This is a genomic window from Roseibium sp. SCP14 (assembly GCF_040329475.1).
In the GTDB taxonomy this organism is placed as follows: Bacteria; Pseudomonadota; Alphaproteobacteria; order Rhizobiales; family Stappiaceae; genus Roseibium.
The window spans coordinates 169963-225000 of sequence record NZ_JBDZYH010000003.1 but is presented as its reverse complement, the minus strand read 5'-3'; the positions used below and the strand labels follow the sequence as shown (position 1 = coordinate 225000).

General features: G+C 54.4%; 62 protein-coding genes (1 of these 62 only partly in view). 23 read left to right on the top strand and 39 right to left on the bottom strand.

Features of this window, described 5'->3' with window-relative positions; genetic code table 11:
* Positions 1 to 116: 116 nt before the first annotated feature.
* The 5 genes from ABLQ08_RS13815 (at position 117) to ABLQ08_RS13795 (ending at position 7739) form a co-directional block, all read left to right on the top strand.
* Complete coding sequence (locus tag ABLQ08_RS13815) at positions 117 to 2441, top strand: DUF1989 domain-containing protein (protein ID WP_352943195.1); 2325 nt, start codon at positions 117 to 119, stop codon at positions 2439 to 2441.
* Positions 2442 to 2472: 31 nt separating this feature from the next.
* Positions 2473 to 3441, top strand: a complete 969-nt coding sequence (locus ABLQ08_RS13810) for a glycine betaine ABC transporter substrate-binding protein (RefSeq protein ID WP_352943192.1) — start codon at positions 2473 to 2475, stop codon at positions 3439 to 3441.
* Between the two features lie 62 nt (positions 3442 to 3503).
* A complete protein-coding gene (locus ABLQ08_RS13805) occupies positions 3504 to 4568 on the top strand; it encodes a quaternary amine ABC transporter ATP-binding protein (RefSeq protein WP_352943189.1) in 1065 nt (354 codons plus the stop codon).
* Complete coding sequence (locus ABLQ08_RS13800) at positions 4565 to 6073, top strand: ABC transporter permease (RefSeq protein WP_352943187.1); 1509 nt, start codon at positions 4565 to 4567, stop codon at positions 6071 to 6073. The genes ABLQ08_RS13805 and ABLQ08_RS13800 overlap by 4 nt, the downstream gene beginning before the upstream one ends.
* A gap of 184 nt (positions 6074 to 6257) precedes the next feature.
* Positions 6258 to 7739: a protein adenylyltransferase SelO gene (locus ABLQ08_RS13795; protein ID WP_352943184.1), complete on the top strand. Its 1482-nt coding sequence runs from the start codon at positions 6258 to 6260 to the stop codon at positions 7737 to 7739.
* A gap of 33 nt (positions 7740 to 7772) precedes the next feature.
* Here the strand turns inward: ABLQ08_RS13795 and ABLQ08_RS13790 are convergent, their stop codons facing one another.
* Entirely contained in the window at positions 7773 to 8363 is a 591-nt protein-coding gene (locus ABLQ08_RS13790) for a TetR/AcrR family transcriptional regulator (RefSeq protein WP_352943181.1), read from the bottom strand.
* A 107-nt stretch (positions 8364 to 8470) separates the two neighbouring features.
* Between ABLQ08_RS13790 and ABLQ08_RS13785 the strand changes: the two genes are divergently transcribed.
* The 3 genes from ABLQ08_RS13785 to ABLQ08_RS13775 are packed head-to-tail and all read left to right on the top strand — an operon-like array spanning position 8471 to position 12940.
* Complete coding sequence (locus ABLQ08_RS13785) at positions 8471 to 9169, top strand: PspA/IM30 family protein (protein WP_352943179.1); 699 nt, start codon at positions 8471 to 8473, stop codon at positions 9167 to 9169.
* A 14-nt stretch (positions 9170 to 9183) separates the two neighbouring features.
* Positions 9184 to 9465: a YiaA/YiaB family inner membrane protein gene (locus tag ABLQ08_RS13780; protein ID WP_352943176.1), complete on the top strand. Its 282-nt coding sequence runs from the start codon at positions 9184 to 9186 to the stop codon at positions 9463 to 9465.
* Positions 9466 to 9520: 55 nt separating this feature from the next.
* A complete protein-coding gene (locus ABLQ08_RS13775; RefSeq protein WP_352943173.1) occupies positions 9521 to 12940 on the top strand; it encodes an acyl-[ACP]--phospholipid O-acyltransferase in 3420 nt (1139 codons plus the stop codon).
* A gap of 86 nt (positions 12941 to 13026) precedes the next feature.
* On the opposite strand, the gene ABLQ08_RS13770 is transcribed toward ABLQ08_RS13775, so the two are convergent.
* Positions 13027 to 14394: a pyridoxal phosphate-dependent decarboxylase family protein gene (locus ABLQ08_RS13770; RefSeq protein ID WP_352943170.1), complete on the bottom strand. Its 1368-nt coding sequence runs from the start codon at positions 14392 to 14394 to the stop codon at positions 13027 to 13029.
* Positions 14395 to 14434: 40 nt separating this feature from the next.
* On the opposite strand from ABLQ08_RS13770, the gene ABLQ08_RS13765 reads away from it, so the two are divergent.
* Positions 14435 to 14788: an ArsR/SmtB family transcription factor gene (locus ABLQ08_RS13765; RefSeq protein WP_352943167.1), complete on the top strand. Its 354-nt coding sequence runs from the start codon at positions 14435 to 14437 to the stop codon at positions 14786 to 14788.
* Positions 14789 to 14910: 122 nt separating this feature from the next.
* Positions 14911 to 15339, top strand: coding sequence for an HIT family protein (locus tag ABLQ08_RS13760; RefSeq protein WP_352943164.1), 429 nt, complete (start codon positions 14911 to 14913; stop codon positions 15337 to 15339).
* Positions 15340 to 15882: 543 nt separating this feature from the next.
* Here the strand turns inward: ABLQ08_RS13760 and ABLQ08_RS13755 are convergent.
* From ABLQ08_RS13755 to ABLQ08_RS13745, 3 genes are read right to left on the bottom strand one after another with little or no spacing between them, the layout of a single operon-like run.
* On the bottom strand, positions 15883 to 16533 hold the full coding sequence (locus ABLQ08_RS13755) for a glutathione S-transferase family protein (protein ID WP_352943161.1): 651 nt from the start codon (positions 16531 to 16533) through the stop codon (positions 15883 to 15885).
* 37 nt (positions 16534 to 16570) lie between these two features.
* A complete protein-coding gene (locus ABLQ08_RS13750; protein WP_352943158.1) occupies positions 16571 to 16927 on the bottom strand; it encodes an AzlD domain-containing protein in 357 nt (118 codons plus the stop codon).
* Positions 16927 to 17619 (bottom strand): AzlC family ABC transporter permease, encoded by a 693-nt coding sequence (locus tag ABLQ08_RS13745; protein ID WP_352943155.1) that lies wholly within the window; start codon positions 17617 to 17619, stop codon positions 16927 to 16929. The genes ABLQ08_RS13750 and ABLQ08_RS13745 overlap by 1 nt, the downstream gene beginning before the upstream one ends.
* 227 nt (positions 17620 to 17846) lie before the next feature.
* Between ABLQ08_RS13745 and ABLQ08_RS13740 the strand changes: the two genes are divergently transcribed.
* Positions 17847 to 18773: a formyltransferase family protein gene (locus ABLQ08_RS13740; RefSeq protein ID WP_352943152.1), complete on the top strand. Its 927-nt coding sequence runs from the start codon at positions 17847 to 17849 to the stop codon at positions 18771 to 18773.
* A 21-nt stretch (positions 18774 to 18794) separates the two neighbouring features.
* On the opposite strand, the gene ABLQ08_RS13735 is transcribed toward ABLQ08_RS13740, so the two are convergent.
* From ABLQ08_RS13735 to ABLQ08_RS13720, 4 genes are all read right to left on the bottom strand, one after another.
* Positions 18795 to 19499, bottom strand: a complete 705-nt coding sequence (locus ABLQ08_RS13735; RefSeq protein WP_352943149.1) for an SDR family oxidoreductase — start codon at positions 19497 to 19499, stop codon at positions 18795 to 18797.
* 140 nt (positions 19500 to 19639) lie between these two features.
* Complete coding sequence (gene clpA, locus ABLQ08_RS13730) at positions 19640 to 22084, bottom strand: ATP-dependent Clp protease ATP-binding subunit ClpA (protein ID WP_352943146.1); 2445 nt, start codon at positions 22082 to 22084, stop codon at positions 19640 to 19642.
* 12 nt (positions 22085 to 22096) lie between these two features.
* Positions 22097 to 22429: an ATP-dependent Clp protease adapter ClpS gene (gene clpS, locus ABLQ08_RS13725; protein ID WP_352943144.1), complete on the bottom strand. Its 333-nt coding sequence runs from the start codon at positions 22427 to 22429 to the stop codon at positions 22097 to 22099.
* A 397-nt stretch (positions 22430 to 22826) separates the two neighbouring features.
* The gene (locus tag ABLQ08_RS13720; RefSeq protein WP_352943142.1) at positions 22827 to 23159 is read right to left on the bottom strand and encodes a phasin family protein; all 333 of its coding nucleotides are present in this window, start codon (positions 23157 to 23159) and stop codon (positions 22827 to 22829) included.
* 612 nt (positions 23160 to 23771) lie between these two features.
* Between ABLQ08_RS13720 and ABLQ08_RS13715 the strand changes: the two genes are divergently transcribed.
* The gene (locus ABLQ08_RS13715; RefSeq protein ID WP_352943139.1) at positions 23772 to 25469 is read left to right on the top strand and encodes a serine hydrolase; all 1698 of its coding nucleotides are present in this window, start codon (positions 23772 to 23774) and stop codon (positions 25467 to 25469) included.
* Between the two features lie 17 nt (positions 25470 to 25486).
* Here the strand turns inward: ABLQ08_RS13715 and ABLQ08_RS13710 are convergent, their stop codons facing one another.
* The 3 genes from ABLQ08_RS13710 to ABLQ08_RS13700 all read right to left on the bottom strand — a co-directional run bounded on the left by ABLQ08_RS13710 (position 25487) and on the right by ABLQ08_RS13700 (position 27578).
* Positions 25487 to 26194 carry a DnaJ domain-containing protein gene (locus ABLQ08_RS13710; RefSeq protein WP_352943136.1) on the bottom strand — a complete coding sequence of 236 codons (708 nt, stop codon included), beginning with the start codon at positions 26192 to 26194 and terminating at the stop codon, positions 25487 to 25489.
* On the bottom strand, positions 26191 to 26931 hold the full coding sequence (locus ABLQ08_RS13705) for a VWA domain-containing protein (RefSeq protein WP_352943134.1): 741 nt from the start codon (positions 26929 to 26931) through the stop codon (positions 26191 to 26193). Before ABLQ08_RS13705 ends, ABLQ08_RS13710 begins: the two co-directional genes overlap by 4 nt.
* Positions 26932 to 27143: 212 nt before the next feature.
* Positions 27144 to 27578 carry a DUF1489 family protein gene (locus tag ABLQ08_RS13700; protein ID WP_352943131.1) on the bottom strand — a complete coding sequence of 145 codons (435 nt, stop codon included), beginning with the start codon at positions 27576 to 27578 and terminating at the stop codon, positions 27144 to 27146.
* Positions 27579 to 27699: 121 nt separating this feature from the next.
* Here ABLQ08_RS13700 and ABLQ08_RS13695 point away from each other — a divergent pair, with 121 nt between their 5' ends.
* Positions 27700 to 28584 carry an SDR family oxidoreductase gene (locus ABLQ08_RS13695; protein WP_352943128.1) on the top strand — a complete coding sequence of 295 codons (885 nt, stop codon included), beginning with the start codon at positions 27700 to 27702 and terminating at the stop codon, positions 28582 to 28584.
* A gap of 118 nt (positions 28585 to 28702) precedes the next feature.
* Positions 28703 to 29254 carry a hypothetical protein gene (locus ABLQ08_RS13690; protein ID WP_352943125.1) on the top strand — a complete coding sequence of 184 codons (552 nt, stop codon included), beginning with the start codon at positions 28703 to 28705 and terminating at the stop codon, positions 29252 to 29254.
* A gap of 70 nt (positions 29255 to 29324) precedes the next feature.
* On the opposite strand, the gene ABLQ08_RS13685 is transcribed toward ABLQ08_RS13690, so the two are convergent.
* Positions 29325 to 29447, bottom strand: coding sequence for a hypothetical protein (locus ABLQ08_RS13685; RefSeq protein WP_352944439.1), 123 nt, complete (start codon positions 29445 to 29447; stop codon positions 29325 to 29327).
* A 273-nt stretch (positions 29448 to 29720) separates the two neighbouring features.
* Here ABLQ08_RS13685 and ABLQ08_RS13680 point away from each other — a divergent pair, with 273 nt between their 5' ends.
* The gene (locus tag ABLQ08_RS13680) at positions 29721 to 30476 is read left to right on the top strand and encodes a DUF599 domain-containing protein (protein WP_352943123.1); all 756 of its coding nucleotides are present in this window, start codon (positions 29721 to 29723) and stop codon (positions 30474 to 30476) included.
* Here the strand turns inward: ABLQ08_RS13680 and ABLQ08_RS13675 are convergent.
* Positions 30362 to 31609, bottom strand: coding sequence for an adenylate/guanylate cyclase domain-containing protein (locus ABLQ08_RS13675; protein WP_352943121.1), 1248 nt, complete (start codon positions 31607 to 31609; stop codon positions 30362 to 30364). The two genes, ABLQ08_RS13680 and ABLQ08_RS13675, sit on opposite strands and share 115 nt — an antisense overlap.
* A gap of 106 nt (positions 31610 to 31715) precedes the next feature.
* Positions 31716 to 32519, bottom strand: coding sequence for a YdcF family protein (locus tag ABLQ08_RS13670; protein ID WP_352943118.1), 804 nt, complete (start codon positions 32517 to 32519; stop codon positions 31716 to 31718).
* Positions 32520 to 33047: 528 nt separating this feature from the next.
* On the opposite strand from ABLQ08_RS13670, the gene ABLQ08_RS13665 reads away from it, so the two are divergent.
* Positions 33048 to 33452, top strand: coding sequence for a Clp protease ClpP (locus tag ABLQ08_RS13665; protein WP_352943116.1), 405 nt, complete (start codon positions 33048 to 33050; stop codon positions 33450 to 33452).
* A gap of 93 nt (positions 33453 to 33545) precedes the next feature.
* On the opposite strand, the gene ABLQ08_RS13660 is transcribed toward ABLQ08_RS13665, so the two are convergent.
* The 13 genes from ABLQ08_RS13660 to ABLQ08_RS13600 form a co-directional block, all read right to left on the bottom strand.
* Positions 33546 to 34160, bottom strand: a complete 615-nt coding sequence (locus ABLQ08_RS13660; RefSeq protein WP_352943113.1) for an ATP-dependent Clp protease proteolytic subunit — start codon at positions 34158 to 34160, stop codon at positions 33546 to 33548.
* A gap of 184 nt (positions 34161 to 34344) precedes the next feature.
* Positions 34345 to 35202 carry an adenylate/guanylate cyclase domain-containing protein gene (locus ABLQ08_RS13655; protein WP_352943110.1) on the bottom strand — a complete coding sequence of 286 codons (858 nt, stop codon included), beginning with the start codon at positions 35200 to 35202 and terminating at the stop codon, positions 34345 to 34347.
* 120 nt (positions 35203 to 35322) lie between these two features.
* Positions 35323 to 35727: an ACT domain-containing protein gene (locus ABLQ08_RS13650; protein WP_352943109.1), complete on the bottom strand. Its 405-nt coding sequence runs from the start codon at positions 35725 to 35727 to the stop codon at positions 35323 to 35325.
* Positions 35728 to 35824: 97 nt separating this feature from the next.
* Entirely contained in the window at positions 35825 to 36805 is a 981-nt protein-coding gene (locus tag ABLQ08_RS13645; RefSeq protein ID WP_352943106.1) for an agmatinase, read from the bottom strand.
* A gap of 112 nt (positions 36806 to 36917) precedes the next feature.
* Complete coding sequence (locus tag ABLQ08_RS13640; RefSeq protein ID WP_352943103.1) at positions 36918 to 37301, bottom strand: cupin domain-containing protein; 384 nt, start codon at positions 37299 to 37301, stop codon at positions 36918 to 36920.
* Positions 37298 to 37810, bottom strand: a complete 513-nt coding sequence (locus tag ABLQ08_RS13635) for an SET domain-containing protein (RefSeq protein ID WP_352943101.1) — start codon at positions 37808 to 37810, stop codon at positions 37298 to 37300. The genes ABLQ08_RS13640 and ABLQ08_RS13635 overlap by 4 nt, the downstream gene beginning before the upstream one ends.
* Before the next feature lie 44 nt (positions 37811 to 37854).
* Positions 37855 to 39027: an isovaleryl-CoA dehydrogenase gene (locus ABLQ08_RS13630; RefSeq protein WP_352943098.1), complete on the bottom strand. Its 1173-nt coding sequence runs from the start codon at positions 39025 to 39027 to the stop codon at positions 37855 to 37857.
* A gap of 27 nt (positions 39028 to 39054) precedes the next feature.
* Positions 39055 to 39501, bottom strand: coding sequence for a GNAT family N-acetyltransferase (locus ABLQ08_RS13625; protein ID WP_352943096.1), 447 nt, complete (start codon positions 39499 to 39501; stop codon positions 39055 to 39057).
* A gap of 3 nt (positions 39502 to 39504) precedes the next feature.
* Positions 39505 to 39948 (bottom strand): PaaI family thioesterase, encoded by a 444-nt coding sequence (locus ABLQ08_RS13620; RefSeq protein WP_352943093.1) that lies wholly within the window; start codon positions 39946 to 39948, stop codon positions 39505 to 39507.
* A complete protein-coding gene (locus ABLQ08_RS13615; RefSeq protein WP_352943091.1) occupies positions 39948 to 40349 on the bottom strand; it encodes a MerR family transcriptional regulator in 402 nt (133 codons plus the stop codon). The genes ABLQ08_RS13620 and ABLQ08_RS13615 overlap by 1 nt, the downstream gene beginning before the upstream one ends.
* 90 nt (positions 40350 to 40439) lie before the next feature.
* Complete coding sequence (locus ABLQ08_RS13610; protein ID WP_352943088.1) at positions 40440 to 41147, bottom strand: glycoside hydrolase family 25 protein; 708 nt, start codon at positions 41145 to 41147, stop codon at positions 40440 to 40442.
* Positions 41148 to 41202: 55 nt separating this feature from the next.
* On the bottom strand, positions 41203 to 41628 hold the full coding sequence (locus tag ABLQ08_RS13605) for a VOC family protein (protein WP_352943085.1): 426 nt from the start codon (positions 41626 to 41628) through the stop codon (positions 41203 to 41205).
* Positions 41629 to 41990: 362 nt separating this feature from the next.
* The gene (locus tag ABLQ08_RS13600; RefSeq protein WP_352943082.1) at positions 41991 to 42416 is read right to left on the bottom strand and encodes an organic hydroperoxide resistance protein; all 426 of its coding nucleotides are present in this window, start codon (positions 42414 to 42416) and stop codon (positions 41991 to 41993) included.
* A gap of 140 nt (positions 42417 to 42556) precedes the next feature.
* Here ABLQ08_RS13600 and ABLQ08_RS13595 point away from each other — a divergent pair, with 140 nt between their 5' ends.
* Positions 42557 to 43285, top strand: a complete 729-nt coding sequence (locus ABLQ08_RS13595) for a MarR family winged helix-turn-helix transcriptional regulator (protein WP_352943079.1) — start codon at positions 42557 to 42559, stop codon at positions 43283 to 43285.
* Between the two features lie 51 nt (positions 43286 to 43336).
* On the opposite strand, the gene ABLQ08_RS13590 is transcribed toward ABLQ08_RS13595, so the two are convergent.
* A complete protein-coding gene (locus ABLQ08_RS13590; protein WP_352943077.1) occupies positions 43337 to 43936 on the bottom strand; it encodes a TetR/AcrR family transcriptional regulator in 600 nt (199 codons plus the stop codon).
* 46 nt (positions 43937 to 43982) lie between these two features.
* Between ABLQ08_RS13590 and ABLQ08_RS13585 the strand changes: the two genes are divergently transcribed.
* Positions 43983 to 44426 (top strand): DUF1330 domain-containing protein, encoded by a 444-nt coding sequence (locus tag ABLQ08_RS13585; protein WP_352943074.1) that lies wholly within the window; start codon positions 43983 to 43985, stop codon positions 44424 to 44426.
* 32 nt (positions 44427 to 44458) lie between these two features.
* Here ABLQ08_RS13585 and ABLQ08_RS13580 read toward each other — a convergent pair whose 3' ends face one another.
* The 8 genes from ABLQ08_RS13580 to ABLQ08_RS13545 form a co-directional block, all read right to left on the bottom strand.
* Positions 44459 to 44662, bottom strand: a complete 204-nt coding sequence (locus ABLQ08_RS13580; RefSeq protein ID WP_352943071.1) for a hypothetical protein — start codon at positions 44660 to 44662, stop codon at positions 44459 to 44461.
* Between the two features lie 599 nt (positions 44663 to 45261).
* Positions 45262 to 45492, bottom strand: coding sequence for a hypothetical protein (locus ABLQ08_RS13575; RefSeq protein WP_352943068.1), 231 nt, complete (start codon positions 45490 to 45492; stop codon positions 45262 to 45264).
* A gap of 12 nt (positions 45493 to 45504) precedes the next feature.
* Positions 45505 to 45705, bottom strand: coding sequence for a hypothetical protein (locus ABLQ08_RS13570; RefSeq protein WP_352943065.1), 201 nt, complete (start codon positions 45703 to 45705; stop codon positions 45505 to 45507).
* Positions 45706 to 46221: 516 nt separating this feature from the next.
* Entirely contained in the window at positions 46222 to 46407 is a 186-nt protein-coding gene (locus ABLQ08_RS13565) for a hypothetical protein (RefSeq protein WP_352943062.1), read from the bottom strand.
* 25 nt (positions 46408 to 46432) lie between these two features.
* Positions 46433 to 46675, bottom strand: a complete 243-nt coding sequence (locus ABLQ08_RS13560; RefSeq protein ID WP_352943058.1) for a hypothetical protein — start codon at positions 46673 to 46675, stop codon at positions 46433 to 46435.
* Between the two features lie 19 nt (positions 46676 to 46694).
* Positions 46695 to 47006 (bottom strand): hypothetical protein, encoded by a 312-nt coding sequence (locus tag ABLQ08_RS13555; RefSeq protein ID WP_352943056.1) that lies wholly within the window; start codon positions 47004 to 47006, stop codon positions 46695 to 46697.
* Positions 47007 to 47142: 136 nt separating this feature from the next.
* Positions 47143 to 47472, bottom strand: a complete 330-nt coding sequence (locus tag ABLQ08_RS13550; protein ID WP_352943052.1) for a hypothetical protein — start codon at positions 47470 to 47472, stop codon at positions 47143 to 47145.
* A gap of 232 nt (positions 47473 to 47704) precedes the next feature.
* Complete coding sequence (locus tag ABLQ08_RS13545; protein ID WP_352943049.1) at positions 47705 to 48091, bottom strand: hypothetical protein; 387 nt, start codon at positions 48089 to 48091, stop codon at positions 47705 to 47707.
* On the opposite strand from ABLQ08_RS13545, the gene ABLQ08_RS13540 reads away from it, so the two are divergent.
* Complete coding sequence (locus ABLQ08_RS13540) at positions 48077 to 48268, top strand: hypothetical protein (protein WP_352943046.1); 192 nt, start codon at positions 48077 to 48079, stop codon at positions 48266 to 48268. The genes ABLQ08_RS13545 and ABLQ08_RS13540 overlap by 15 nt on opposite strands.
* Before the next feature lie 75 nt (positions 48269 to 48343).
* On the opposite strand, the gene mgtE is transcribed toward ABLQ08_RS13540, so the two are convergent.
* On the bottom strand, positions 48344 to 49759 hold the full coding sequence (gene mgtE / locus ABLQ08_RS13535; protein WP_352943043.1) for a magnesium transporter: 1416 nt from the start codon (positions 49757 to 49759) through the stop codon (positions 48344 to 48346).
* A gap of 188 nt (positions 49760 to 49947) precedes the next feature.
* On the bottom strand, positions 49948 to 50367 hold the full coding sequence (locus ABLQ08_RS13530; RefSeq protein WP_352943040.1) for a hypothetical protein: 420 nt from the start codon (positions 50365 to 50367) through the stop codon (positions 49948 to 49950).
* Between the two features lie 463 nt (positions 50368 to 50830).
* On the opposite strand from ABLQ08_RS13530, the gene ABLQ08_RS13525 reads away from it, so the two are divergent.
* The 4 genes in view from ABLQ08_RS13525 to ABLQ08_RS13510 are tightly spaced (at most 32 nt apart) and all read left to right on the top strand, a layout consistent with a single transcriptional unit that may run on beyond the window.
* Positions 50831 to 51622: an IclR family transcriptional regulator gene (locus tag ABLQ08_RS13525; protein WP_352943038.1), complete on the top strand. Its 792-nt coding sequence runs from the start codon at positions 50831 to 50833 to the stop codon at positions 51620 to 51622.
* Entirely contained in the window at positions 51615 to 52862 is a 1248-nt protein-coding gene (locus ABLQ08_RS13520) for a CaiB/BaiF CoA transferase family protein (RefSeq protein WP_352943036.1), read from the top strand. Before ABLQ08_RS13525 ends, ABLQ08_RS13520 begins: the two co-directional genes overlap by 8 nt.
* A 32-nt stretch (positions 52863 to 52894) precedes the next feature.
* On the top strand, positions 52895 to 53890 hold the full coding sequence (locus tag ABLQ08_RS13515; protein WP_352943033.1) for a TAXI family TRAP transporter solute-binding subunit: 996 nt from the start codon (positions 52895 to 52897) through the stop codon (positions 53888 to 53890).
* Between the two features lie 23 nt (positions 53891 to 53913).
* Positions 53914 to 55038, top strand: partial view of a TRAP transporter permease gene (locus tag ABLQ08_RS13510; protein ID WP_352943031.1) — the 5' portion only. 795 nt of this gene lie beyond the right edge of the window; 1125 of the gene's 1920 nt are visible here — the first part of the coding sequence; the start codon lies at positions 53914 to 53916; the stop codon falls past the right edge of the window.

Genomic DNA, 55038 nt, shown 5'->3' with positions numbered 1-55038 from the left:
CTTTATAGAACACCAAAGAAATTTATTACAGGTTATTGACAATTGGAACCGGTTCCAGTTCAAATTATGGAACCGGTTCCAATAACCATTACTCCAGAACCGACGGAGCTGATCGAATGCAGATTTACGCACCTGTTTCAGGTGGTCTGTCTTCAAAGGGAGCGCGATATCCCGGTTTCGACGTCGAAGGTCGAACGAAGGTGATCGAGGTTCATTGCGGCGAAGCAAAGCGACTGCATACACCCGAAGGTGCTCTCGTCACTCTGACGGATATTGACGGCGACACCGCTGCCTTGGTCTGCGCTCTGACACCATCTGGCGAGGATGCGCTTGCAGGCAGTGATATTGGCTTCGGCAGGTCTAATGGTATTCCGGATGGTATCGACGGAGAAGAACTGCGCGGTTGGATCGCTTCCAATGGATCTTCCGAAGAGGCGCTTGCCTTTAGAAGCGTGTTTGCCCCGTCCGGGGCTCCCGACAACAAATTCACACTGCGGATTCCGACGGGCTGCGATCTATGGATTGCTGTTCCCCGTTCCAACGACACGTTGGAGCAAGGCGGTGGAGGTTCGGTCATTGCCGAGATGTCCGCACTCAACAAGTCGACGTCCTGGCTCCCTGCCCCACTGGGAGACATACGCGATGAGTTTCGTGTCAATCGCGGCACGGCCTATGCATACGAGGTCAAAAAGGGTGACTTAATTCAGGTCATCGACGTGGCCGGTCGGCAATGTTCGGACTTCATGGCTCTGCGATCAGATGCACTTGACGCTGGTCTGGAACGTCACATCGATTCAACCGTTACGCGGACGCTTGTTGGCGGCGGATACCCGGCCCCCGGTCTTTACGACAAGTTTTTCGACCAGGACATGCGCCCTCTCCTTTCAGTCGTTCAGGACACTGTCGGTCGGCATGACACGTTTGCCCTTGCCTGTACCGCGCGTGGTTACGAAGAACGGGGTTTCCCGGGCCATCTGAACTGCTCAGACAACATCTCAAATGCCTTTGAGCCCTATGGGATCGGGCGTCGTAACGCCTGGCCAGCTATCAACTTCTTTTTCAACTCGTGGATTCTGCCCGGGGACAATCGTTTGCAGTCCGACGAAGCCTGGTCGCGCGCTGGTGATTACGTCGTCATGCGTGCGATGACGGATCTGCTTTGCGTTACGACCGCCTGTCCGGACGACATTGACCCGATCAACGGATGGAACCCGACCGACATACATGTGCGCGTCTACAAGCCGGAAAAGACAATCCGGCAAGCGATCGCCCATCGTCCGTTTGCCGAGAGTGCCCCAGTCATGACAAGCGAAAGCGCCTTTCATCCAAGAACAAGCAAACTGACGAGCTCTTTTCATGTCGCTCGCGATGTTTGGCTTCCAACGTCCTATGACGGCAGTCGAGCGCTCGATGAATACTGGTCCTGCCGAGAATCCGTCACCGTCCAGGACATGTCGTCCTTGCGAAAATACGACGTTGCCGGACCGGATGCCGAACAGCTTTTGCAAACCTGCCTGACACGCAACATCGCCAAGCTTTCCGTCAATCGCGGCGTCTATGCTCTTATGCTGAACAACACCGGGTCGGTCATTGATGACGGAACACTGTTTCGGCTTGCTCCTGATCTTTTCAGATGGTGCTGCGGTTCGGAGGAGAGCGCCCGTCAACTCAAACAAGTTGCGGAAAGCGAAGGCCTCAAGGTCTGGGTCAAGGCCCAATGGTCGTCCATGCCCAACCTTGCGATCCAGGGGCCGAAAAGTCGCGAGCTCCTGAAACGCATCGTCTTTACACAACCCCATCAGCCTTCGCTGGAAAACATCAAGTGGTTCGGCTTCACGATCGCTCGTCTTCATGACCGCGAAGGTCCGGCCTTCATGCTGACACGCACCGGCTTCACGGGCGAGCTGGGTTACGAAATCTTCTGCGATCAGGGCTCCGCACTGGAGATCTGGGACGCAGTCATGAAAGCAGGCGAAGACTTCTCCATCAAACCGATGGGGTCCGGGGCTCTCGACACGATCCGGATAGAGGCGGGGTTGATGGTTGCAGGCGCTGAGTTCACCCCCGATGTCGACGCTCTGGAGGCTGGCCTCGGTTTCGCTGTCGACATGAAGAAGGGCTCGTTTGTCGGCCGTGAGGCGTTGGAGCGTAACGGAACAGCTATTCGGAGAAAACTGGTCGGCTTGAAGTTTCAAGGAACCGAAGTTCCCATCCATGGTGCTCCGGTTTTTGCAGGCCATCATCAGGTTGGTGTCATCACAAGCGCCACGCGCTCACCCATGCACGGCACCGCAATCGCAATGTGCCGACTTGCCGTTGAACACTCGGAAATCGGAACGGAACTGGAGGCTGGCTGTCTTGACGGTCACATGAAACGCCTGCCCGCCCGAGTTCACGAACTTCCCTTCTTCGACCCCAAACGGGAGCGCGCACGCGCGTGAAAGACGCAGAATTGAATGACAGGAGGACGCGATGAAAAAGGTACTACTGGTAGCAACTCTTGCGATTGCAACAGGTCTCTCGTCGGTTTCGGCGAACGCCGCCGACAAGGTTATGATCGGTGAACCGAGCTGGCCTGGCGCAAAGATCATGGCCAACCTGATCGGACAGGTCATCACCTCACGTCTGGGCGGCGAAGTCGGCTACGCCCCGGGGGCCAATGCCGTCATCTTTGCAGCCATGGACGGTGGCAGAGGCGATATCGACGTTCATCCGGATGTGTGGCTGCCGAACCAGAAGTCCTTTACCGACGAATACGTCGATCAGAAGGAAACGGTCGTGTTGTCGGAAGGGTCATATGAAGGCAGGTCCGGCTTCTGCACACCGACCTATATGGCAGCAGATCACAACATCAAATCGGTCTTCGATCTTGGAACGCCGGATGCTCAGAAACTCTTCGACGCCAACAATGACGGCAAAGGCGAAATCTGGGTCGGGGCATCCGGATGGGCCTCTACCAACGTTCACAAGGTGAAAGTTCGGGACTACGGGATCGAAACCTTCCTGGAGCCAACAACCGAGGATGAAACCGTCTTCTACGCTCGACTGAAAGATGCCGTCGACGCCAAACAGGGCGTCGTGTTCTACTGCTATAAACCACACTATGTTCACGCACTTTACGACGTGACAATGCTCGAAGAGCCGGAGTTCGATCCGAAACAGTACGCGATCATTCAGCCTGACCAGGACGCTGACTGGTACGAGAAATCGAAAATCACAACAGGTGACCAGGTCAAGACGGTTCGTGTTGCGCATTCAAAGTCATTGGAAGAGCGCGCCCCGGCTGCTGCCGCTTTCCTGAAGAACATCAATATGAGTGCGGATGATCTGTCCGAACTGACCTACCAGGTCGTTGTACAGAAAAAGGAAATCGAACCGGTCGTATCTGAATGGATCGCCGGAAACTCTCAGACTGTCGACGACTGGCTTGGGCTCAACTGACCACTGGCAACTTCCCGGCGCATCTGCGCCGGGTCCTTTTTTGATAGAACCCGGGGGATGTCATGGACGCGGCCGTGTCGATCAGTGTTCGCGGTGTTTGGAAAGTCTTCGGCGACCGGGCCGGAGAAGCACTTGCAGCAATCAGAACCGAGAACCTCAGCAAATCTGAAGTTCTTGAAAAGTTTGGCTGTGTTGTTGGTGTAGCGGATGCGTCTTTCGACGTTCGCGAAGGCGAGATTTTCTGCGTGATGGGTCTGTCCGGCTCTGGCAAATCCACTCTGGTTCGTCACATCAACCGTCTGCTGGAACCCACCGACGGGCACATTCTGATCGGCAACGAAGACGTTACTGAGCTGAACGAAACGCAGTTGAGAGAACTGCGCAACCGCCGGGTCGCCATGGTCTTTCAGAACTTTGGCCTGATGCCGCATCGCACGGTTCGAGACAATGTCGCCATGCCGCTCGAAATCCGGGGAACCGGAAAGGCCAGGCGCTGGGAAGAAGCCGACCGGGTCCTGTCGCTTGTGGAACTGACCGGATGGGAAGACAAGTATGCGCATGAACTGTCAGGAGGCATGCAGCAGCGGGTCGGCCTGGCAAGGGCAATTGCCGCGGATCCGGACATTTTGCTTATGGATGAGCCATTCTCGGCCCTTGACCCGCTTATCCGCAAACAGCTTCAGGACCAGTTCATGGAGCTGTCTGCCGAGCTGAAGAAAACCACCATCTTCATCACACACGATCTCGATGAAGCGATCCGCATCGGAAACCGGATTGCAATCATGAAAGATGGCCGCATCGTTCAGATCGGTACACCCGAGGATATCGTCCTGAATCCCGCTGACGAATATGTCGCTGATTTCGTTGCCGGCATTTCGAAACTCAATCTGATCTTCGCACACTCCGTCATGTCTCCCGTGGAAGAATACGAGGCACAACAAGGAGCAATCGGCAACGATATTCCCAAAGCACATCCCGACACAGTTCTCAATGACCTGATCGATCTGAGCGTTGAAGGCGATGGACTCATTGCCGTTGAAGACAACGGAGAAACGGTCGGTGTCATTGACCGTGTCGGATTGATGAAGGCAATCCAGGGCGGCCGTGGAGGCGAAGCATTGTCATGAAAGACAACGTACAGACGGACACAAGCAAACTGGATGCGCTGATCTCAAACTTCGTTGGATCCAGTGTCGACTACTATCGCAAGACCTTTCACTACATGATGGAAGCGCCCGGCTACCGCTTCACACAGAACTGGACAGCCGGGTTGCTCGGGCCGGTCTGGTTTGGCGCCCGCGGGATCTGGTCCTGGTTCCTGACCATGCTCGTTCTCGAGACTGTGGCATTCATTCAGCTGGCAAATGGACTGTTTGGAGATCTCGGCCGTGACTCGCGCGAGCGCGCCGAGAGCATTGCTGCCACCCTGGAACTCAGACGCCAGCAGATCGAAGCAGCCGAAAGGGCCGGATCCGGTTCACTGGACGCTTTGAAACGTGCAGCTCAATCGCTTGAGACAGCGCTTGCAGATGCGGAAGCCACTACATCTGCGGCAGCGGCAACCGGTCTCACCTACATAGTTATCGGCCTCCTCCTGCTGGCCGTGTTCAAATTCGCAAGCGCTGCCACGGCAAACTGGGTCCTTGAAGGGCAGTTTACCCGCTGGAGATCCGACAATTCGGTGGCCAACGGCTTCAGCCTTTCTCGCCTGATGATCGCAGCCGCACTCTCGTTAATCGTCATCGTACTCTCGGCGATAAAGTTTGCGCGACCCGACGCGATCTCCCTGCTTCAAACGTTCCCGAACAACCGGAACTGGAGATTGTCTGTCGGGGACTGGGTCCAGGCGGGGTTCGACTGGGCCAAGACGGCTGGACGCGGTTTCTTCGACAGTCTGACTTTCGGCATGCGGGTTTTGCTTGATGGCGTTGAAACGGTGCTCGTGGTCACGCCTTGGCCGGTCGTGGCTCTCATCATCATCATGCTCGCCTATCTGTCGGCTGGCGCAAGGGTCGCTATCTTCACCGGCGCAGCGCTTGCCTACCTGGGTCTCCTGGATTTCTGGGATAAGGCCATGACCACTGTTGCCCTGCTCGGTGCCGCTGCCCTGATTTCCATCACCCTGGGCATTCCGCTCGGCATCTTGTGCGCGCGACGGCCAAAACTCTTTGCAATCGTGCGTCCGATCCTGGACTTTATGCAATCGATGCCTTCGTTCGTCTATCTCATTCCGGTGGTGGCCTTTATCGGCTCGGGAAAACCTGCCGGCGTCGTCGCTACAATGATTTTCGGAAGCCCGCCGGTGATCCGTTTCACCGTACTCGGACTACAACAGGTTCCTGAAACGGTGCGTGAAGCCGCCCTCGCCTTTGGAGCTTCTCCGCGTTACCTCTTGTGGAAGGTGGATCTGCCTCTTGCCGCAAGAACCATCATGGCCGGGGTGAACCAGACCATTCTCCTGTCCCTGGCCATGGTCGTCGTCGCCTCGCTCATCGGTGCGAAGGGTCTTGGGGAGGACGTTCTGGAGGCTCTCCAGTATGCCGCTGCCGGACAGGGCATACTGGCAGGTCTGGCGATCCTGTTCTGCGCCTTGATCCTCGATCGCATCGTCGCAGGAAAGCCAAACCGCTGAAAACAATGACCAACTCCACCTTGTCCTTGTCACTCTCCGATGTAGGGGCAAGGTGGAGTTGCGCTTTCAGGTAAGTCGGTCTGTTTGTGTAATCTGCACCGACCTTGCGACTAGACATTCCTGTCTCCCAAACTAAATGCTAGAGCAAACGAAACGGCATCGACAGCTAAGACGGGATAACCTGATGGAGCTTGGCTCACCGCATTTTCCCTTTGACAATTCCTACGCAAGAGACCTGCCCGGCTTTTACGTTGCCTGGGAAGGCGCAAAGGTGCCCGAACCAAGGATTGTTCTGTTCAACGCGCCGCTCGCGCGCGACCTCGGTCTCGATCCGGACGAGTTGAACACACTTGAGGGCGCAGAGATCTTTGCGGGCGCTCGCAAACCGGATGGAGCATCGCCTCTTGCGCAAGTTTATGCCGGTCATCAGTTTGGCGGTTTTTCACCCCAACTGGGTGACGGGCGCGCTCTGCTTATCGGCGAAGTGATCGACACGTATGGCAATCGGAGAGACATTCAACTGAAAGGTTCCGGACCGACACCGTTTTCAAGAGGCGGCGACGGCAAGGCGGTGATCGGCCCCGTTCTTCGCGAGTACATCATCGGAGAAGCGATGCATGCGCTTGGGATCCCAACAACCAGAGCGCTGGCCGCTGTTACGACAGGTGAAACGATTTTCCGCGAAGGACCGAAACCCGGAGCGGTACTGACAAGGATCGCGAGCAGTCACCTTCGCGTCGGCACATTCCAGTTTTTTGCTGCGCGGAGTGAAACCGAAAAAGTTCGCCAGCTTGCCGACTACGCTATTGCCAGACACGACCCGGATCTCATCGGCGACGAAAACCGATATCTCAAGCTGTTGCGACGGGTAACGGAAAGACAGGCCGCACTGGTTGCCCGCTGGATCCTGGTGGGATTTGTGCACGGTGTCATGAACACAGACAACACAACGATATCCGGTGAAACGATCGATTACGGGCCCTGCGCCTTCATTGACGCATACGATCCAGCCGCCGTGTTCAGTTCCATCGACCATGGTGGTCGATACGCCTTTGGACGTCAGCCAATGATCGCCCAATGGAACCTGGCACGCCTTGCAGAAGCACTCTTGTCTCTTATCAGTGCCGATGACCTGGACAGGGCCGTTGAAAGTGCCAGCGCGGAACTCAACAGATTTCCCGAGCTCTATCGCAAGGCATGGCTGAACGGCATGCGCACGAAGATCGGACTGAAAAGCGAGGAGGAAGGCGATCAGGCGCTCTTCGAACAATTGCTCACGACGATGCATGAGCAAAAGGCCGACTACACTATCCTGTTCCGCCGTCTCGGAGAGGCAGCGATCGGTGAACCAGAAAGAGCCCGATCCCTTTTCCAGGATCCTGAACCGTTCGATGCCTGGATTTCAGACTGGAAGCAACGACTGGCACGAGAAGATGCACAACCATCGGATCTGAAAACCGGTATGGACCGGACCAATCCGGTTTACATCCCTCGAAATCACAAGGTCGAGGAAGCCTTACAGGCAGCAGAAACCGGCAATTACGATCCAGTCCGGAAGCTTCTGAAAGTCTTGGCGTCACCATTTGAGGAGCAACCGAAATTCGAGGCTTATTCCGGCCCGGCCCCGAGCGAATTCGGACGATACAGAACGTTTTGTGGTACCTGACCTCAGTTCAGTTCAAGTGGAACCGGCATACACTCAAACACCAGCGAGCCGGTCTACAAGGAACATCAGCTCGCTATCCATGGCATCCCCGGAAAGACCGACAAACCTTTCTTCGAGGCTGATTTCGACCAGCCCATGGACTGCGGCGAAACAAGTACGCGTGCGCGCTGCAAGCTGTTCATCGGAAAACTCGGGGTCCAACTGACGCAGCGGAGCAGCAATGAAAGCCAACAGCGCTATGTTGCCCTGAATGTGCGTCTCCGGCACAGGTCTGCCCTGCGGCAATCGGTGGACGAACAATGTTGTCCAAAGATTGCGATTGCTTCGCGCAAACTTCAGATAGGTTCTCGCGAGCGCTTTCAACTGCGCCAACGGATCTTCCACGTTCTTAACGGCGTCGGACATCACCTGTCTGATGCGCTCCAGCGTCAGCGCATTGACGGCTATGAGCAGTTCATCCTGATCGGCAAAATGCTTGTAGACAGAACCGACCGAATAGCCTGCCTCCGCAGCAATCTTGCGGATATTCACTGCCTCCAATCCGCCTGTTTCAACAGCCTTGACCGCCGCGTCGAGAACCCTCCTTTGTGTCTCTTCACTTTTCGCTTTCTGAATACCAGCCATTTCCGACAACTCCCACAAAAGTGAACTGAGTTCATTTTTTTCTTGACCTACCGCGATTCCTATGGCTTTGTCAAAAGGTGAACCGAGTTCACTTTTTTGGAGGCGACATGTTTGAACCGTTCATAAGTCAATTGAAAGCGCTGTTTGAAAACAGCGCAACCAACAACCAGAGCCGCCAGTCCTTGGCTGTTTTGAACGCCAATCTACGCAACGCGGCAAACTCCGTCAGAGCTGCTCAGGCCGCGCTTGCGCGGGCAAAAGCGGAACAGCATCAAGACCGCAAACGCCTGAAACAAATAAAAAATTCCATTGAAGATCTCGAGAACCGGGCAAGAAACGCTCTTCTGAAGGGTCTGGAACCGCTCGCTCGTGAAGCCGCGGAAGCCATTGCCCAGCTGGAGGAAGAGAAGTCTGCCCTTGAGACTGCCATCCGGTCCTTCGACCAGGAGCTCTCATCTTTGACGGAGACGCTCAATCGCTCACAGAACCGCTTGCGTGCTCTCAAACGCGGAGAACGCACAGCCGAGGTAAGAGAGCATATCCAGAAAGCACAATCCCTTGGTTCCGCAGCCGGGCAGTCATCGCTGACCCAGGCTGAAGAACAGTTGGACACCCTCCTGCAGCAGCAGGAACGGGATCAACTGGCAGACAGGGAGTTCGCGGTACTGGCCCCCGCCGACAACCCCAACGCTCTCATCGAGAAACTGGCAGATGCCGGGTGCGGCGAACCGGTTCGCAACCGCGCCGATGACGTTCTCGCGCGGCTGAGAGCAGAAACACCCCTCCTTATCGAAAAAAGCCACTGAGAAAGGAATTTCCCATGCAGGAAGCGCAAATCAAGCATTCAAATAACTGGACCATTTTCACCATGGTCAGCTTCGGTGTTGCGGCGGTCATGATGGCACTCGGGATCTACAACCTGGAAGCCAGTTTCTCCGCCAAGGGCTTTTACACCATGGCATCCATCATGCTGGTCCACACAGCAGTCACGCTTACCAAGACACTGCGGGACCGGGACGAATCCGAAAAATTCCACAACCGCCTGGAAGACGCCAAGACCGAGAAATTGCTGATGGATATCAGCAAGCCGGACCAGGACTGATTTTTTCATCAAAACAAACGGGCGCGCCGTCAACGGCCGCCCGGGAGGAAAAGAGATGAGCAATTCAATTATGAAAACCAGGCGATTTGCGCCGCTGTTTTGGACCCAGTTCCTTTCAGCCTTCAATGACAATTTCCTGAAAAACTCACTGATCTTTCTGATCCTTTTTCAAGTCACCACAACTGGTATGGCCTCTGGAAATACAGGCGCCCTCATCGCATTGGCAGGCGCAGTCTTCATCGTGCCTTTTCTCGCCCTGTCCGCCCTGGGCGGAGAGTTGGCCGATCGTTACGACAAGGCCCGGATGGCGAGAATTACCAAACTGGTGGAAATTGCAGGGGCCGGATTGGCCGTCATCGGCATGGCTCTCTCCTCTCTTCCCGTCCTGTTTTCTGCGCTGTTTGTCTTTGGCGCAATGTCCGCGCTCTTCAGCCCGGTCAAATACGGAATGTTGCCGGAACTTCTGAAAAACGCAGAACTGCCTCGTGCCAACGCATGGGTGGAAGCAGGAACGTTTCTTGCCATTCTGGGCGGCACAATTTCAGCTGGACTGCTTTTCACATCAGGAGCGCCTGCTTTGGTTTTCGCACCAGTCATGATCGCTCTTTCCATTGCCTGCTACCTGACAAGCCGTCAGATCCCTTCCATGCCTGCGGCGGCACCCACGCTCAAAATCGACTGGAATATCGCGACTTCAACCTGGCGGATCCTTTCCGACCTCAAAGCCGACAAGCACCTCTTTCACGTCGCTCTGATGAACGCCTGGTTCTGGTTGATCGGTGCCATTGTTCTTTCGGTCCTGCCGCTGATCGTCTCCGACATGCTCGCGGGTGGAGAGACTGCCGTTACCTACTTTCTGACAGTTTTCGCTGTCTCGATCGGTGTCGGTTCTGCACTTGCTGCCTGGATTTCCGCTGGCAGGGTGATCTTGTTGCCTGCGCCTGTTGGCACCGCCCTGCTGGCATTCTTTTGCCTGGACGCAGCTATCGTCCTTTATGGACTTCCCGCAGCTGTTCCATCCGCAAATCTGATGGAATTCATTCAGCGTGACGGCGTCGTGCGCCTAAGCCTGGACATGGCAGGTCTCGCGATCTCCGGAGCGCTTCTGGTGGTCCCGACCTTCACGGCCCTGCAATCCTGGGCAAAGCCTGACAGCCGCGCACGCCGCATTGCCGGAGCCAATGCTCTTGGCGCGGGAATGATGACCGTCGGCGGTCTTGTTCTCGCCGGCGCGCAAAAGGCGGGCATCTCCCTGCCGATGATCATGATTTCACTGTCCGCTCTCAACGCACTCGCCTGCATAATCATGTTTGCGATTTTGCCGACCAATCCGGCTCGCGATGCGATTTCCATCCTCTACCGCGCAATCTTCCGGATGGAGGTGAAAGGATTGGAAAACCTGGAAAAAGCCGGAGAAGCCCCTATTCTCGCTCTGAACCATGTCAGCTATCTGGATGCGGGCCTTGCCCTGACACTGACGGACAAGGTTCCAACCTTCGCAGTCGACTACGAAGTTTCCAGACGCTGGTGGGTCAGACCGTTTCTGAAGCTTGCCAATGCACTACCGATCAATCCTGCCAAACCGATGGCAACGCGCTCCCTGATCAAGGTTGTGAAGTCCGGTGAGCCGATGGTCATTTTTCCGGAAGGCCGTTTGACGGTTACCGGTGGTTTGATGAAAGTCTACGACGGGGCCGCAATGGTCGCGGACAAGACCGGCGCAATGATCGTACCCATTCGCATCGACGGTCTGGAAAAAACACCTTTCTCCTATCTGAACCCAGCGCAGATCCGCAAACGCCTGTTTCCGAAAGTGAGGGTCACAATCATGGAACCGAAACAACTGGAATTGCCTGAGGACCTGAAGGGACGCAAGCGCCGCGCGGCGGCCGGAAGCGAACTCTATCAGGTGATGTCGGACCTGATGTTCGAAACCAGCCTTGCCGAGGACAACACCATTGTGGATGAAATCATCTCGACAGCCAGGGAACGTGGCTTGTCTGCCCCTGCCCTTGAAGACCCGCTGTCAGGTAAATTGAGCTATGGCAAACTTCTAACTGGCATTTCAGTCCTTGGCCGGAAGATCACGAAACTGACCGATGGTGAAGATACTCTGGGTGTGATGCTGCCCAACGCCAATGGCTCGGCCGTCACCGTCCTGGCAGTTATGTCTGCTGGCAAAGTCCCGGCAATGATCAACTTTACGGCGGGCAAGGAAAACATCCTGTCAGCGTGCCGCGCATCCGGTGTCGAAACCATTCTGTCCTCCCATACCTTTGTCAAACAGGCAAACCTGGACGCTTTGGTTGCCAGCTTGGAACCGCATGTAAAATTCATCTGGCTCGATGAGGTGCGTACTCAGATCAGCATTCTGGAGAAGATCAAGGGAGTTTTGACCCGCAAACGTCCGATCGTGGAACGTGGATCGAAAGACACGGCCGTGATCCTGTTCACATCAGGCTCTGAAGGCACTCCAAAAGGAGTTGTTCTGACGCACAAGAACATTCTGGCCAACGCCAATCAGGCAGCGGCACGGATCGACTTCACGCCTTCGGACAAGGTGTTCAACGTCCTGCCGATGTTCCACTCATTCGGTCTGACCGCAGGCACGATCCTGCCGCTGATCTCCGGCGTGCCGACCTATCTTTATCCGTCTCCGCTGCACTACCGGATCATTCCGGAACTGATCTACAGCTCCAACTCAACGATCCTGTTCGGCACGGATACGTTCCTCAATGGCTATGCCCGTGTTGCTCACGCATACGATTTCCGCTCCTTGCGTTACTGTTTTGCTGGTGCTGAACCGGTCAAGGCATCCACGCGCGAAACCTACATGGAACGCTTCGGTTTGCGCGTTCTGGAAGGCTATGGCGTAACGGAAACAGCACCGGTCATCGCCATCAACACGCCGATGTTCAACAAGCCAGGCACTGTCGGCAAATTAATGCCAGGCATGACTGCAAGGCTGGAGCCAGTCCCGGGAGTGGAAACCGGCGGCCGCCTGTATGTGTCCGGTCCAAACGTGATGGTCGGTTACCTGAAGGAAGACAACCCAGGTGTGGTCGAGCCTCTCGTCGACGGCTGGCACGATACAGGCGACATCGTTGAAATTGACGCCGATGGCTTCATTGCCATCAAGGGCCGAGCCAAGCGCTTCGCAAAGATAGGTGGTGAGATGGTTTCACTGGCCGCTGTCGAAGCCTTGGCCGGTCAGATCTGGCCTGAACATCTGTCAGCGGTCGCTGCGATAAAGGATCAGCGCAAGGGCGAAAAAATTATCCTTGTGACGGAGTGTCCCGAAGCCAGCCGGTCAACCTTCATTGAGGCGGCGAAGGCTAGAGGCGCTCAGGATCTCATGATCCCGGCAGATGTCCGCGTGGTGTCCAAAGTACCAGTTCTGGGGTCGGGGAAGATCGACTTCACAGGCGTCGCAAAGTTTGTTGCTGACATTTCGGATATGGACAAAGCGGCCTGATTGTTCTTTCAAGGTGCATCCCGTGTTTCTCGGGATGCACTCCTTTTGGTCGAAACCACCGCAACAACGCGTAAGCCGCGGATACTTCAGTCAGTTTTCATGATATGCGCTTTCGCACCTTTGATCGCTAAAACAAGTCGGTCCACATCGTCATCAGATGTCGTCCAGTTCGACACACTTATCCGAAAGCCTTTCCGTCGTTGCCACGTCGCCTGCCCGAACCACGCTTCACCGGAGGCCTGAACATGAGTGACGATGCGCTCACACATCTCTTCGTTTCCGGGCAGCGTTGCGAACACCTGATTGAAGTGAATTTCATGCGGGACTTCGAACCCTAGATCACGCAGTTCCCGTGCAATCCGTACAGCATGACGATGAAAACGCGTCACCATGTCGGCAACACCCTGACGCCCAAGCGACAGCAAAGCCGCCCAGGTCTCGGCACCACGCGCGGATCGGCTGAATTCGGGCGCCCGATCTGAAGGTCCTTGGTTGGTTGCAGGCAAGTACCCTGCCCCGATTGCCATGGACGCCTGCATCTCTTCCGGGTGACGGCAAAGTGCGACACCTGAGTCGTAGGGGGTGTTCAGTGTCTTGTGGGAATCGACGACCCAGCTATCAGCAAGCTCCAAGCCGTCGAAAGCGCGTGTGAGAAAGTTGCCGGTGCGGGACCACAACCCGAATGCGCCATCAACATGCATCCAGGCGCCGGCTGCATTGCAGCTCTCCCCAATATCCTTCAGTGGATCAACGGCACCGGTGCAAACGTTGCCTGATTGGCAAAGAACAAGCGTGCTCCCGTCCAGTTTTGGCATCTTGCTTGCCAGCATTCTGCCTTCACCATCAACATCGACCCATTCAATCCCGTCCGTTGAGAGCCCTGCCATGCGAACGGATTTCAAAACCGTCGCATGAATTTCCCGACTGGCGACTATACGCAGTGGTGGAGCGCCAACCAATCCCGCTCCCCGCGAATGTCCCTGGCGGGTCAGCAGCGTATCCCGGGCAGTGACCAGCAAAGTCATGTTCGCCATGGTCGCTCCGGTGGTAAATGCACCTGAGGTCTCTTGCGGCAATTCCAGAAGATCAACAATCCAGGACAGAGCGACTTTCTCCATTTCCAGAACAGTGGGACCAGTCAACTGATCGGCAACCTGGTCCCAGGCCGAAAGCAAGGCTCGTGCTCCGGATGCCGCTGGCAGTGCGCCACCGATCACATATCCGAAGTAACGGCCAGCAGCTGTCGCCACAGTCCCTTCACCGCCAACCGTTTCCATCAGGTCGAGAACGCTTTTTACGTCCAGTCCCTGCTCGGGCAACGAAGGTCCCAGTTCTGCGAGCCTGGAGATGTTGGCATCGACGTGACGCGAACCAATCTGCCTGAGATAACGCGCGCCCCGGCTGGCGGCATCTGAAAAGGCTTCCGCCTGGAGTTCAAGAAGGCTATTTTCCATGCTCAAATCGCACCACCTATATCGAAGAGTTTCTATATAGATGAATATCAATATAGATATTGAGTCAAGCTCCACCACAATGTCGGCACTGTCGAGCCCTGTCAGGCTTCAGATCATGCTTTGGATTCTGGATCCGCGCGCTCACTTTCCCGAGCAGCGAGACGGAGACCTTGTGGAAGATGGCGTCTGCGTGGGGTTCATCACCGAAAAAGCGGGGCTTTCTCAGCCGACAGTCAGCTCGCACATGAAAAAGCTGGCTGACGCCGGTTTGGTAACCGGTAAAAAATTCGGCAATTGGATGTTTTACAAGCCCGACAGAAACCGCCTGCAGGAAATTGGGACCAGCCTTGCGGATGCTGCCAGAATTGAGCCGGTCAAACGAGCAGCGGTCTAACCTGGTTTTGGAAAAAATATGGAATTCGGCTTCCCTCTTGCCCCTTGGCGGAAACAACGGCTAGTCTCCGCGCAACGGCTTGGAAACGCCACTGCAAAATCCACCAAAACGGACCCCGGATCATGACAACTCCCGCCTATGACGATCAAAATGTTTTCGCCAAAATCCTGCGCGGAGAACTGCCAAGCCACAAGATCTATGAAGACGACATGACACTGGCGATCATGGATATCATGCCCCGTGGCGACGGGCACCTTCTGGTGATTCCCAAAGCACCCTCCCGCAATATTTTCGACATTGCGACTGAAGACCTGAATGCCGTTATGGCAACGGTCCAGAAATTGGCGCGCACGGTTGTCAAGGCGTTTGATGCAGACGGTGCGACGATCCAGCAGTTTTCAGAGCCGGCAGGTGGCCAGGTCGTGTTTCACACGCATGTCCACGTCATTCCCCGCTTCGATGGTGTGTCCTTGAAGCCGCATACCGGTGAGATGGCAGATAACGACCTGCTCGCCGCACAGGCGGAAAAGATCCGCGCAGCGCTCGACTGACTGGGAAAATTCTTCTGAAATACCTGATGACCACGCCCGCCTGTTCACGTTTCAGCGGGCGTGTGTCCTCGACCTGTTTGATGAGGCGGGCAAATATACGCCCACATGGAAAGGCATAAACGCTTCCGCGAAAGACCGGATTGCTTATTCCTATGCTGGCTCGTTCCCGAAAAACCTCGGGCTGTCCGATGGAACCTGCCCTCCTGTCTGGACTTATGAGACGCATCCCGAAAACCTGGAGCCTTTGCAACCATGCTCCTCTCGGCCCCTGAATTGACCTAGTCCGACTTTGTGACGCTTGAGCTCTCCGCCCCCGCAAACATGATCCTGCGCAGCTCATGCCACGAGTGGTGCTCTGTTTTCTTCGACTGCCGGGAGACCGGTGAAATTGACGACAATAGTAACTGGCTCGACTGGAAGGCCGTTGCAGCTCACAATTCTGGCGATGTGGTCCAGGCAATTTTTCCGTTTCTGAAAAGGGACTGGATTACAGAACATGCACACTTGCGCCTGAACCCAGAAGTCTGATCGCCTCATCAGCATTCAGGCAATCCCCGCAAGAACAGCGGCATCTTCGTGTTCGATCGCCATCGCCTGATCGTCTTCAAGAACTTTCCGGGGTACAAACCGTTGGAAGTACCTCTCTGTATAATCCCTGAATTCGGCAATCTCCGGAACGATTCCGAACATCATGCCCCAACGTAACCCCATGGCCCACATGACATCTACAGCGGTCATCTGCTCTCCGAGAACGAAGGGTCCATCGGCCAACCGGACGCGCATGTTTTCCATCACCGTGTCGAACGTTCCATAGGGCGACATGGAATGAGGCGGCTCTTCCCGTTTCAGGGCCTTGTCGACCAGAGCTGGTTCGAAACAGGACGTCATATATACAAACCAGCGCAAGTATGGTCCGCGTAACGGATCGTCCAGAGCCGGCGTGAGCCCTCTTTCACGAAAAAGATCAGCGAGATAGAGATAAATCGCTACCTGCTCGGTAATGATTGCATCACCGTGGCGGACCACCGGCACTTTGCCGGAGGGGTTAACCTTCAGATAGTCCGATTGGCGGTTCTCGCCGAGTTTGAAGTTCAGGACGTTCAATTTGTAGGGCGCGCCCAGTTCCTCGAGGAGTACGCGCACGCCAGTGGCACGGGTCTGCGGGGCGTAAAAGAGTTCCACCTGATCCGTCATTTTCGCCTCCTGCATTTGGAATGTTTCCCAGGAGACTTCAGCCTACCCTATCGAGCAGCAACCAGCCACCAATCAGGCAAACCTCGGCCGCAAGAACACCGACGATGACCCTTTGACGGGACAGGAAAAACGCACCGAAGCCCAACCCGGTTGCGACCAGACGAAGCCAGAGTGGCGTTTCTGCGAGGATACCTTGAGGAAACAGGATCAGTTTTGAAATCAGTCCCGCGACCAAAGCCGTTGCGACGCAGCGCACCCAGATCAGCACTTCGCTATCTTCCCGCAGCCTGCCTCCCGCAAATACGCCGATCCAGCGCCAAACGTCGGTTGCAAACCAACCGGCAACCAGGATCATCACAAAGGGCCACCACCAGGTGTCTGCAACCGGCCCCATCACGAAAACCCTCGGCGCATGAAACGGGTGCCAAAATAGGCTGCCGTGCCACCTAGCAGCCCCGTCCAGAGGAGATCCAGCCCAGGCGCAACAAGAAACACAATCGGTCCGAGCACAAGCCCTGCTGCCATTGCGACCTTGTCCGCATTCAACAGCGCTGCTCCCCAGAGCGAGCAAAGGAAATAAACCGGCGTCAACAAAACAAGCGCACCGGCGACAACATCGGGCATTCTTTCAACGACGAGATAGGCAATACCAGTCATGCAGAACACGAACCCGGTCAACGCAGAACCGAACCCGACAAAAAACGGAAGCCGTGCCTCTTTCGGGTAACTGGGCAGGTTCTTCATTGCAAAGACCCAAGCCGTCACCGCGACAAAATGCGAGGCAATCAGCAGTTGCCATGTCTTGGTCTTTCCAGGGATCTTGACCAGCGGAAGGAAAGCAATTGTCATCGGCATAAGCCTTACCGATGCCAGCGCGACGGCGATTGCAGCGGGTATCAGCCCCATACCGGAATTGAGCGCTCCAGTCAGAACGACAATCGACGGCAACGCCCAGATAAGCCCGGTCATGGCAAGGGTTTCCGCCAGCGACAGCCCGCTTTCCCGCGCAAGTCCGGCGTAACCGATGAAAGCGGCGGTCAATATCAGAGCAGGAACCGATATTGCGGCCCGAGCACCGCGAAACATCCAGATTCTGCCCGGTAAATTTTTATCAGCATCATCGATTGCAGCAACGCCATCTGGCGGAGACATGGCCAGCCCCTGACGAATTAGTAAGGTCTCCTTATAAAAATCCCTGATCCAGATTTGTCAATGTACGACACGCTCCGCCACCCGCCGGGAGCATGGCTGCCATGCATTTTCAGCCCTGACGGGTTAGGTTGGGAGCTCTTGTTTCCAACGAAGGCAATTGCATGGGAGACGTCACCAAGGATGCCTGGCTGAACAATCTGCTCGAAGAGTATCAGCTCGCAGACAGTGTTTATGACGACACTTCAATTCGTTGGGGCGAATTCATTCAGCCCGCGTCAGATCCCAGGCCCAACATTGCACCCGGTATTTTGAGACTTGCTGTGATCGGCAGCATGCCGGTCGGATTTTTGATGTTGAAAACACTTCTCTCATACGCGCGGCAATTCCCTGACAAGCTTCACATCGCTTGTTTGCTGACAGACGATGTTGCCAATCCGGAAGCAAAGATTGGAGTGAGGAAGAGGATCTGGCATGTTTATCCGGAGGACGTGCAGCGCAGAATCGAGTTCGCTACGATCAAGTCTGCTCTGGATGCCGGTATTCCGGTCTACACGGGAGACATCAAAACAGACTGGTTTCGGGAAACATTTTCCGAATTGAAGCCAGATGCCGTCATTTGCTGCGGTTACGGTCAATTGATCGACGGCCCCATTCTGGAAATTCCCAGGCTCGGCATCTACAACCTTCACCCTGCGGACCTTGCTCATGGGTTCGGAGCCGGTCCTGCAATGTATGACGACAGCAGATCGAGAAACGCGATTTCGACCTGCTGGACAGTTCATCTCATGAACGAGGCTCTGGATGCAGGCCCGATTGTCGGCTCTTCACCTCCCATCAACATTCGAATGACGAACGGCGACTTCCCGGAAAGCAAGGTCGACTACTACACCAAGGTGATGGACGGTCTCGATTACCTGACCTTCCATACCATCAGTTCTTTGATCGACTGGCACCTGAGGGGCCACACCATGCCCATGACACAAGTCGATTTTGCAGCTCTCTTTCCAAGTGCGATAAAGCGCTGGATGATGGAACCTGTCCGGGAGTTTCCCGAACACATCGTTCCTGATCCAGCGCTATTTGAATAACCGGCTACAACCCCGGGAACACTAAACCGATCGCGTAAGGCCGCCATCAATGCGGATGTTTTGTCCGGTGATGTAGCCTGCCTCGTCACTGGCCAGATAGGAAATCAAGCTGGAGACTTCGTCCGACCGGCCATAGCGCCCCATGGGGATGCGCGAGCGACGGTCTTCCTTTTCCGGCAGGCTGTCGATGAACCCCGGAAGGATATTGTTCATACGAATATTTTGCGCTGCGAACTTGTCGGAAAACAACTTGGTGAAACTGGCAAGACCAGCCCGGAAGACGCCGGAAGTCGGAAACATCGGATCTGGCTCAAACGTGGCGAAGGTCGAGATGTTGATGATGGCACCACCACCCTGATCCGCCATGACAGGTGCAACCAAACGGGCCGGTCGAATGACATTCATCAGGTAGTAATCCATTCCAAGATGCCAGTCTTCATCGGAGATCTCCAAAATATCTCCCTTAGGGCCATGGCCAGCAGAATTGACAAGAACATCAATTCTACCAAACGCATCCATTGCTTTATTCACAAACGACTGCAAGTCGTCAGGTACAAGGTTCGATCCTGTATGACCGATGCCGCCAAGTTCCCTGGCGAGGGCTTCTCCCTTGCCGGAAGAAGACAGGATAGCAACTTTCATTCCATCTGCGGCAAGGCGCCTGGCAGCTTCCGCCCCCATTCCTGAGCCACCGGCCGTGACTAGTGCAACTTTCGTTTCGGGCATCCTGACGCTCCTTTCATGCCTTTGCAGAAAGCTAGGCAGAGAAACACACTTCGGCAAATGATTTTGCCGAATGAATTGGATCAATTGAGCTGATGAATGGACGCAAAGAAAAAGCCCCGGATTTTCCGGGGCTTTGTCTATCAATCTGCCAATGGCACCTTTGGCACCAGGCTTTTCTTGGACGTACCACCTTTACCTGAGGAGGATTTTGTATCCTTGGCGGTGGTCTTTGAAGCTGTTTTCCGCCTGCGCTTCGGTTTCGGCTTTGCGTTTGCCTTGGCCTTGGGTTTCGGCGGCGTTGCTCGCTCCTCGACACTTTCGAGCAACAGGCCTTTGCCATCCTCGGAGACGGAGACTTTGACCATTCCGCCCTTCTTCAGCTTGCCGAACAGAACTTCATCCGCGAGCGGTCGCTTGATGTGCTCCTGGATTATCCGGCCCAAAGGACGGGCGCCCATCCGATCGTCGTATCCCTTGGTCGCCAACCACTTCACGGCATCTTCGGTCAGCTCGAAAGTAACGTTGCGATCCGCCAGCTGAACTTCCAGCTGCATGACGAACTTTTCGACAACCTTGTAAACCACTTCCATCGGCAGATTGCCGAACGGAATGATGGCATCCAGTCGATTGCGGAACTCGGGCGTGAACAGCTTGTTGATCGCCTCGGTGTCATCTCCTTCGCGCTTCACCCGATTGAAACCAACCGGCATCTTGGCCATGTCAGCTGCGCCGGCGTTTGTGGTCATGATCAGGATCACATTCCGGAAATCGACCTGCTTGCCGTTGTGATCCGTCAGTTTGCCATGGTCCATGACCTGCAGAAGAATGTTGAACAGGTCCGGGTGCGCCTTTTCGATTTCATCGAGCAGCAGCACACAATGTGGATGCTGGTCGACGCCATCTGTCAGGAGCCCCCCCTGATCAAAGCCGACATATCCTGGAGGCGCACCGATCAGCCTGGAGACAGTGTGGCGCTCCATGTATTCCGACATGTCAAAACGGATCAGTTCGACCCCGAGTGAAGACGCAAGTTGGCGCGCAACCTCGGTTTTGCCGACGCCGGTCGGGCCGGAGAACAGGTAGCTGCCGATCGGCTTGTCCGGTTCGCGCAGACCTGCGCGCGCAAGCTTGATCGCAGACGCCAGAGTCTCGATCGCACCGTCCTGGCCGTAGACAACCCGCTTCAGGTCCTTGCCGAGATTTTCAAGAACCTCCGCATCGTCCTTGGAGACGGACTTCGGCGGGATCCGCGCCATGGTCGCAATAGTGTTTTCAATCTCCTTCACACCAATCGTTTTCCGCCGACGCGCTTCCGGCACCAGCATTTGCGATGCACCGGTTTCATCAAGCACATCGATCGCCTTGTCCGGCAATTTCCGGTCGGAAATGTATTTGGCCGAAAGCTCCACCGCCGTCTTGATGGCGTCGTTGGTGTAGCGCACCTTGTGAAAGTCTTCGAAATAGGGCTTCAAGCCTTTCAGGATGTCGATAGCGTCCGGAATAGTCGGCTCATTGACATCGATCTTCTGGAAGCGGCGGACGAGTGCCCGATCCTTCTCGAAAAACTGGCGGTATTCCTTGTACGTCGTCGAACCGATGCAACGGATGGTTCCCGATGCCAGAGCCGGCTTGAGCAGATTGGACGCATCCATTGCCCCACCGGACGTCGCACCGGCACCGATCACCGTATGAATTTCATCGATGAACATAACCGCGCCCGGATAATCCTCAATCTCCTTGACGACCTGCTTCAAGCGCTCTTCGAAATCGCCGCGATAGCGGGTTCCGGCTAGCAGCGAGCCCATATCAAGAGAGAAGATGGTTGCGTCAACCAGAACATCCGGCACATCGCCATTGACAATACGGTGCGCGAGCCCCTCCGCGATTGCTGTTTTGCCCACACCAGGATCACCAACGAACAACGGGTTGTTCTTCGATCTGCGGCACAGGATCTGGATCGTGCGCTGTATCTCGCTGTCCCGGCCGATCAAAGGATCGATCTTGCCGTTGGTAGCCTTTTCATTGAGATTGACACAATAGGCTTCAAGCGCATCGGTTTTCTGGTTTGATTTCTTATCGCCCTCGCCGCCAGGAAGAACATCTTCTTCGTCAGCCCCATCAACCGGACGCGCTTCAGACATGCCCGGGCGTTTGGCTATGCCATGGGAAATATAGTTGACCGCATCGTAGCGGGTCATGTCCTGGTCCTGCAGGAAATAGGCAGCATGGCTTTCGCGCTCGGCGAAGATCGCAACGAGCACGTTGGCGCCCGTCACTTCTTCCCGTCCCGACGACTGGACATGGATGACTGCCCGCTGGATCACCCGTTGGAAACCCGCGGTTGGCTTGGAATCCTCATCATTGTCGGTAACCAGGTTGTCGAGCTCGGTCTCGATATATTCCAGGAGATTGCGACGGATCGTGTCCAGATCGACATTGCAGGCCCGCATAACGGCGGCCGCATCCTGATCGTCCAACAAGGCAAGAAGTAAGTGTTCTAACGTCGCATATTCCTGTTGGCGCTCGTTCGCGAACGCCAGAGCCTGATGGAGGGCTTTTTCAAGACTGCGTGAGAAGGAAGGCACGTGCGTTGATCCTCACTTTTTTTCCATGACGCATTGCAGCGGATGCTGATGCTTGCGTGCAAAATCCATCACCTGGGTAACCTTGGTTTCCGCGACTTCGTAGGAATAAATCCCGCACTCCCCGACGCCGTGATGATGAACATGCAGCATGATACGGGTCGCCTCTTCCCTGTTCTTCTGGAAGAAGTTCTCCACGACATGAATGACAAACTCCATTGGGGTGTAGTCATCATTCAAAAGCAGCACACGATAGAGATTTGGCCGCTTTGTGATAGTTTTCGTTCGGGTGACAACAACCGTTCCGGCGTCGCCACCGTCATTGTCATAATCAGAGCCCGCCGACATTGTCGTTTCTATCGCCTTTTTCACTCTGGCCACTACCAGTTTACCCGCTCGGTTCGTCCGATAATACCGGCATTCCCGAGGCTATCTCAACAAAGCCGCGCTTCATCGAACCACGTTCTATCTGGTAATCCTGCCGCGCAAGTCGCGCTCACGCAATGGCCGATTTTATCAACATTTGGGTGAACGCCGCATTTTGAGCGCAAACACCTCTGCTAAAGTTGAATGTAGGTGTCTGAATTGCGATTAAAAGATCAGGAAGCAAGGCAATTCGAAACACGTCGCGGAAGCAGCCCATGAATTGTGAATGGTTGGGCAAATCTGTGCATATACGAAAAAACCCGGCTCAGAAGAGCCGGGTTCTTGTCCATTCGCCGTGAAGCGGCAGGAAAAGTCGCAGTTATTTTGCCACTTTGCCCAGAACGCCTTCGTAAGGTTTGTAAGCATCCTTGGAGATGTCGGAGACCATTTCGCCGATCTTGGTCATCTCGCCGACAAAACCCTCGTAGGAGTTCTTTACATATTCAGCCTGAGCTTCGAAAGCCTTGTCCAGGGACTTGGACGCCACGAGCTTCTCAACGGCTGCAGTACCTTCTTCGAAGGACTTTTTCTGATAGTCGGCGACTTCAGCAGCAATCGCCTGGAAACCCTTGCTCATGGAGCCGAAGGATTCCATGGCCATATCCATGTTGTCTTTGTTCAACTTCTGAAACTCTTCAAAGCTGTTCATCATTTCACTGACCTCATCCGTCGTACCGGTTCACAGAGACCAACATCGGCCGTCGTGGCTGCCCGGCGCGCGCATCGCGTTACCTAACGGGACCTTAATAGTGCGCCGCACAATTCAAGTCAAGGCGATTTTGCACTGCAAAAACAACCATTACGAGAAATTAATTCAAGATGCATTGCAACGAGTGTCCGACACCCGTGTACGCGACAGGTTGAAATCCCTCTCCCTCATCAGCCAGCCGTCTCCGCAAGACCAATAGAAAATACCTCCAGAGGAGTTGTTTTGGCCATCTGCCAAAATGGAACAGCAACCACCCCAAGTTAAATAACTCATTAACCAATAACCGCACATCAAACATATTTTATACACCAAAAATTCTAATTTCTACTTTTAATATACTTCAAATTCAAAATTAACCAAAGATTAACTCTAACAAAAATCTATTTTTTTAAGTGGTTTTTATGTCGATTATTTACACATTCGTAACCGTGATTCCGTCAAATGTTTCGTAGATCGTTGGAGTGATGGGTTGAATCGCACGGGGGAATGATTAGACCCCTACCGCTCCGGAAACGAACCCGAGTGACCCGAAATGGGATAGTAACTGTGTTTGGTATGCGTATTCTCCGCAATGCAAAAGCTGTTGTGCGCCTCGGCAAGGCACTTGCCCTTGGCGCATTGCTTCTCGGCGCGCCGGCTGCTGCATTGGCAAACTCCAAATATGCCGGCATCGTGGTTGACGCGAAAACCGGTAAGACACTTTATGCGTCGTCGGCAGACGCCTATAGGTATCCAGCCTCGCTGACGAAAATCATGACCCTCTATGTGGTTTTCGAAGAGCTTGAGGCCGGCCGTCTTTCATTGAATTCCCGGCTGAAGGTTTCCAAATACGCTGCCGGACGGCCACCTTCAAAACTTGGCTTGAAAGCCGGCACAACGATCAAAGTCAAGGACGCCATCTTGGCGCTCGTCACCAAGTCGGCTAACGACGTGGCGACCGTTGTGGCGGAAAATATCGGTGGTTCGGAAAAGCGATTTGCCGAGCGCATGACCCGGACTGCGCGTCAACTTGGCATGAAAAAGACCACGTTCCGCAACCCGCATGGGTTGCCCAATTCCGGTCAGCGCACCACCGCACGCGACATGGCGACGCTCGGCCGCGCGATCCAGGAACACTACCCGCAATATTACGGCTATTTCAAAACCCGTGCCTACAAGTACAAGGGCCGCACTTACGGCAACCACAACAAGCTTCTGGGCCGCGTGAAAGGCGTTGACGGGATCAAGACCGGCTATATCCGAGCATCCGGCTTCAATCTCGTGACGTCGGTAAACACCGGCGGTCGTCAGATCGTGGCAGTGGTCATGGGTGGCAAATCGGGTGCTTCCCGCAATGCGCAGATGACCAAGCTCATCAACCGTTATCTGTCAAAAGCAACCCGGGGCAAGAAAACTGTTCCGATGATTGCCAAGCGTTCCGTAAAGCCGACTTTTGTGGCTGCTTCAATCAAGAACCCGCCTGCGCCTGTTGCAAAACCAGGTCGTGAACCTGCTCCAGCGACAGGCAGCCCGATGGTTCTTGCCCTGGCCGCTCCAACAAAGCCTGTTAAAGCCCCGACACCAGCTGCCGCCGCCGCTGCGCTGGCTGATACTGCACCACAAACAGTTCCCGGCTTTGGAGATGCTATCCCCGTCCCGCCGAGGATCGTGAAGCAGCGCTTTGACAGCACTTTTGCCGTTGCCACTGCTCTGCCGCCGATCCCGCCTCAGGGCCCGGACGGCACCTTGACCACCAATTCCATCTCCAAGAGCGCTCTTCTGCAGGCCGCTCGTGCGGAGGCACTTAAGCTTGGAACACCGACGGCAGAAACGGCACCGGCCGACCTGCCGAAGACGATTGAGGTTGCTACGGTAAAAATCGAAACTGTTCCGGCAATTGCCGTTGGCGCCGCCTCGCCTGAACCAGTTACCGCCGTGACAAGCGTTCAAACTGCTACGGTGACACCAATTACCGAAGACAAGGATGACACGGTCACAGTCGCAACCAGCGACACGCCCGACATCGAGCCGGGTTGGCAGGTTCAGATCGCAGCGGCAGAAACCGAAGGCCAGGCAATCACCATGCTGAAAAAGGCCAAGGCAAAGGCCGGAGCAGCTCTTCGTGGCCGCTCACCTTATACCGAACCAGTCGAAGCAAGCGGCAAGACCCTTTACCGGGCTCGCTTCGTAGGCTTTGAAACGAAATCCGCAGCCCGAAAGGCCTGCAGAACCCTGAAGAAGGCAAAATACGCCTGCTTCGCCATCTATCAGTAATCGCGTAACGGATGCCGTCAATGTCTTCTGAGAAGCGTGTCTTTAGCCTCGTTGATTTTCGCCGCGAGGAAACTGGAGCCCCCCTGGTCGGGATGAACCCGCATCATAAGCCTGCGGTGCGCGGCTCGAATTTCCGCGTCCCCGGCATCGGGCGTAAGCCCCAGGATCTGGTAGGCCTCCTCATCTGTCATGGGGCCCGTGCTCGTCGCGCTTCCCTGCCCCTCTGCTCCATCAGACTGGAAGTGTTCACGCCATCCGGCAAGCCGGCGGTCGAGATAAGCTTCGACTAACTTGCGGCTTTGTTCGTCCTGGGCTGCTTCCTGCCAAAAGGCATGAAGCTCCTCGTTGCTCAGTTCATCCAGCCTGCGGCCCTGAAACCCGCCGGCAAGCACGGTACCGGTCATGGCTCCGGAGTCATGATCCAGTTCCATTTCCACCATCGCGGTGCGAACTCGCGATCTTTGCCCCTCTGATTTCCGCGGCTTGTAACCTCCGGACAGTTTGCGAAAACCGGCCGCCCCAAGAAGCGACACTCCAAGCCCGAAGATCGGAATGGCGAATACGACCCGTCCTCCGATGGCAAAAAGCGCCGCGATCGCTATCAACAGCACTCCGCCATAAGTCCTCACGCTTTGAGCAAGTGTTGCCGGATTGGCTTGTACGAAACTTCGTCCTGCCAGCAAGAGGACGAGAAGCAGGATCAGTCCGATCAGAAGATAGATCATTTGGCCGGTTTTAGTTGTTCCAACAGCAGGCGGGCACCTTGCCCACCGCTTCTTTCAAGCGCTTGAAGCGCCGAATGTCCACCGCTCGCAAACACCGCAACGGCTTTCAAAAGCTCCGACAGTTGTTTCGCGGAGCCGGCATCGAACGGACAGTAGGCTCCATTGGTAAGCCTCGCCATTTCCCGGAAGGCACGTTCTGCCACTGCGTCCCGCCCCTCCTGAAATAGAAACATCGGTACTCCGCGCAAGCCGAGTTCTCCTGCCTTGTCGCACAGATTGTCTACATCCTCCTCCATGCAGTCCCCCACATAGACGAGCGCCGCGATCTTCTCCTTGTCGGCCGCCGTCAGGGCAGCGGTTAGAACTTTGCGAATTTGCGTGCGCCCGCCCTGGCAGGAAATACGGCTCATCGCGTTCGCGAGTTCTCCTCCATGCTCGAACCAGCGGGAAGCCTTGCACTCACCGAACCCGCGAAAATACACAAGTTTGATCTTCAACCCGCCGATCTTGCCGGCTTCCTGAAACATCTCTGCCTGGATATGACACGCCTGGTCCCAGGTCGGTTGACGACTCATTGTTGCATCAAGCGCGAATATCAGCCTTCCGCTACTGCCCGGCTGAGGCTTGATCTGCTTGGCCTTGTCCAGAAACGCGGAAATATCAGAAGCAGCAGACGGAAAACTGGTTTTTTGCTGTTGAACCAGACCTTCCTTCTTGGTGCCGCTGGTTTTTGCCATCCTGCCCTTCCTTCCTGCCTGTTCCTGTTATTGAAATTGGGACTGTCAAAGCAGTTTGGCAAGATTGCTGACACACTCTCCACGAGAGTCAGCATATGAATCGAACGGCAAAGTGTCGTTTGGTACGCAACCAAGGACAAAACAGCTCGACCAGGCACTTCAGATCGACATCGACAGGATCAGCCGTCAAATTGAATCCGGCCTGATTTCAATTATAGAAGGCAGAGTTCGGTCAGATCCCTGCGCATGGCGTCTGACATGGACGCTGCCTCGCCGGCAACGCGCATGTCCGCCGGAGCTTCATCCACCTTCAGGTAACGCCACCCCTGAAACGGTCTTTTGGGTTGGTATCTTGTCAGTATCAGCCGCGGTTCCATAACGAGATCGCAACGTTTGATACCGGCCTCATCGGTAAACGGACGAATATCCAACAGGTGTTGGCGAGCCTGTATCTTACCCTTGATTACCCAATAGAGCGATCCGCCATCCAGCAGCTCATCCTTGCGTGTCGGCACCATACGCGTTGTATGTGTGGTTTCTTCTGGAAGCCCGGCCAAACGTGCCTGTTCGACCCGGTAGTCGATCCAGGCCTGCAACGATTCAGCACTGTCGGCGCCAACGCACAATTTCACGAGATGCAAGGTCATATCTTTGACCTAACAGCCCTGTAGCCAAGGTCAAGCGGGAGATTTCAAACGCCGGTGGATTGTGTGGGAGGAACCCCTGCTTGGTCTTGCGCGTCTTCGCTTAAAGGAGTTCTCTTTATCTATGGACGTTTTTGTGACTGGCGGGACCGGGTGCATCGGATCCGCGGTGGTGAAGAAACTGGTTCGAGAGGATTTGCGTGTCATTGGCCTGGCAAGGTCCGATGCTGCGACCGAGAAGCTGAGAGCCTTGGGAGCGAGTGCGTATCCTGGAGACTTGCGAAGCCCTGACAGCTGGGTCTCGCGGGCAGCATCCTGTGATGCCGTCATCCACACAGGTGCAACGTTCACTGAGGATATGGGGCGTGTCGACCGGCAAAGCATGCTTGCGCTCAAACAGGCGGCAAAACACCGAAAGCAACCCCTACAGATCGTCTACACTGGTGGAATCTGGCTCTATCCTGCCTCGCAGGATGACAAGGTCATCACGGAAAAAACACCGTTTGCCCCGCTTCCCGCATTCCGCTTCATGTCGGAGACAATTCGCACTTTGTCCCATGGAACGGACTTGAACCTAACAGTCGTTCATCCAGCTCTCGTTTGCAGCCAATCAGCAGGGCCAATCGCAGATATGACCAGGGCATTAAAAGCAGGTGAACCGTTTGAAACCCGGGCGACGGCTTCAACAATCTGGCCTCTGATCGAAGTAGGCGACCTCGCCACCCTTTATCTGCTGGCCATTCGAAACGCTCGCTTCAGGATGTCGCTGATCGCAGGAAGCATTCCCGGAATATCGGTTGGCCATCTTGCCTCACATATCTCCGCAAGGCATGGAAGACCGCTTGAATTAGCATCTGCGCCAGCGCCGCAAGAATCTGCTGTCGACCAGGATTGGGCAGCCGGATACGCCCTTTCCCAAAGAATCGATGTCTCGCATGCGCAGCGGGCGACGGGCTGGCGACCGGAGCTTTCCACAATCGAAGACCTGGTCGTCACTTTGTCCAGGTAACGCAGCCGGGGCTCAAGCCCTTTGAACACAATCGCGAATTCGCCGATCAACCACGCATCGAATACTTTCTAAAGCATTGGGATATATGATTACCTGGACATGACTTCTGGGGCGGGCAATGCTGAGAACACTCACTGTATTTCTATTTTCCATTTTCCTTTCCATCCACGTTTCAACCGCCAAAGCCGTGCAATCAGGCAAGTACAAGGTGATCAATACTGACGGCTTCGTTCAGCACGAGGGAAAACGAACACAGCTCGAAACGAAGCGCAAACCGGGATTGGCAACAGTCGAACATGCCCCGGATGATAGCCTTTTTCTGGATATCAACGGATCAACGATTCGCCTCTTTCCAATTGAAAACGGACTTGCGGCTTTGAAATGGAATTCACAGGGCACCACCCTTCTGCATGACACCGATGTCCTTGCTCTGATTGAAGTCGGCGACCCGTCAAATGTCGCCGCGTGGGGAGCAGATCTCGCGTGGCCGGACACAATCAGAACGCAACTGGTCCTTTTCACGCTCAGTTCCAATGCATTCGCTGGTTTTCTGGTCAGCGAGACAGAGGGCAAAACGATCGTTCGGCAGATGGAATTTCGGCAGGTCTTCGGTCCGTCCAACCGGCCTCACACTTCGACGCATTCAAATGTCGCGGCAAAAACTAGATAGAAATCAGGCCTGAAAACATTAAAGGCGCAGCCTGCCGCTGCGCCTTTAATCTGAAAACGTCCCGTTGAACTTACTTGGCAACGGCGACGGCTTGTTGTGCACTTTCCACGTCGTTGAACAGCACGATCATCGTCAATGCGAGACCAACTGCAGCGACAGTCCAGAGAGTGACGCTCCAACAAGATTTCTGCACGTTTTCGTCCATAAAGCCCTACACTTTGTTATGCGGCGCCAGCCCCCTGCGAGTTCAAATATGGCGCCATTGAGGCGAGGAGGTAAACGATCGCTTACCATTTCGCAAGCGCAAAAAGCGTGCAGCTGCTCACCCATTTTTGCAGACCTGGAAATCTGCACGGTTCTTCAGAGGTTTACGGTTAATTATGCCTCCCCTTAGAGATGCGGGCATTCTCTGATAATAGATTTAGAGCTGCCGGATTCGGCATCATTCTTGCCTGAAAGGACTTCGATGCAATCGCTCTCGCATCTGGATTTTGCTGCTGCGGCCTGGTTTCTTCTGGCTTGGTTCGGCTTCAATCTTCTGATCGATGTCAGTCCCCTGCGCAAGAAGACACTGTCCTATGCAATGGACGACTACCGGCGAGGCTGGATGATCTCCATGTGCCTGCGCGAAGTTCGGATCATGGACACGGCAATCATGTCCGGTCTTCAACAAGGTACTGCGTTCTTTGCGTCCACTTCGCTCCTGGCAATCGGCGGCGGATTCGCGCTTCTGGATGCGACTGAACGCATCGTCCAGGTAGCAGGCGATCTGTCTATTCCGGTCGCAGACAGCCGCGCACTATGGGAAATCAAGGTGCTCGGCCTGATGCTGATCTTTGCCTACGGATTTTTCAAGTTCGGCTGGGCTTACCGCCTTTTCAATTATGCAAGCATCGTCATGGGCGCGGTGCCCGAAAAAGGCAACGCCTCAGACGAGGAAATCAGGAAAATGGCTATGCAGGCCGGCGAACTGAATGTGCTCGCCGGTCGTCACTTCAATCGAGGTCAAAGAGCTTTTTTCTTTGCTATCGGCTTTCTGGGGTGGTTCGCCGGACCTTACGTATTTGCATCCACTACCCTGGCGGTGCTTCTGGTGCTCATTCGTCGTCAGTTTGCCTCAAGAGCAAGGTCTGCGGTCTTGTCAGGGCAGTATCCGAACTTGGGATCTCCCGTTAGATCCGGCGAATACACAGCTACCGGATCATCGAAGCCTTTCACCTGATAGCGACCGTAAAGGCCGGATCGACATCCCATGATTTCCGACAAAGCGTCAGATACCAGAACCTGGCGCTCCAGGTCCTTGGCCAGCTCTGCGATGCGTGCAGCCAGATTGACCACGGGTCCAACCACGGTAAAGTCCAAACGGGTTTCACTGCCGACATTACCGTAGAACACGTCACCTGCATGCAGGGCGATACCAACGCTCATATCAGGTGTCGCATGGCAGGTGTTCGAAGTGTTGATGGCCTCGATGCGCTTCAAGGTGTCTCGGGCGGCCAAAAGCGCCCTCATAGCGGCTTCTCTGGCTTCTTCTTGCGTTTCATACGGGAAGATTGCCATCACTTCATCACCGATGAACTTCAGCACCTCACCGCCATGCGCTTCAACCGCCGCCGTCATGGCACCGAAATACTTGTTCAGGAACACTACGATCTTGTCGGCCGGCAGAGTATTTGAAAGCCGGGTGAAGCCACGAATATCGGCAAAGCTGACCACCGCCTTGATCCACTCTCCCTCGCCGCGCCGGGTCGTGCCGTCCAGAACTCTGGATCCCGCTCTTGGACCTACATAGGTGTCCAGAACCGTTTCGGCGGTCCTGCGAAGCGTCTTCAGTTCACAGACCAGTGCCAAAGGTCGGATCAGGGACTCAAACACGCTTAGATGTGAACCGGAAAAACCGCCAGGAGCCTTTGTCGCGAAACTCGCAACTTTGACGGAACCATCGGAGAACGGCATCGGCAGAGACACGTAGTCCGTATACCCTTCTTCGCGCAGGTCGACGGTGATGGGAAATTCATCAGCAGCCTCAGGGCTGCGCTCGATCTTCACACGAACGGGTTTCAGAGTTTCGTGAACACGTTTGATCGGGCTTTTCGTATAGTCCTCGTCGGAACTGTTGTCGGAGGTATAAAGCCGCAGCTCACTGGTGCCATCGCTTGCCCACAGCGATTGCTCTGCGCGCACATTCGGATGAACAACCCAGATGCCAGTGCTCGCCCGGTCAACTGGCACATTGCCGGCACGCAGGCGTTCAGCCATTTCGCTTACGATTTCAAGCGTTCCATCCAGTTGTGAGGCGTCGCTGTAGAGCCACTGCACAACGTCTGCCGTAACAATCGGCGCTTCGAGGACCATCTGCCCACGTCCTTTCAAATCCCTGAGACCGTTAACATATGGTGCGGCGCGGCATCTTGTAAAAGAGGCAAAATTCAAAAACAGCAGGTAAGATTAAAGTGTTTTTTTAATCCTTTGGCCCTGGAAAGAACGATGTGCTGCGACCAGTCAGCCTGTAGACGACCAAGCCGACCCATTCCTTGAAGGCCACGTCAAATCGCCGCATCCCTTTGGACGCCCCGCTGAAACCCAGGGTTTTATCCTCTTCTCCACGCGTCCTGTAGTCCACGGGATAGGCAGTCAGGCCGGTCCATCCGGCCTTTTCGAACACGCCCATGGACCTGGGCATATGATATGCGGAGGTGACCAGTAGCCATTTTTGACCAGATTGAGGATCCACCAGATCCTTGGAGAAGACAGCATTCTCCCAAGTGTTTCGGGAAACGTCTTCCAGGATCACTCTGTCCGGCGTAATGCCGAAGTCCTCAAACAGCCTTGCCGCACCTTCTGCCTCGGTCGCCTGTGCGCTAACGATAACACCATGGCCTCCTGTATGAACGATCTTTGCATCAGGAAGTCTTCCGGCCAGACGCGCGGTGATGGTTATGCGCTCTCCGGAAGTTGTCAAAGCCGTATCGCCGCGGCCTCCCGTTACGATAGTGTCGACAGCGCCGCCAAGAACGATGATGCCGTCAAACCTGCCATTTAGCTCTGGGCGCGGAAATCGCTCCTCCAAAGGTAGAATCAGCCAGTTGGCCGCCGGAGAAAAACCACAGACAATCAGTCCGAACACACCTACCCATGCGAGTCGTCGACCACTCTTCTGCCATTTCCCGAATGCCGTTAGGATCAGCCCCAGCAATACGAGTGCGACTAGGAAATTGGACGGCTGAATGAAGAAATATCCGATTTTTGCGAGATAAAAGAACATGCGTCGGTTCCATGGAAAGTCACTTAAGTTTAAAATCGAAGATAGCAGAGCCCTGGAACAGAACAGGCCGTTTTCCCGACAGGCACCCGTCGATTTTTTCATGATGACCAGATTGGTGCGCTGCCAATTCTGACAATGTCAACTCCTGAACAGCATAGAACTGAAGTGCGCCAATCATACAGTGAGGGCAACATTCGTGCGATGACCGCCGGTTCAGAGCCTGTAGGAGGAAATCAGAATACGGTGTATTTTCAATGATTTAACAAGTCGATTTTTGACCCGGGGCGGCACGGAAGATCCACATATACGTAATAAATCCGTAATCCAATTGACACAAACTCAAGAGAAGCTTCTGCCCGAGTTTGACGGCGTACGGCGAGATTGCCTTTGTGAAGACACGCTTTCTCGAGCGGGAAAAAGATTGTCGATTTTCGCAAAGGTATTAATCGTGATGGACGTCACAGGGGCGTGAACACAACTGCGGCAAGTTAGGGGTGTAACGTCAACGACTAAGTCGAGGGTAATCAAATGACGCTCTATTTGAAACTCGGAGGGCGCGATGCAATCATCCGTGTTATGCCGCGCCTGCAAGCCCGACTTGAACAGGACGCATGCTTTGATAATGCAGGGTTCCGCAAGGAATTTGAACACTCAGATGATCTGACGGAATTCCTGATTTTTCTCTCCGGTGGTGCGCCCTATTATGAGGGAAAACCCATCTGCAGTCTGCTTTCCCCGATTTGCACATGTTCGGATGTCTATGAACGGTTCGTGGATCATCTGGTTGCAGTGTTTTTTGCCGGACAAGATGACCAGAACGATGAAGCGCATCTTCGTGAATTGATGACGCGCCTTCGTCCTCAGGTACTGGACCCCAAGCCGGTCTCTCCCATCCTCGTCTATTCGGTCGAACAGGAAACTCTGAGCGCCTGACCGAGCGCCTGACGCCGTTACGACCAGATTAAGACGCAAAAAAACGCCGACGGTATTAACCGAAGGCGTTTTTTGCTTGAAAAGCAGCTTTTCTTAGCCGAGCTCGTCAACACTGGTGACAACCTTGCCAACGAGACCGTATTCGATCCCCTCTTCAGGACTCATCCAGTAATCGCGATCGGTATCCTTTTCGATGCGCTCAATAGGCTGGCCTGTCGCATCCGCAAAAATCTTGTTCAGGCGGTCACGCATCTTGATGATTTCCTTGGCCTGGATTTCGATATCCGTTGCCATGCCGCCGGCCCCGCCGGACGGTTGGTGGAGAAGGAAACGGGTGTTGGGCGTGCAGAAACGCTTGTCTTTCGGCACCGAAACGTAAATCAGTGCACCGGCACTGGCGACCCAACCCATCCCCAGAATACGGACCTCCGGGGCAATGAACTTGATCGTGTCATGGATCATGTCACCGGATTCGACATGTCCACCGGGCGAAGAAACAATCACTGTGATCGGATCATTGGAAACCTGCGCCAATGCCAGAAGACGGGCACAGACGTCGCGGGCCATGTCCTGGGTCACCGGACCGGTGATCAGAACGGTGCGCGCTTCGAACAGATGCTTGTCAACCTGGATTGACGGCTGGCCCTTGGATTTGTCCTCGTCTTCATCGTCGAGGCGTGCAGGCACCGTGGTCGAATAGTTTTTCATGCGCAGGATTAAGCTCCCTTGGCTGTTGGCCGGATATCCGGCGTTTTCAACGGACTCACGGAATGATCCGCGGCCCTGGCATTAGTCCATGTGTAAGCGATGTCACGAGCACTCGCAATTCATGAGAACCTGAATAGCGTGAAAAGAGTTATCAGATTGGCAACGATGCGCAGATCCCTCCGGTTCATTCACCACGCTGCGTGTGTCCACTCGGAGTTTTTTCCCGTCTTCCGACCACCACATGCCAAGCCAGCATTGCCGCAAATGGCAACGAGGGCCAGACGAACCAGAGTGTGGACAAACCGGACGTCACCAAATTCAAAAAAAAGAAGAACCCGATCATGACAACGCAACTGCGTATCCGGCGCGGCTGCGCTCTCAACCAGCGGCGCGCCTTTTCAAATCCGTTGGCGACCGCCTGGGTGTCCTTGTCCCACTGCGGATGGCCGGCTTTACCCGAGACTTCATCCGCCGTCCCGGAACCGTTGGAAGCATCTTGGACAGTTTCAGCCTCGTTCCGCCCGCCCAATCGAACAGAATAGGTCTCTACCGGTTCGCTGACGTTCTTGACCTGTTGAGGTCCCAATGGGTCGAAACCGAGGGCCATCTTGGTTTTGACCTGGTCATAAACGGATTGCGACAACATGATGCCGCCCTTCGGGGCGAGTTCCTGCAGTCGCGCGGCAACATTCACGCCATCACCGTAGATATCCTCGCCCTCGACCATGATGTCACCGAGGTTGATCCCGATCCTGAATTCCATTCTGGTCATGTCTGGAATAGAGGCGTTCCGATTTGACAGTTCGTTCTGAATGTCGACGGCACATTGAACGGCTTCCATCACGGACACGAATTCGATGATGACCGCATCGCCCCAGGTGTTGACGATACGACCGTTGTGGCGCTCTGTCAGCGCGGACATGACCGAACGGTAAGCCTTCAACCGGTCAAGCGTGCCGTCTTCGTCCCGCTCCATGAGCTTGGAATACTGCGCCACATCCGCGCACATTACGGCAGCCAGACGCCGCCTCACCCGTTGCATGCTTTTACCCCTGATTGGCTCAAGCTTAGGAATGGTAAGCCCACGCTGGAATTACAAGGGCAAATCGTCCTTTAACATCAAGCGACGTCTAATAATCTGTTCATTCTGCGAAGGAGGATATCAGGCCTTGTCAGCCAGCTCTCGCAATACCGTCAATGCATCCTCGGCTCGCTCCGCCGGAACGAAGACATGATCGTGAAAAAATGCAGCAACAACATTGGCAGAGATGCCTTCTTGAGCAAGAGCTACGGAAATTGCCGCAGTCAGTCCAACGGCCGCCAGTGACGAGTGTACCGTCAATGTGATTCTTCGGAACCATTCGGCTTCTGCAAGGCCAAGTTCCCGCGCGCGGCCGACCGGCAAAATCGCAGTCAGTCCCTCGGTTTCGGTAAAAAGACCTACCGGTTCAAATTCCGCCATTTCCGCGATGCTCTTTGATGCGAAAGTGCAAAACACGTACGGCTCAGGATCGAGCATCGGTCGCATGTGAGAGATCAGCGTTTTCAAATCGGTTTCGCCGGACATTCCACAACTCTGGTAGCAGGTGACACTTTGGTACCTCGTCAATGTCGCAAACGAGGCGATCGAAAAGCAGGAGCACAATTAATGGGAACAAGCCCTCCTATGCGGCAGGATCACCCGTTCCAGATACGTGCAAGGCCATGTTGCACAAGAGTTCGAACATGATCGACACCCCCAGAAAAGCCGTTCCACCGCTCGCATCGAAGGGCGGCGACACTTCTACAAGATCCGCTCCGATGATGTTGACACCTTTCAGGAACCTTGCAACCTGCAGCGCCTGAAAAGAGTTCGGACCGCCAACTTCCGGCGTTCCGGTTCCAGGGGCAAAGGCGGGATCGACAAAATCGATATCGTAGGAAACGTAGGTTTTTCCATCCCCTGCAACCTCTCTGGCTTCCTGCATGACATCTTCCACGCCCCGGCTGTGAAATTCCTCGATGGGAATGACCCGAATGCCCACGCTTTGTGCAAAATCTCTATCTTCCGTGTCGTATGTCGTGCCGCGTATGCCAATCTGGATAACCCGCTTCGGATCGAGCAATCCTTCTTCGACAGCCCGACGAAACGGTGTTCCATGGGTGAATTTCATGCCACCGAAATAGCTTTCATAGAGATCGGTGTGACTGTCGAAATGAATCATGCCCACAGGTCCCGGCCTGGCGAGCGAGCGCAGGATCGGCAACGAACACAGATGATCGCCACCCGCTGAAAGCGGCACGATCCCGGCGTCGACAACCCGGTCGTAAAATGCCGTCATACGCCTGAGGCTGTCTTCGACACTGGCCGGATTGGGCCCGACATCCCCAAGATCGGCGCAATTGACCAGTTCGAAAGGCCGAATACCGGTCGCTCCGTTTTCGGCACGGATCATTGTCGACATATCGCGCAACTGGCGTGGACCGTGCCTTGGTCCCGGGCGGTTGGTCGTCCCGCCATCCCATGGCGTGCCGATGAGACCTATCTGAACGTCCGTTATCCTTGGATCGTCAAGGGCCACATGCGGCAGCCGCATGAAGGTCGGAACACCGGCAAACCTGGGAAGTTCAAATCCGGAAACGGGATGAAAATATGAATCAGACACTTGCGTCTCCCCGACCATTCCTGTTTCCAGGATGTAATCAGATGTTCGCAGGAGATCCAAGCCCGACGATAAAGGCCGTTCGCAACAAGAAACCTGACTGCCGGCGGTCTCGTCAGACAGTCGGTAGCCAGACGCCCTTCACATATTCGGCTTCATCGTCGCCCGGCCAGGGCGGCATTGAAATGCAAATGAACTTAAGCGAAGCGTCACCATCGCAACGATACTGAAACGCCGTTCCGGCAGGAATATCTATCGAAACACCCGCCTCCAGGTCGACGGTGGTTTCTTTCACACCATCGGAGCGCCAGATCTGCCCCCTTCCCTCAAGAACATGCCAGAATTCGTGAACAGTCTTGTGTCGGGTAGCCCGGTTCACCTGCCCCGGCGGGACAGTCGAATGAATCATGTTCCCGGTCGGACCGTCCATGATGAAACGGATTTCGGCTCCCGCTGGCGACTTGGCGTCGGGGAAGTTCGGTAACACAGTCTGCTTCATGAAATTCTCATCCGGGCATCGATTTTTGTCTGGAGATAGCTGGAGAACCATCCGTCGTATCTTTTCTGCAAATCCGCGATTTGCCAGTCCTTACCCGAAACAGTTTCACGACAGCGCGAAGATCCGCAAGCGCATTCCATCCGCCAATCATCATTGTCACCGGTTGCGTAGTCGAACGTCAGTTCCTCACCTTTGGTGATGTCGCGCATGGCGTGAAAGCAAACCTGTCCCTTTATTCCGACATTCGGCTCACACGAGTGATTGAGATACATCATCGACCCTTCACGCTCCTCAGCTGTAATCGGGCCGATAAACAAGTCATCCTCGATCTGAATTTCGGATGGTCCTAGTGTCCGCGAAAGTTGATCTCTTTTACTTCGATCAAACAAGTGACCGCCTTTCACGACGAGCAGCTCGCCGTTCGCGATATCCGACAAGGCAAACAATCCTTTGCCCTCAATGTCGCTAAGACGTTTTTCAACCTTATCGGAAAACCAGGACCGTACCATATAGCGCCTCGTCCTTATCAAGAGACGAGGCACTATAGCCGATCTCAGGTTGTCTTGTTGAAAATCTCGCGGCCGATCAGCATGCGCCGGATTTCAGACGTACCTGCGCCAATCTCGTAAAGCTTGGCATCGCGAAGCAAACGACCGGTCGGATACTCGTTGATGTAACCGTTGCCGCCGAGCAGCTGGATCGCATCAAGAGCAATCTTGGTTGCGTTTTCCGCCGCATAGAGGATCGCTCCTGCAGCATCTTCACGCGTGGTTTCGCCACGGTCGCACGCCTTGGCAACTGCGTAGACGTAGGACTTGGTGGCGTTCATGGCGACATACATGTCCGCAACCTTGCCCTGAACCAATTGGAAGGTGCCAATCGGCTTGCCGAACTGCTCGCGCTCATGAACGTAAGGGATAACCACATCCATCGCCGCCTGCATGATGCCAATGCAACCGGCCGCCAGAACCGCTCGTTCGTAATCCAATCCGGACATCAGCACGTTGACGCCCTTGCCGACTTCACCCAAGACGTTTTCTTCAGGGACTTCGCAGTTCTGAAAGACCAGTTCACCTGTTTCCGAACCGCGCATGCCGAGCTTGTCCAGTTTTTGGGCAACCGAAAATCCAGGAAAATCTCTTTCGACAAGGAACGCCGTTATCCCCTTCGGACCAGCATCTGGATCGGTCTTGGCGTAGATGATCATGGTATCGGCGGAAGGACCGTTGGTGATCCACATCTTGGAGCCGTTCAGGATGTAGCGGTCGCCTTTTTTCTCAGCCCGCAGCTTCATGGAGACCACGTCGGACCCCGCCCCCGGTTCCGACATTGCAAGCGCACCGAGATGTTCGCCGGTGACGAGCTTTTCCAGATAGCGCTTCTTCTGGTCCTCATTGCCCCAGCGACGCAGCTGGTTGACGCAAAGGTTTGAATGGGCTCCATAGCTCAAGCCGATAGACGCGGATGCCCGGCTGACTTCCTCCATGGCAATGCAGTGTTCCAGGTATCCAAGGCCGGAACCGCCCCACTCCTCTTCCACCGTGATGCCATGAAGACCAAGCTCGCCCATTTCAGGCCAGATCTCGCGCGGGAACCAGTCTTCACGGTCGATCTTCTCCGCCAGCGGCGCGATCCGGTCCTGGCTGTAGGACCGGACGGTGTCGCGCAGCATGTCGGCGGTTTCACCCAGGTCAAAATTGAAACCCGGAAAATCGTTGCGGATCATTATTGCTTCCTCCCAGGGCCCCTGCCGTCAGGGGCGCTCATAGCGAACATAATCACTCAAGACGCCAATACGGTCGTAGAGCAGACGCGCGCGTTCGTTGTCTTGATTGGTGTGCCAGTAGACATTGCCGCTGGCCGTCTGTTCGGCCTCGGCAGCTGCATAGACAGCTTCGATCAGCTTGCGTCCGGCTCCGCCACCGCGGGTATTCGGACAGACGAAAAGATCTTCCAGATAGCAGGTCTTCTTCAAAGACCAGGTGCTGTCATGGAAGAGATAATGGACAAACCCGACAAGCTTGCCACTGTCGACTGCGACAAAAGCCCGGTGAAAGTCTGGCGACAGCAACCTTTGAAACAACTCGTCGGACAAAGATGCCGGCAGGTCCTGCTCGTAAAACTCCAGGTAGCTTTGCCAAAGCGCATGCCAGGCAGGTTCATCCGAAATCTGCAAGGGACGAATCGTGACGTCTGACATTCCTCAGTCCTTCACTCCGGAGACGCTCATGAGTGTGAAAAGGCCCGTGGCGACATGGACCCGATCACCATCATCGAGCCCGTAGACATCAGCCTTCGCAATCGTCAGCGTGCGCCCTGGTTTCACCACACGCCCCCTGGCCAGCAGAACCGGCTGTTTTGCAGGATTGAGCAGGTTGATCTTGTATTCGCTGGTCAGAACCCCGAAGCCTGATGCAAACAGCGTCAGAGCTGCGTAACCGGCCGCGCTATCTGCGATCGACGAAGTCGCTCCGGCATGAAAGAAACCGTGCTGCTGGGTAAGGTCGTCGCGCATCCGCAATTCCAGATCAACGCCTCCCGGAGCAAGATGCACCATCTCCGCCCCCAGATGTTTCATGAAATTCTGGGCACCGAAACTGGACCTGACACGGGTCTCCCAATTCGGATCTCTCGGAGACAGTTCCATTACACTTCCTCCGATTTCACATGGGACTGAATTTCTGTCATGCGCGCTTTCGCACCTGCTTCCACTTCTTCAAGTTCCAGCAGCGTCAATTCGATATCCCGCTGCTTTTCCAACAACTCTTCGCGGCGGGCAGCGATCTTGTCCAGCAGCAGCCGCAGCTGCCCGGTTTCGCCCGGCGCTTTTCCATACATCTCGATCAGTTCCTTGACTTCGTTCAGGGAAAAACCAAGACGTTTGCCGCGCAGGATAAGCTTGATACGGGTACGATCACCTGGTGTGTAAAGTCGCTGACGCCCTCTTCTATGAGGCGTCACCAGCCCCTGCGCCTCATAAAACCGCAAGGTGCGCGTGGTGATGTCGAATTCCTGTGTCAGCTGGGTAATCGTAAAATAGCGTTGCATGCCCATTCCTTTTCACGGGCACAGTTCCGTCTTTTTACGTTAAAGTCAATACAGTGATTTTATTCCTTTATTTTCAATATTTTACCAAGATCAATCGAGATCATTCAATGTCATACCATTTGCGAGAACGTTCAAATCAACATTCCCGGCCACGCCTTTGACGGTGCCACGATCCTGATATTGCCAGAGAGACCAGTTTTTCACATAGGAAGGAGAATGCCAGATCGAGCGCGCCCAGAACCGGCGGTTCAATCCCTGCCCTTTCAAATAGGTGAGATAGAAGTCCTCTGGCACGTAGAAAATGACCTGTTTGCCACGTTCGCGTTCCACCAAACCGGCAAAGTCACTGATTTCCTGCAGCAACTCCTGCACTGATGGCCGACGCGCACAATTGCCTAGAAACTCGAGATCGAGCGCTGGCGCGAGCATTCCAGGATCTTCAGGCAGAACGCTCAGAAAGTTCTCCGCCTGCTCTAGCCCCGGCTTGCAAAGGCTGAAGTAGTGGTAAGCGCCGCGGCGGATCCCGGCAGCTCCCGCACCGGCCCAGTTTAGCGCGAAAGCACCATCCTTGAAATCCCCGCCTTCACTGGCCTTCATATAGGCAAAGGCCACATCATCGCGGGCGACCTGCCCCCAGTCGATTTCACCAAGATGATGCGAAACATCAATCCCGCGGATTGGAAAATCTTGTCGGTCAGGTTCCCAATTCATGAAAAAAAAGGCCGCTCCCGCAATCGATATGACACCACCAACGACAACGTAGAACAAAGTCCGCAATGCTGCCTGCAAGAAATTCATTCAACTACCCAAAACAACCACAAGTGGCTTCAAGGTGACGGAAAGTTCTTAAGATTCACGATAGAAAGTTGGGCCAAAGGGGAGCTGCCGCCAGTTCAAGAACATTTCCATCAGGGTCATTGAAGTAAAGGCTCGTACCTCCAGCCGACCACCTGACTTCGCTAATGATCGCAATCCCTCGTTCGGCAAGAAAATCGCGCCAGGGCTGCAGCTGGTCTCTTGAGATACGGAACGCAAAATGCCCGTGGCCCGATGTATCATGCCCGGGAACGTTTCCCCCGGATGTGACAACATCTTCACCACAATATCCGCGGTGAAAGACAAGCAGCGTCTGGGCTGGTCCGCAGTCGTAGGCATAGAGCCTATCCCCTTCAACCATCCGCTTCAGTCCGAGTATCTCGGAATAAAATGCATGAGCTTTTTCCATGTCATCGACATAAACCGCCGTTTCCAGAACACCGCCGATTGTCGGCCTGGACATTTTCTCCACCTCTCCCTCTTTCACTTGCCTGCAAAATTGCCGCCTCGACTAACCGATCAAATCGTAAGCCTGACACCTCTTTCCCTCAGAACTTCGGCGGTGCTGTCAAACCTTTGCCGCCGGGAGAAATTATGTCTCAGCGGCTGGACATTTCATTCGCTTTCCGCCCCTCTCCGGACAACTCGTGAACTTTGGCACATTCAGAACCGAACTTGAAACTGAGTTCTGTCTCTGCCGGAAAGTGGAACAGTTTGCCGCCAACACCCGACCGGATTTCGCGCTCTCAGCAGGCTGAAAGAAAGAGCGCCCTGCAAAGGCAGCGCGCTCTCAAATTCAACGAGATCAAAAAAGAACGAGGAAACTCAGTTCACGGTCAGTTTGACGTCGATGTTATTGCGGGTGGCATTGGAATACGGGCAGACCTGATGCGCCTTGGCGACAAGATCTTCCGCGACTGACCTGTCCAATCCGGGCAGAGAGATCTCCAGTGCCACTTCCAGACCAAACCCGCCTTCCGAGCGCGGTCCGATACCGACGGTTGATGTGATCGAGGTATCCGCCGGAACGGCAATGTTCTCCTGCCCGCCGACGAACTTCAACGCACCGATGAAACAGGCAGCATAGCCGGCCGCAAACAGCTCCTCGGGATTGTTCCCGTCCCCGCCGGCGCCACCAAGCTCCTTTGGCGTGGTAAGCTTCACATTGAAGGAACCGCTCAGGGTTTCCGCGTTTCCGTCGCGCCCGCCAGTCGCCTTGGCCCTTGTTTCATAAAGCACATCAACAGCCATCGTTTCACTCCTTCTCGTTTGCCAACAGATAGATACCACCCAAAGTTATATCGCGCACGATATTAATTACACACATATACCTGCACCCAAACAACGTCAACAGGTTGCGACCATATCGTGCACGATTTATAAGATGCCGGATGAACGAGACGACAAATCAGATGTCTCTCCTGGACGCGATTGGATTGACCGCGCCCGAAGAGACGAAAAAGAACAAAAAAGAAGCTTCGGCAGAAGAGCAAACCCCTGCGGAAAAGCCGAAGAAAAAGAAATCCGCCAAGGCAAAGGCGAAAGCCGAGAGCAAGCCTGAGCCTGCCCAGGCGGATGCCGAAACACCGGAACAGGCGAGCGAAATCGCGCCCGCTTCTGCCGCCGATGATCAGAAGGATTTTGACGGAAGTGCCGAAGAGATTGTCGCGGCGCCAGCGTCGGAAGATCCGCTGACGCTCGACAAGTTCCTGTGCTTTGCGCTCTATTCTGCCAATCACGCGATGCATGGGGTCTACAAATCCCTTCTGAAGGAAGTCGGCCTTACCTATCCGCAGTTCCTGGCACTGAACGTGCTCTGGGAAACAAACAATGTCCCGGTTGGCGCAATAACGTCAAAACTGCAGCTCGACACCAATACCCTGACCCCACTTCTCAAACGCCTGGAAGTCATGGGGCTGGTGACGCGCACCCGGAACACCAAGGACGAACGTCAGGTCATTTTGAAACTGACCCGCAAGGGACGAGCGCTTCAGAAGAAAACCGAACATTTCAGCAGCTGCATTCTGTCCTCTACCGGCCTCAGCATGGAGGATGTCATGGATCTTCAAACGAAGATCATGAAACTCAGAGACAATTTGCGGGATACCGGCACCGCCTGATGCATTCGCTTGCAGCCGGCACTATTTGAACGAACAGGAAGGTCGGTTGATCTACCGGCCTTCCTGACCAAGCAACGTCTGACAGCTTGTCCTTTTCAGAGTTGCCAGGGCCTCATTTACCGGCCATCTGCAGTCGACGGTCAGCAGTCCCCAGATTTGAACGCTAAACGACGCCCAGAGAAATTCCGACGCAGCTTCTGCAGTCCATTTTTCGTGCAGCGCCCTGTCTTTTTCCAATGAACGTGTCAGCACGAGAAGCCATTCCCTCAGCTCGCTCATGCGATCTTCCCAGGCCTCCGATGCCGCCTCATCGGTTGTCCTCAATCGGATAAGGTCTGTCGCGACAGGAAATATCTCCTGCACGAAACTGATCCAGACATCGATCGTTGCCTGAAGACGGAGTTCCGGGTTCGCCTCCTCAAAGGCAGCAAACAGACGTGCCTTGATCTCAAGTCTTTCATCGGCCCTTCGCACAAGCGCAAGAAGCAATCCACCCCGAGACCCAAAGTGGTCATAAACGGACTGTCGGCTGATACCAGCGGCCTTGCCGATTTCAGCCAATGAAACTTCTGCCCCCCTCTCGACAATAAGACTCCAAGCGCAATCCAGAATTTCCTTGCGTGTTCTTTGTAATTTTCCAGAACTTGACATATGTAAAGTTTCTCATAATTTGACACGTGTAAAGCTACGGAGATTCATGATGGACGTCAACAAACAGGTTACTCGATACACCGACTGGTACGGCGACGGCGCAACTGGTGAGAGCCCTACTTCACAACAGTGGCAGAACATCCTCGGACGCCCCGACGACAAACCGGTTACGCTCATAAACTTCTTCAAACTGAGGGAAGTTGCGGACTACGGTGATGGCGAAAGCGATCTGACCGGAGAAGAAGCTTTCGCAAAATATGCAGAGGTCAGCATCCCGACGATGGAACGGGTTGGTGGACGATTTCTGTTCGTCGGTCCGCATCAGGGCTCATTCCTTGGAAACGACGAAGACTGGGACCTTATCGCAATTGGAACCTACCCCGATCTGAACGCGTTCAAGGAGCTCTATGCCGACGAAGAATATCGGAAGGTCTTCCATCACCGCTCCGCCGCCTGCGCAGATCAGAAAGTGATTGTTTGCGGAGAATGAGCAAACTGGCCGCGGCTGAAGAACTGCGGCCCCTATCTTTCAGCTTCTGTTTTTTGACGTCGTCTTTTCTCGCTAGCTGCGCCGAATAGAAGTTTGAACATGTCCAGAACAAAGGCCAGCACCAACCCGGAAACAGCCAGGAAGAAATGCCCGCCGTCATGTGCGTAATAAGCCCACACAGCACCCAAAATTAGTAGCGGCATTCCAATAGCAAGGTCTTTTACTGATGTTTTCATAGTTCACTGTGGGTGTCTGTTAGGTGATCTCGAACCCAACAGCCAAGTTCTGTTTCAAGATCACGGCTCCCTATGAGTCATGGTTACTTTTCGTCTTGGACCGTTTCACACAATAATCAGAGGTAAATTTAACCAACAACATTACAAGCATCATCAACAACGCTATTAGGCCTCTATAGAAGTTTTTTTCATCTTCCCCGATAAACGAAAAACAAACGACCGCCACCACAAGAAATAGACAAATAGCAATACCTCTGTAACCTAAACGCATTTGAGATACGCTCCTTAAGAGTCACAATTGATTTTCAAAGTTTCTTGAAATTGCTTGTTGCCGGCCGCTCAGCTTCTCCGCCCTACATTTAAGCAACCTTCGAGCATAGCTAACTCCAATAAATGTTATACTTACCAATAGATAAGATAATAGATATCGAAAAGGACGATGTTAGCAGTAAAACATCAAAAGAGATGAAGAAAAACTTATGAAGTCGTCTCTCCTCCTTCCCCTTTTTGCGACGAAGAAAGAAAGAAAACGCTACATCAAAAAAGGAAAATTTGTGGAAATGCGGCATTAGCGCTCCTTTTGAAACAAGGAAATATTTCTACTGAGTGTTCCCTGCGACCACAGTCGTTTTGCTCTCGAGCAAAACCGCATTTGTCGAAGCCTTCAGGCGCTCTATCGCGTCCTCTAGAGAACCGCCGCCTGCGCAAATAGAACGAGCTGCCGCATCAATAAGAAACTCGGTACAAGCTAACTGATTGTCTTCAAACTCATGCTTAGCAATGGCGTAGAGACCGTCCACTGCCCCCTCATAGGTGTCACCAAGTAACATCAAACTAGCTCCCTATGTGTGACGCTTCGAATGGAGCGCCCGACTAATCTCAGCAAGTACACCGAGAACGATACCGTAGAAAAACAATTCGATACTCTGATCAATCGCATTTCCGGTTCCTTTCGGGAAGTATCTCGTCAACTCCTCATTTGTCAGGTCGCTAGAGGCAAGGGAAAACGCAAGAGCACCATAAAGAACAGCTACAACGGTCATTCCCCAAGCCAAGACGTATGCAACTCTTGTAAATTTCAATCTTTCAGCTCCTTATGAGTCACTGTTGATCACTACTCATCTTTATGGAGAAGTCTCGACACCAATGCGACCAGAATGATTAGGCCGTAGAAAAACAACCCAATCGCCATCTTAGTTAAATACTTGGAGTCAGGTCCAAATATTTCTGCCAATACATAGAACAACAAAGCGACGACAAACACGATAATCTCGGCCTTCGTAAGCTTCAATTTTTGCATCTTACCCGACCAAAAGAATGAACTCGCTTCGGAAAATTTGCACAGGGCACTCCTCAATTGCTCAACGAAAAAACCTAAACTTAACCTGGGCCAGCAACACACTTCCCAAGAACACCCCAACACTCGCCCACCAATCAAAAGGTTCAGGCAGGATGCGATAGACCAAGGCAGATAAAAAAATCCCGATGACAACATAGAAGAAGAAGGAAGCAAGTCTATCGAATTTCGGATCCATCTCGCCCCTTTCGCTCCTTATAAGTCATGGATGTTTGAGAATTTTTGCCAAAGCGAGTAGCCACAACGAAAAGACGATTAATGAGCCGAAATAATTCCCGTAAGGTTCTGCAATGAAGATAACGGCAAGGCAATAAAAGACCGCAGATGCAAAGAGAATTATGCCGACCCAGAAAGCAACTGTTAGCTCCTTTTGGTCTTTCTCATCCACTTCTAGAGCTCCCTATGAGTCACAGTTAAAAATTCGGTAGAGCAAGCGCTATGCCTTGGCAAAGAGCAGCAAACCCAGCGAATATCGCAGCCCACGCGCTACGCACACTTTGCCTCTTCACTGCATCTTCCAGTTCATCCATATTCCCACCCCAGGGAACGCCGGTAAATTTGTGAACAGGCACTTTTGCAGACCAAAACCAAAAGATTGCTGCCAAAAAGGCGAAGACAACCGCACCGTAGTTTAGATACTGCACCCAGTCTTCCAATGTCTCGGTTCCTTATGAGTCACATTCTTTTTAGTGGCTTGTCCGAAAGAAGCGCCCAAACATCTTCATCACTCTCAGACCCTCGCGCGCCAAGCTCAATGAGTAGCCTGGTGGTCTCTCTCGGTTCCGCACCTATAATCCCGCACAGAGTGGTCAACTTTCGCCATTCAGCGTCTGCTGGCATGTTCTCAAGTGCAGACCTTAACAGCACCTTTCGCTTGTCATCGAGTGCCCTTTGGTCTTTTTTCTTGTGCTCTTCCAGCAATACATTGAACCAAAATTGAAGGACTGCACCGACTGCTACGCCGGCAATTCCGAGTAAAAAACTCATCTTTCACCCCAAACTATAGAGTGGAAATCCACCTCCAAAAAATTGCCATCGCTGGCCAAGAAAACAATCCAGCGATGCAAGCAACAAGCAATGAGAACGTTCACCATAAGACTAAATTCTCAACTATCTAGGTGCTTCAGCGTCCATTCATGAATAACCCCTCCAGCTTTGCTACAGCTTCTTGAATTCGGTCAAAGATCGCTGGATCGTATGTTTCTCTTTCTTTCATTAACTCTGCCGCCTGCCGCGCCTCCGCCAGACTAAGAACAAACTCAACAAGAAAGTCATCAGCGCGCAATTTCACTACGAAGTCTCGGTTATCGCCTACTTTTTTTTCAACCAAAATCTCTGGAAACCCGTTGAACGGAAGGTGATTTACTCGCAAATCATGCAGAATTGCTTCCGCAACTGCGCCGCCTATTTCACTGAGTGCTATCCTTACTTTCCCAAAAACATATACTGTCATCTTATTGCGCCTTACTCTCTCTTCATCTTTCCAGCATTCTGAAGCTCTCCTTGAAGCTGACCCGCCCACCCGCGCCTTCTGCAATATTCTTCACCAACGCGGGCTGCTTCCTCACGCGTATTTTCGCGCAATTTCAATGGCTCTTGCCTTCCTCGAAAGGTAACTATCACTCGAGAATTCTGCGCGTCGTGCTGAATCGACATACCTTCTTCATAAGCCATTCCGCCCCCCCTTACTTCTTCTTCGGCTTTCCAGCCGCCCTACCCGATGGTCCCAGCTTGAATTTGCTCATTAAGTGCTTGACCCACCCCATGGACTCCAGCACTGCAAACGCATCCGCGTTGGTTGCGTATTGGGTACTTGTCCAGATTAGGCGAGCTTTTTCAATCTCAGCGGGTGTTTTTTCTTTCTGCGGCCTGTCGATACCACCGGTAACAGCCTTATTGCCTGCCAGCTGGTCATAAGCATCCAGCACCATATCCAGCAGGTTATCGCCTTCTGAGCAGTGACGGTTAGAGGAAACCTCGATTTCCTTGCACTTGGTTTCGCGCAGTTTCTTGACCCGGCTTCGGAGAGTTGTGCGGGGCGTTGGACCGCCCGGCAGATGACCGAGAAACATGACGCAATGCTGGTTCGCGATGTTGCTGGTTGCGTTCAACGAGTAGCGGCAACGCTTGCATCAGTTCCGTTGGCCACAGCCTATCAGGTTGATCCTGAAACACGCGACATTGAAGCCTTTCGGGAGAGAGCTTTCGGACACGCTGAAATGCTCGAGCGAGAAGCCAGAAACATTTGAAATGCGGTGGACCAGCACTATCGCGCAAACCCGTAATCGGAAAGGCCCATCTGCAATCCGCAAGACCAAGCTCGATTAAAGCGGCAAGCCGAACCAGAGGGCCGCAATCCCCAGAAACGCAAAGAACCCGACGACATCGGTCACCGTTGTCACAAAAACGCTGGAGGCAATGGCGGGGTCTACATTGAGCCGGTCAAGCGCGAGAGGAATCAGCAGGCCTGACAGGCCCGCAAAAAGCATGTTGATGATGATTGCACCCGCAATCACGATGCCGAGCCCCGGGCTGGCGAACCAGAGCCAGGCCGTCAGGCCGATCAATATGGCAAGCGCAACGCCGTTGAGCGCACTGACCAGAACCTCCCTGTTCAGGACCCGCACCATATTACGGGCGGTCAGCTCCTGGGTCGCGATACCGCGCACCGCCACTGTCATCGTCTGGGTTCCGGCATTGCCGCCCATGGACGCCACAATCGGCATCAACACGGCAAGCGCGACCATGGCCTCGATCGTGTCCTCGAAGAGGGCAATCACGACAGAAGCCAGTATCGCCGTTCCCAGATTGACCACAAGCCATGCCAGGCGGGAGCGGGCAATCGTCACCACACTGTCGGAAATCTCTTCGTCGCCAACACCGGCAAGCGCGCGCAGGTCTTCTTCAGCTTCCTCCTGGATAACGTCGACGATGTCATCGACTGTCAGGACGCCCACAAGTCGCTCGTTTTCATCGACCACAGCGGCAGAAACAAGGTTGTATCGCTCGAAGCGGCGGGCAACCTCTTCCTGGTCTTCCGTCGCCAGTACCGCTTGCCGGGTTTCTTCCATGATGGAAGTGACCTTTTCCGCTCTTTTGGTGCGCAGAATCTTGTCCAGGTGAACCGACCCGAGCAGCCTGAAAGTCGGGTCGACAACATAGATCTCGTAAAAACTGTCCGGCAGGTCTCTGGCTTCACGCATGTAGTCGATCGTCTGTCCGACGGTCCAGAAAGGTGCCACCGCGATGAACTCGCTCTGCATGCGCCGGCCGGCACTTTCCTCCGGATAATCAAGCGCCTTTTGTAGCTGAGCCCGGTCGGCATAAGGCAGCTCTTCAAGAATGGCCGCCTGATCGTCTTCATCCAGATCCTCCAGAATGTAGACGGCATCGTCGGAATCCAGATCCTCAAGACCTTCCGCGATGACTTCATTCGGCAGGTCTTCAAGAACCTGCAAACGTACCGCCTCATCGGTTTCGGTCAGTGCGGTATAGTCGAAATCATCGCCGAGCAGCCGGATGAAGTCGGCGCGCTCCTCGGCACTGAGTGTCTCTAGAAGGTCACCGGTATCGGCTTCATGAAGATCGCCGGCAAGCGCCCGCAGTCCGTACTGGTCCTGCGCTTGAAGGGCCGCCTCCACGGCCGCGATGAATTCTGGATTGAGCCGGTCTTCTTCGTCGCGTACGGGAATAGAAGGTTCTTCGGAGGCGATCACATCAAGCTTGGCTGCTTCGCTCATCCGGCGCCTCCCTCTCCAGACCTGGACTGCTTCCGGTAGCGCTCTACCGGCATTCCCCGACCAGAACTAACGTTTGCAGGGCAAAAGCGCCACCGGAAAAGGGAAACAAGTCCACAAGCTTAGGCACGCTTGGCTGTTTTTTTGAAACGAAACCCGACACTTGGCGCCTTAAAAGCGCCAAGGACGGGTCAGAAACCCGAACAGCCCTTGTCTCTCGCCGTCTGTCTCAACTGACCGAGGTAATCACGCGCCTTGCGCGGCAAAATGCTCTCGTCTGCCGATATGCAGCGTTCAGCCCGGCTGAATGCCCGCCGCGCCCGCTCCGTCTTCAGACAGACCCGCCCTTCGGCCAGGATTTCCTGCTCCACGTACCAGAGTTGCTGACAAGTCATCCCCCTGAAGTTCGCCGGATTGGTCGAGAGAGATTGAGCTGAGGCCACTCCGGAAAAATGGACGATAGACACAGCCAGCAAGATGAGCAGTTGGAACGGCATCTCTCGAAGATCCCGCCAGGCCGATTTTTCCTGTGTCGATCCGCTCTTTGGCCAGGACCCGAAATTTGTGAATGACGAAGCACGGCCAACACGTTTCGAAAACAGGTGCGTCATGAATTAGAACCTCATCTGGCGGTACTCAGAAGGGAGCGCCATTTCACGCTTTCCCACGTATGGCAGATTCGGCAATTTCCCATGCCGGTCCTTTTCAAATCTAACCTCTCATGACTCCAGTAAAGTGAATCCTGGCGCGATGAGAGCTTATCAAACCATCTTCCGGTAATTCAGAAACCGCTGGAGCCGATGACAAGCGCTGCACCAGACTGTTTGCGTTGCCGCCCTCACAGCCCTCGGTTTATTTTCCAAACAAGCACAGCGTTGATTTCGTAGGCATTTCAAACCGGTTTCCCTGCCCCGATTGGGTCAGGACCTCTAAGATATTGAAAGTAAAATCTAAAAACCACTCCCTCGACCGACTGGTTGACAAGTAATCCCGTTTCTGCTTTTCATTATTTCAAATAATGCAATTCTATTTCACTATATGAAATACTCTGTTTTAACCGGTAGGGAGGCTGGTTTGAAAGACAAGAAAGAAGAGCAAAGCGGTACTTTGCAGACGGTGTCGCGTGCTGTGGCAGTGCTGAGGTGTTTCGACGAAGGAGAGAGATCACTGACGCTTGCTGAGCTGACGGCTCGCACGGGATTGAACAAGGTTACGACCTTCCGGCTTGCCGAAACACTTTTCGCCGAAGGCCTGCTCAACAAGGATGCGCGCACGGGCATCTATTCGATTTCGTACGGACTGATTTCGATGGCGCGAGCGCTGCTTGATCCTTCGGGCCTGATCTCCCGTGCCCAACCGATCATTCAGGCAGCGCGCGAGGCCACCGGCGAAACCGTCGACATCAATCTGCGCGAAGGACGTGAAGCCGTGGTCGTGAGCGAGATTCACTCACCTCAGCCCGTTCGATACACACTCGGTCAGGGTTTTCGTGCAGACCTGCGTGTGGGTGCTGCAGGTTGGGCAATCCTGTCACAACTTCCCGAACAGGAAACTGAAAACATTCTGGCTGCCCCGGGCATTCGCCTGGCCGATGGCGGGGACTTGTCGCCCGTGTTCATCCGATCTGGTCTGGAAAAGGCCCGCGCGGAAGGATTTGCGACCACCGAAGGTCAGCGCGTTCCCGATGCTGCCGGCTACGCGGCGGCTTTCCGAGGCCCCAACGGTACGGTTATGGGGTCAATTGCCATCATCATGCCGTCCAGTCGCAACCGCAAACCGGAACGAAAAGAGTTGTTCGCGGAAACTGTTCGCAGATCGGCTGACGAGTTGAGCAACATCTTGGGATCGGAGCAATCCGTTGCTTAACAAAATGCAGCCCCAACCGGGGCAACAGAACAGCGCGGATCAGGCAACCGGTCCGCTGCGCGGTCTCAAGGTTCTGGACATTGCAACCATCATTGCAGGACCGTTGGCTGGTGGCCTGCTCGCTGATTTCGGCGCTGACGTATTGAAAGTCGAAATGCCCGGCGATGGCGACGGATTGCGGGCACTTCGGCCACACAAGAACGGCGTCTCGCTGTGGGCCAAGGTCATCAACCGCAACAAGAAGGGAATTACCCTTGATCTGCGCACGCCGGAAGGCGTCGAGATCGTCAAAAACCTGGTTCAGGAATGCGATGTTCTCATTGAAAATTTCCGTCCGGGCACCATCGAGAAATGGGGGATCGGACCGGAAGATCTGTGGGCAGTCAATCCGAAGCTGACGATCCTTCGGGTAAGCGCTTTTGGCCAAGAGGGTCCATATGCAAATCGCCCCGGCTTCGCGCGCGTTGCCGACGCCATGTCAGGTTTCCTGTCGCTGTGTGGACAGGCTGACAGCGCACCAATGCATCCGGGCTACCCGATCGCAGACTCGGTTACTGGTCTGTTTGGTGCTCTCGGAATTCTGATGGCACTTCTGGAGCGGCAGACAAACCCGGACGCAAAGGGCCAGGTCGTTTCCGTTTCGCTGTTTGAATCGATGTTCCGCATTCTCGACTTTTTGCCGATTGAATACGACCAGTTGGGCGAGGTCCGGCAACGGACCGGCAATCGCAACCCGTATGCTGCTCCCGGCAATTGCTACCAGGCACGCGATGATCAGTGGTGCACGGTCGCAGCCAGCACTCAGACCCTGTTCGAACGGCTTGCATCCGCAATAGGTCGTGAGGACCTTATCATCGATCCACGCTTCCAGACCAATGTTTCGCGTCTGCAACATGCCGACCAGTTGGACGAGATTATCGGTGACTGGTTCGCTCAGCGAAGCGCGGAGGAAGCCTGCAGTGAACTGGAGGCTTTCAGTGTGACCGCTGCCAAGGTCCGAACCATCGATGAGCTTTTCACTGACCCGCAGGTGATTGCCAACCAGATGATCGTAGGTCTGGAGGACGACGAACTGGGATCGGTGCGCATGCAGGGCGTCACCCCGAACTTCTCGCGCACCCCCGGGTCCGTTCACTCGCCCGGCCCCGCTCTCGGTGCGGATAACAACACCATATATGCCGGCCGCCTTGGCCTGAGCGACGCAGAAATCACAACCCTGCGGAACAAGCAGGTGATCTGACGCATAACAATACCAATGGGAGGATTGGCAACATGAAAAGAATGCTGGCAACGCTCGGAATAATAACGACAGCAACCCTTGTTCCCGTGTCCGGACAGGCGACCGACAAGACCCAAATCTCGCTGATCACCGGCCCGTTTGGCACCGGTTCCTATGTTCTTGGCAATGCGGTCGAACAAATCGTCGCCAAACACTCAGACAAGGTGCAGGTCACCTCATCGGAAACACCGGGACTGGTTTACAACGCCAAGCAGCTGAACAAAGATCCGGACATGAAGAAAAACACCTTCATGGCCTTCACAACCGGGATCAACTATCTGGCAACCAGCGGCCAGAAACCTTTCGATAACAAGCTGCCGGACGTCAAGCTGATCGGCAACTACCTGCTCGGTTCGGTTTGGCTTGCCACCTTCGATCCTGAAATAAAAAGTGCCGCCGACCTTGAGGGCAAGACGATCGCTCTCGGCCGCCCGCCGCAGATCCTGTGGACCATTGAGCCCATGCACATCATTCGTGATGGATGGCAGATGGAAGACAAGATCACCATCGAGCGCCTGGGTACCAAGGACGCTGCACAGGCACTGCTCAACGGCTCCGTGGATGCGGCGATTGTCGGTGGATATGCAGACCCATTGACCGGCGAGTTCAAACCAAGCCCTCAAACGGTGGAACTGCTGGCTGCTGGCAAAAAGCTCTACCACATTCCGTGGGGCAAGGATGCCGTACAGGCCGTCATCGACAAAGGCATTGCCATGAATCACCTGTCCGTTCCGGCCGGATCCGTTGAGGGCGTAGATCGCGACCTTGAGGCATTCTTCGACGCAATCGCATGGGTGTCCTATCCCGAACTCGACGATGACGCTGCTTATGAAGTCACCCGGACACTGATCGACAATGTCGGCCAGTTCGGAGACTATCACGCGCTCGGAAAACTGATGTCGGCCAAGTCCCTCGCCTATGGCTGGGATCCCGAGAACATCCATCCTGGTGCCCTGCGGGCCTATCGAGAAGCCGGAATCGTAGAATAAGCGCACCGGAGGGAGGCCGGATGATGTCCGCAGACACAGCAAATGCAACGGGCGATAGCCTGCGCGGTCTCGCCCGCCGCGCCTTGATGATCCTCGGACTTTGCATGGTGCTCTACCACTTGATCAGCGCGCAGTTCCTGCTGATCGGGAGCATCGAGAACCAGAACATCCATCTGGCCTTCATCTTCTCAATGGTGTTTCTGTCGGCGATGGCAGCAAGCCCGACGCGGCTACGCTTCGTAATCAACGGCATGTTGCTTGCTGCCGGTCTCGCCGTCACGGCCTATGTCGGCTTCAATCTGAACCATCTGGAAGAACTATACGGATTTCCCGGGCCTATGGACGTTTTTGTCGGCGTCGTCATCGTTCTTTTGGCCCTGGAAGGAACCCGCCTCGCCTGGGGGTGGACCCTGCCGATCGTTGCCGCGGTATTCGTTGCCTACTTTCTGTTGGGGCATCTGATTCCAGGACCGCTTTTCCACCGCTCCTTCAGCTTCGACTATGTGATCTCTTACCTGTCCATCGGCCTGTCAGGTGTTTACGGGAACTTTCTGTCCATCTCCGCCAATCAGATCTTTCTGTTTGTGGTGTTCGGCGCCCTGCTCAGCGTCATGAACGTTACGGATGCTCTCAACGAGATCGGAAAACTGGCCGGCGCACGGCTGAGGGGTGGCCCAGGCCAGACGGCGGTGATTTCAAGCTCGCTGGTCGGCATGGTTTCGGGAGCTTCTGTTGCCAACGTGGCAATAACTGGCGCGTTTACAATTCCCTATATGAAACGCGTCGGATATTCAGGAGCACTCGCGGGAGGCATTGAGGCAACCGCGTCGACAGGTGGTCAGTTGATGCCACCTGTAATGGGAGCCGCTGCATTCCTTATGGCCTTTTTTGTCGGCGTGCCATACGCGGACATCATGTTGGCGGGCATTCTTCCGGCAATCCTGTTCTATCTCGGTATCATGGCGGCCGTGCAATATGTTTCTGTTGCTGAGGACATTGAGCCTCCCCGTGAAGCTGCCGATCTTGGATTGATTTTGCGCGGTCTGCCGCTTTTCATCATTCCGGTCGGGATCATTACCGTTCTTCTTCTCTTGCGCATGAGCCCGGCCGTGGCGGCCTTTTGGGCAATCCTGGCGGCTTTTGTACTC

Bases quoted from the DNA above. Each gene is read 5' to 3' on its own strand.
- ABLQ08_RS13755 (WP_352943161.1), bottom strand. From the start codon at position 16,533: ATGACGGATCAGGTGGAACTCTTTTACGCCCCGCAGACCCGTGCCACT.
- ABLQ08_RS13765 (WP_352943167.1), top strand. From the start codon at position 14,435: ATGAATATCAATATAGATATTGAGTCAAGCTCCACCACAATGTCGGCA.
- ABLQ08_RS13710 (WP_352943136.1), bottom strand. From the start codon at position 26,194: ATGATCTATCTTCTGATCGGACTGATCCTGCTTCTCGTCCTCTTGCTG.
- ABLQ08_RS13680 (WP_352943123.1), top strand. From the start codon at position 29,721: ATGCAATCGCTCTCGCATCTGGATTTTGCTGCTGCGGCCTGGTTTCTT.
- ABLQ08_RS13790 (WP_352943181.1), bottom strand. From the start codon at position 8,363: ATGGCTGGTATTCAGAAAGCGAAAAGTGAAGAGACACAAAGGAGGGTT.
- clpS (WP_352943144.1), bottom strand. From the start codon at position 22,429: ATGTCGGCGGGCTCTGATTATGACAATGACGGTGGCGACGCCGGAACG.
- ABLQ08_RS13640 (WP_352943103.1), bottom strand. From the start codon at position 37,301: ATGAAGCAGACTGTGTTACCGAACTTCCCCGACGCCAAGTCGCCAGCG.
- ABLQ08_RS13780 (WP_352943176.1), top strand. From the start codon at position 9,184: ATGCAGGAAGCGCAAATCAAGCATTCAAATAACTGGACCATTTTCACC.
- ABLQ08_RS13785 (WP_352943179.1), top strand. From the start codon at position 8,471: ATGTTTGAACCGTTCATAAGTCAATTGAAAGCGCTGTTTGAAAACAGC.
- ABLQ08_RS13620 (WP_352943093.1), bottom strand. From the start codon at position 39,948: ATGGAACTGTCTCCGAGAGATCCGAATTGGGAGACCCGTGTCAGGTCC.
- ABLQ08_RS13615 (WP_352943091.1), bottom strand. From the start codon at position 40,349: ATGCAACGCTATTTTACGATTACCCAGCTGACACAGGAATTCGACATC.
- ABLQ08_RS13735 (WP_352943149.1), bottom strand. From the start codon at position 19,499: ATGCCCGAAACGAAAGTTGCACTAGTCACGGCCGGTGGCTCAGGAATG.
- ABLQ08_RS13570 (WP_352943065.1), bottom strand. From the start codon at position 45,705: ATGACCGTTGTAGCTGTTCTTTATGGTGCTCTTGCGTTTTCCCTTGCC.
- ABLQ08_RS13740 (WP_352943152.1), top strand. From the start codon at position 17,847: ATGGGAGACGTCACCAAGGATGCCTGGCTGAACAATCTGCTCGAAGAG.
- ABLQ08_RS13595 (WP_352943079.1), top strand. From the start codon at position 42,557: ATGAACGAGACGACAAATCAGATGTCTCTCCTGGACGCGATTGGATTG.
- ABLQ08_RS13545 (WP_352943049.1), bottom strand. From the start codon at position 48,091: ATGTTTCTCGGTCATCTGCCGGGCGGTCCAACGCCCCGCACAACTCTC.
- ABLQ08_RS13750 (WP_352943158.1), bottom strand. From the start codon at position 16,927: ATGGGGCCGGTTGCAGACACCTGGTGGTGGCCCTTTGTGATGATCCTG.
- ABLQ08_RS13815 (WP_352943195.1), top strand. From the start codon at position 117: ATGCAGATTTACGCACCTGTTTCAGGTGGTCTGTCTTCAAAGGGAGCG.
- ABLQ08_RS13795 (WP_352943184.1), top strand. From the start codon at position 6,258: ATGGAGCTTGGCTCACCGCATTTTCCCTTTGACAATTCCTACGCAAGA.
- ABLQ08_RS13515 (WP_352943033.1), top strand. From the start codon at position 52,895: ATGAAAAGAATGCTGGCAACGCTCGGAATAATAACGACAGCAACCCTT.
- ABLQ08_RS13690 (WP_352943125.1), top strand. From the start codon at position 28,703: ATGCTGAGAACACTCACTGTATTTCTATTTTCCATTTTCCTTTCCATC.
- ABLQ08_RS13670 (WP_352943118.1), bottom strand. From the start codon at position 32,519: ATGTTCTTTTATCTCGCAAAAATCGGATATTTCTTCATTCAGCCGTCC.
- ABLQ08_RS13805 (WP_352943189.1), top strand. From the start codon at position 3,504: ATGGACGCGGCCGTGTCGATCAGTGTTCGCGGTGTTTGGAAAGTCTTC.
- ABLQ08_RS13600 (WP_352943082.1), bottom strand. From the start codon at position 42,416: ATGGCTGTTGATGTGCTTTATGAAACAAGGGCCAAGGCGACTGGCGGG.
- ABLQ08_RS13700 (WP_352943131.1), bottom strand. From the start codon at position 27,578: ATGACCTTGCATCTCGTGAAATTGTGCGTTGGCGCCGACAGTGCTGAA.
- ABLQ08_RS13810 (WP_352943192.1), top strand. From the start codon at position 2,473: ATGAAAAAGGTACTACTGGTAGCAACTCTTGCGATTGCAACAGGTCTC.
- ABLQ08_RS13530 (WP_352943040.1), bottom strand. From the start codon at position 50,367: ATGACGCACCTGTTTTCGAAACGTGTTGGCCGTGCTTCGTCATTCACA.
- ABLQ08_RS13720 (WP_352943142.1), bottom strand. From the start codon at position 23,159: ATGATGAACAGCTTTGAAGAGTTTCAGAAGTTGAACAAAGACAACATG.
- ABLQ08_RS13605 (WP_352943085.1), bottom strand. From the start codon at position 41,628: ATGTCCAGGCCGACAATCGGCGGTGTTCTGGAAACGGCGGTTTATGTC.
- ABLQ08_RS13800 (WP_352943187.1), top strand. From the start codon at position 4,565: ATGAAAGACAACGTACAGACGGACACAAGCAAACTGGATGCGCTGATC.
- ABLQ08_RS13660 (WP_352943113.1), bottom strand. From the start codon at position 34,160: ATGAAAAACTATTCGACCACGGTGCCTGCACGCCTCGACGATGAAGAC.
- ABLQ08_RS13675 (WP_352943121.1), bottom strand. From the start codon at position 31,609: ATGGTCCTCGAAGCGCCGATTGTTACGGCAGACGTTGTGCAGTGGCTC.
- ABLQ08_RS13625 (WP_352943096.1), bottom strand. From the start codon at position 39,501: ATGTCAGACGTCACGATTCGTCCCTTGCAGATTTCGGATGAACCTGCC.
- ABLQ08_RS13760 (WP_352943164.1), top strand. From the start codon at position 14,911: ATGACAACTCCCGCCTATGACGATCAAAATGTTTTCGCCAAAATCCTG.
- ABLQ08_RS13655 (WP_352943110.1), bottom strand. From the start codon at position 35,202: ATGCAACGGGTGAGGCGGCGTCTGGCTGCCGTAATGTGCGCGGATGTG.
- ABLQ08_RS13550 (WP_352943052.1), bottom strand. From the start codon at position 47,472: ATGACAGTATATGTTTTTGGGAAAGTAAGGATAGCACTCAGTGAAATA.
- ABLQ08_RS13555 (WP_352943056.1), bottom strand. From the start codon at position 47,006: ATGAGTTTTTTACTCGGAATTGCCGGCGTAGCAGTCGGTGCAGTCCTT.
- ABLQ08_RS13575 (WP_352943068.1), bottom strand. From the start codon at position 45,492: ATGTTACTTGGTGACACCTATGAGGGGGCAGTGGACGGTCTCTACGCC.
- ABLQ08_RS13745 (WP_352943155.1), bottom strand. From the start codon at position 17,619: ATGTTTCGCGGTGCTCGGGCCGCAATATCGGTTCCTGCTCTGATATTG.
- ABLQ08_RS13665 (WP_352943116.1), top strand. From the start codon at position 33,048: ATGACGCTCTATTTGAAACTCGGAGGGCGCGATGCAATCATCCGTGTT.
- ABLQ08_RS13695 (WP_352943128.1), top strand. From the start codon at position 27,700: ATGGACGTTTTTGTGACTGGCGGGACCGGGTGCATCGGATCCGCGGTG.
- ABLQ08_RS13630 (WP_352943098.1), bottom strand. From the start codon at position 39,027: ATGATCCGCAACGATTTTCCGGGTTTCAATTTTGACCTGGGTGAAACC.
- ABLQ08_RS13585 (WP_352943074.1), top strand. From the start codon at position 43,983: ATGATGGACGTCAACAAACAGGTTACTCGATACACCGACTGGTACGGC.
- ABLQ08_RS13770 (WP_352943170.1), bottom strand. From the start codon at position 14,394: ATGGAAAATAGCCTTCTTGAACTCCAGGCGGAAGCCTTTTCAGATGCC.
- ABLQ08_RS13635 (WP_352943101.1), bottom strand. From the start codon at position 37,810: ATGGTACGGTCCTGGTTTTCCGATAAGGTTGAAAAACGTCTTAGCGAC.
- ABLQ08_RS13610 (WP_352943088.1), bottom strand. From the start codon at position 41,147: ATGAATTTCTTGCAGGCAGCATTGCGGACTTTGTTCTACGTTGTCGTT.
- ABLQ08_RS13540 (WP_352943046.1), top strand. From the start codon at position 48,077: ATGACCGAGAAACATGACGCAATGCTGGTTCGCGATGTTGCTGGTTGC.
- ABLQ08_RS13705 (WP_352943134.1), bottom strand. From the start codon at position 26,931: ATGGCAAAAACCAGCGGCACCAAGAAGGAAGGTCTGGTTCAACAGCAA.
- ABLQ08_RS13590 (WP_352943077.1), bottom strand. From the start codon at position 43,936: ATGTCAAGTTCTGGAAAATTACAAAGAACACGCAAGGAAATTCTGGAT.
- mgtE (WP_352943043.1), bottom strand. From the start codon at position 49,759: ATGAGCGAAGCAGCCAAGCTTGATGTGATCGCCTCCGAAGAACCTTCT.
- ABLQ08_RS13580 (WP_352943071.1), bottom strand. From the start codon at position 44,662: ATGAAAACATCAGTAAAAGACCTTGCTATTGGAATGCCGCTACTAATT.
- ABLQ08_RS13715 (WP_352943139.1), top strand. From the start codon at position 23,772: ATGCGTATTCTCCGCAATGCAAAAGCTGTTGTGCGCCTCGGCAAGGCA.
- ABLQ08_RS13775 (WP_352943173.1), top strand. From the start codon at position 9,521: ATGAGCAATTCAATTATGAAAACCAGGCGATTTGCGCCGCTGTTTTGG.
- ABLQ08_RS13650 (WP_352943109.1), bottom strand. From the start codon at position 35,727: ATGTCCGGCGAAACCGATTTGAAAACGCTGATCTCTCACATGCGACCG.